Consider the following 54,449-nt stretch of genomic DNA (forward strand, 5'->3'; position numbering starts at 1 on the left):
ACGCGCATCTTCGCCCTGGTGCTGACGACTGTCGCGGTCGCCCAGCTCATCACCATGGCGTTGCTGGCCCTTCTGGCCGATGCCCCGCCGCAGGCCATCGGCATCGCTGAACTCACCCGCGCGATCGAGGCCGGCAGCGGCAAGGGGCTGATCTTTCGCCCTGTCGCAGCCCCGCCCCCGCGTGACCCCTCCGATGGCCCGGCCGCCATGCGGCTGGAGGCCGCCATCGCCACGCGCCTCGGGCGCGCGACGGAGGACATCGCAGTCTCCCTCGCCGGCGTACAGGACGGAAAGTTCGTGGAAATCTACACCGTCCCCGAAGGCGGTGGCCCGCCCATGGCGGAACCGGCGCTCATCGGCCGCTTCCGGATCGCGGTGCTTGGCGATGATGGCGGCTGGGTCCTGATCGAGCCGAAAGACGACGGCCCATTCGACAGCCGCGAACGCCAGTTCCTGCTGCTCTTCCTGCTCGGCGCCATCGCCATGCTGCCCGTGGCATGGATCTTCGCCAAGAGGCTGTCCGATCCTTTCGGCCAGTTTGCCGATGCCGCCGAGCGGCTCGGCCGCGATCCGAACACCCAGCCCCCGAACATCATCGGCCCGACGGAGGTGATCCGCGCGTCTGACGCCTTCCGCAAGATGCAGCAACGTCTCCAGGCCTATGTCACCGACCGGACGCAGATGCTTGCGGCCATCGCCCATGATCTTCGCACCCCCCTCACCCGGCTGGCCTTCCGCATCGAGTCCATCGATGACCCGACCCGCAGCGCGCTGGCGTCCGATGTCGCGGAGATGAAGGCGATGGTGAACGCCACCATGGATCTCGCCAAATCGGAAAGCCGCCCGTCTGACAGGCAGCGGCTGGAACTTGGCTCGCTTGTCGAGAATGTGGCCGACAACATGGCCCTGACCGGCCGCAAGGTCAGCGCCGAGGCCGGAGAAACGCTGGTGGTCGACGGGGATCCCCTTGCCCTCCGCCGGCTGTTCAGCAACCTGCTGGAAAACGCCGAGAATTACGGCAGGGTCGCGCATGCGAAGGTCTGGCGCGACGGCGACATGGCCGTGGTGGACATCGAGGACGAAGGCCCCGGCATCCCGGAGGGCGAGGAGGAGCGCGTGTTCGAGCCCTTCTACAGGCTCGAACGCTCGCGCAATCGCGAAACCGGCGGTATCGGGCTGGGGCTGGCTGTCGTTCGCACCATCGCACGTGCCCATGGCGGCGACGTGGAGCTGAAGAACCGGCCGATTGGGGGGCTGCGCGCGCGGGTCACGCTGCCCCTGGCCAGTTCGGCAGCGCCGAACACAGACCGCAAACGCCGCTGAACCGGCCGGTCAGCCGGCGATGAGCTCAGCCGGCGATGAGCGCCTGCTCGACCTGCGCCCAAAGGGCGGCGAAGGCCCGCGCCGGCTGGCTTCCGGGCTGGACAACCGCTACCGGTGCCTGGCGCACAGCCATGGCCTCGATTGCGGCGGAATAGGGGATCCGGAGCCGTTCGGGGTGGCGCGCCACGGTTTCGCGGTGCAGCTTCCGCCGCGCGTCCACCATGCTCCAGACAGCCAGCACCGGCGGCCGGCCGCCATGGTGCTTGAGAAGTTCCGCGCGCAACTGCTCTTCCGCACGTTCCGAAAGCGGCGATGGCAGCAGCGGCGTGACAATGAGATCGACCGCGCGGAACAGTCTGTCCGCAAGTTCGGACAGCCCTGGCGGACAGTCGATGATCACCCGGTCATAGGATTCCGACAGCGACTTCAGATGCTTCTTCAGCTGCTTCAGCTTGTCGGACTGGGCAAGATCCCCCTCCACCCGGCGCAGGCTCCGGTCGGCGGGCAGAACGTCGAGATTGGGAAATTCGCTCGACAGGATAGGATCGGCAATGCTGCGATCACCCGCGACGGCCGCGCGCGCCTTCACGCCGGCCTTGGGCGCCAGCTTCAGCAGATAGGTGGCCGCCCCTTGCGAATCGAGATCCCAAAGCAGGGTCCGCCTGCCACCCGTAGTCGCCGCCGCATGGGCAAGGTTCACGGCCGTCGCGGACTTTCCAACCCCACCCTTGATCGAAAAGACCGCGATCGCCTTCATCGGATCAGGCGGCGAGCGCCAGGATGAGCCGGTCGCGCATGGCCATCAGGGATGAGAGCGGCACAACGACCGAATCCCCGCCCGAGGCTTCCGCCCGCCGGGTGCCGCCAGCAGGCGCGCGGGCTATGGTCGCCACCGCCGTCGCAGGCGCGCCCGCAGGCTGCGCGGTCTTTGCGGCAGTCTCGTCACCGGGCACGATGGCAAGGCGCGTGGTTGCCCGCGTGCCGGGCTTGCGCGGCACGACCGCCGCGCCTTCCGCAATGGCGACAAGATTCGCAGCGCCATTTTCGGTAATGAGCTTCCTGACCCCCTTCACCGTAAAACCATCCTGGTGAAGCAGCTTGTGAAGCGCGGATGCGAAGGCGACATCTGCAGGGCGATAATAGCGCCGGTTGCCGCCGCGCTGCAGGGGCTTCAGTTCGGGAAAGCGGGTTTCCCAGAAGCGCAGCACATGCTGCGGCACCCCCAGAAGCTCGGAGACTTCGCGGATGGTGCGGAACGCCGCCGGATCCTTGCCGGACGAGTCGATGGCGGTTCCGGTGGCAGGCTTCGCGCGGCGCCCGCGCCGTACCGGCTTTTCGCCCGCCTCCGCTTCGCCCGCCTCGGCTTCCACGTCGCCCAGGGACACGGCTTCAGTCACGGCTTCGGCCGTGCCGGCGGGTGCGTTCTTCTCTTCGGTGTCAGCAGCGGCTCCGCGCCGGCCACTCGTACTTCGCGCCATCAGTCGTTGATCCTCTGCCGCAGCAACTGGCTCGGGCGGAAGGTCAGCACCGTGCGGGGCTGGATGGGAACCTCGACGCCCGTCTTGGGGTTGCGGCCGACCCTGAGGCCCTTGCGGCGCAGCATGAAGCTGCCGAAGGAGGAAAGCTTCACATTGCCGCCCGAAAGCAGCGCCTCGGCAACCGTGTCGAGCACCTGCTCGACCAGTTCCGCCGATTCGGCGCGCGAGAGGCCTATCGCGCGATGCAGTTCATCCGCGAGGTCTGCGCGCGTGAGGGTGGGCACCATCTTGCCCGCCTTGGTCTGCGATCCGGCCATCCGCCCCATCCTTCCGCAAAGAGGCCAATCAATAGCGTGGCTTGGCTCAATACTTTATCATGCCGACAAAGCGGCTTCAGGGCAAGGCATATCCTGCCTGCCGCCGGCATTGCGGCATGGCGAAGGGATCAGAAGCGCAGCAGCACGGCGCCCCAGGTGAAGCCGCCACCCATGGCTTCCAGAAGGCAGAGATCACCGGGGCGGATCCGGCCATCGCGCACGGCGGCATCGAGCGCCAGCGGAACCGATGCGGCCGAGGTGTTGGCGTGGCGGTTCACCGTCACCACCATCTTCTCGGGCGGGAGGCCGAGCTTGCGCGCCGTCGCTTCGAGAATCCGGGCATTGGCCTGGTGTGGAACAAGCCAGTCGAGGTCGGCCGCCGTCACGCCGCCGGCCTCCAGAACTTCCTCGGTCACGTTCGCCAGATTCTGGACGGCGTGGCGGAACACCTCGCGCCCCTTCATCCTGAGCTTGCCGACGGTGCCGGTGCTTCCCGCCCCGCCATCGACATAGAGAAGATCGCCATGGCGGCCGTCGGCGTGCAGGCGGCTGACAATGATGCCCCGCTCGCCTTCGTCGCGCGCTTCGAGGACCACGGCGCCCGCTCCGTCACCGAAGAGCACGGCGGTGGTTCGGTCCTCCCAGTCGAGGATGCGGCTGAAAAGTTCCGCGCCGATCACCAGCGCGCGGCTGTAGGGGCCAGTCTTCAGCAGGCTGTCGGCGATCGAGAGCGCATAGACAAAGCCGGTGCATACCGCTGCCACGTCAAAGGCGGCGCCGCGCGTGATGCCGAGGCGCGCCTGCACCTTCGTCGCGGTTGCGGGGAAGGTGCTTTCGGGTGTCGCGGTGGCCACGATCACGAGATCGATGGCGTCAGCGCCCAGCCCGGCGGCGGCGAGCGCCGCCTCGGCGGCCTCGACGGCGAGATCGGAGGTGACAACCTGCGGTTCGGCGATGCGCCGTTCGCTTATGCCGCTACGCTCGACTATCCAGTCGTCGCTGGTGTCGAGACGTTCGGCGAGGTCGGCATTGGAAACGATACGCGGCGGCAACGCGCCGCCCGTGCCGACGATGACGGATCTGCGGGACATCTCTAACCTCAGGCTGCGTTGGCGGTGGAGCCGGGGGCTCCGGGCCGATGGGCGGCGAAATTGGCCATGTCGGCCTGGATACGGGCGTGGATGTCCTGTGTCACCAGGTCGTGTGCGACTCCGATGGCATTGGCGAATCCCTTGATGTTGGCGCCGCCATGGCTTTTCACCACGATGCCGTTCAGACCCAGGAAAACCGCGCCATTGTGATTGTTGGGATCGATATGATCCTTGAGCGCCCGCAGCGCCGAGCGGGACAGGAGATAGCCCAGCTTCGAAAGCCAGGATGCGCGGAAGGCGTCAGCGAGCAGGCCCGTCACCAGGCGCGCCGTGCCCTCGGCGGTCTTCAGCGCGATGTTTCCGGAAAAACCGTCGGTCACGATGACATCGGTATCGCCCTGCGCAATGCCATTGCCCTCGACATTGCCGAGGAAATCGAGCGGCAGCTCGACGGCGGCTGTGCGCAGAAGCTGGGCGGCATCTCGAATCGATTCGGTGCCCTTCATTTCTTCCTCGCCGATGTTGAGGAAGGCGACCTTGGGGCGCTCCAGCCCCAGGACGGTGCGGGCGAAGGCAGCGCCCATCACGGCGAACTGCACGAGATTCTCGGCATCGCACTCGGTGTTGGCGCCAAGATCGAGGACGACCGAATCGCTTTTCATCGTGGGCATGAGGGCCACGAGCGCCGGCCGGTCGATTCCGTCCATGGTGCGCAACGCCAGCTTGGCCATGGCCATCAGCGCCCCGGTATTCCCGGCGGAAACACAGGCCAGTGCATCGCCCTGCTTCACCGCATCGATGGCAAGACCCATGGATGTCGTGCGGGCACGGCGAATCGCATGGCTCGGCTTGTCGCTACCAAGCACGACTCCATCGACATGGATGATCTCGGCTTCGGCAGCGACACGCGGCGCCGAAGCAAGGGCGTCACGGATGACTTGCTCCTGCCCGTAAATGCGGAAGCGGATATCCGGGTAGCGCTCACGCGCAAGTTCTGCCCCGGCGATAACCACCGGGGGGCCAATGTCACCACCCATTGCGTCCAGGGCGATCACGGGGGTGCTTTGCTTTGCGGACCTGTTCACGGCCTTTGCCTAGCCTTCATGCCCGCGCCGCCGCAAGCGCCCCCCTGCATCACAGGCGGGCGTCAGTCCGCCTGGGCGATCACTTCGCGGCCGTCGTAGAAACCGCAGGACGGGCAGATGTGGTGCGGAAGCTTCAGCTCGCCGCAGTTGCTGCATTCCTGCGGAACAACGGCGGTCAGCGCGTGGTGGCTGCGCCGCATGTTACGCTTGGAAGGCGAAGTCTTGCGCTTGGGGACTGCCATGAGGCACCTTCTTCTTGATGTCTGTCGGCCGGCGCGCGCGGGTTGCGCCCGACAAGCCGGGTCTGTCTGGATTCGAGCGGGCCGTCTTACGCGAAAACCGCCAAAAGGCAAGAGCAGGCCAGGCTGTTCCCGCCGTGCCGCAGCCGAGCTGGCGCCATGCCGCTTGCCCGCATGGCCCCGCTTGCGCCAAGAAGGGCCATGATTCCAGCCTTTCTCGGCCTCTCGGGCCTTGCCCTCACCGATGCGGAACGCCAGCTCTTCCGCGCTGCCGACCCGGCAGGCTATATTCTTTTCCGGCGCAACATCGATACGCCCGATCAGCTGCGCGCCCTGACCGATGCGCTGAAATCCCTTTCCGGCCGGGATACCCTGCCCATATTGATCGATCAGGAAGGCGGCCGGGTCGCACGGCTGCGGCCGCCGCACTGGCCAGAATTTCCCCCGCCCGACATCTTCGGCGCCGCCTGGAACAAGGCCCCGCTGACCGCGATGGCCGCCGCCCGCGCCAACGCACAGGCCCTGGGGGTGATGCTGGCGGAACTGGGCATCACCGTCGATTGCCTGCCGCTGCTCGACGTGAAGGCCGAGGGCATGCACGACGTGATCGGGGACCGCAGCTACGGCACGGATCCTTACATGGTCGCCTCGCTCGGGCGCGCCACGCTCGACGGGCTGAAGGCCGGCGGAGTCGTCGGCGTGGTCAAGCATATTCCCGGCCATGGCCGCGCAACGCTCGATTCGCACCTTGCCCTGCCCACCGTGACGGCAAGCGCCGAGGCGCTGGAAACCGACCTCATTCCGTTCCGCCGGCTGGCGGATGCACCGATGGCGATGACAGCCCACATCCTCTATACCGCCTGGGACGAAACGCTCTGCGCCTCGCTGTCGCCGAAGATCATCGGCGACATCATCCGCGGCAGCATCGGCTTCGACAATCTGCTCATGTCGGACGATCTCGGCATGGAAGCCCTCGCTACCCAGCCGGGCGGCGAAACGATGGGCGGGCGGGCGGCCGGCGTCATCGCCGCCGGCTGCGACATCGCCCTTCACTGTTCCGGCGATCTTGCCGAAATGGAAGCCGTGGCGGGCGCGCTGGGGCCGATCGGTGCCGCAGCGCTCGAACGGCTGGAACGCGCCATGACCTGGCCCGCGCAGGCGGATGGCCACACGGTCGCTTCGCTCGCGGCGCGGCGCGATTCGCTTATCGCTGCGGCATGAGCGGGGCGGCCGCTTCCCCGCCGGCCGCCGAAACGCTGATCGTCAGCTTCGAAAGCTGGGAAGGCCCGCTCGACCTGCTGCTTTCGCTGGCGCGCGGCCAGAAGATCGACCTTGCGACCATCCCGATCCTGCCGCTGGTCGACCAGTATCTCGCCTTCATCGCCGAAGCCCGCGCCCTCAGGCTGGAAATCGCGGCCGACCATCTCGTGATGGCGGCCTGGCTCACCTATCTGAAATCCGCGCTGCTTCTGCCGCAAGAGGAAGCGCCCGACCCGGACCCGAACGAACTCGCCGAAAGGCTGCGCTGGCGGCTGCAGCGGCTGGAGGCGATGCGCGCCGCCGCCGACAGGCTGATGGCGCGCGACATCCTCGGCCGGGACATTTTCCTGCGCGGCATGCCGGAAGGCCTGCGCACCGTCCGCGCGACGCGAGTGGATTGCAGCCTCTATGACCTGCTCTCGGCCTATGGCGCCCTGGCCGGCCGCGCCCGCACCACAAGCTGGACGCCGCATGACAGGGGCGCCATCTGCTCGCTAGAGGAAGCGCTGGAGCGCCTGTCCTCGATGATCGGCCGAACGCCATCATGGTCGGAACTGGAAACATTCCTGCCAGAGGGGCTTGCCCCGCCGCTTGCCCGCTCCACGCTGGCCTCATCCTTCGTCGCGGCACTGGAACTGGTGCGCACCGGCGCTGCGGAAATCAGCCAGACAGCGCCGTTCGGCCCGCTGATGCTGCGGGCGCGCCAGACCGGCCCGGAGGATCCCGGCTCAGCCGGCTGACGGCAGCGGCGGGCGCTGGCTGCGCCAGCCCGTCTCCGCCTCCAGTTCCGCGGCCAGTTGCAGCAGCAGCGCATCCTCTCCGAACCGCCCCTGCGCCATGATGCCGATGGGCAGGCCATTGTGCGTGCGCGCCAGCGGCAGGTTCATGGCCGGCGTGCCGGTCTGGTTGGCGAAAGTCGCGAAGGGGGAAAAAGCCATGAACTCGCGCCCATAGACCGTCGAATCCTCGTTGGAGAGGGACAGGATGCCGAGATTGACCGGCGGCTTGGCGAGCGTCGGCGACAGCAGCACGTCGTAATCGCGGAAGAAATGGTCGAGAACGCTGGACGCATCCTGGAACCAGTCGAGCGCGCGCTGCAATTCGGAAGCGGGGCGCGTCTGCCCGATGTGCCGCCACATGGCTGTCATCGGCTCGATATCGTCGGCCGTCGCTTCCCGGCCCTTCAGCAGCGCATGTTCGGCAAGCGTGCGGGCGGTGCAGGCAGCCACAGTCACCGACTGGGCGGCGGCCAGCATCTCGGCATCGATCTGCGGCCGGTCTTCCACGACATGGTGGCCAAGCCGGCGCAGCAGCAGGGTTGCATCGTGGATGGCGGCATGCACATCGGGGTCGATCCGCACGCCCGAGAAGGGGGTGGGCATCACGGCGATCCGCAGGCGGCGCTGCTTGCGCGACAGGGCCGCCATGTAGCCGCCATCCGGATGGCGCGGCATCACCCGCGAGCCCGGCTGCGGCCAGCCGAACACATCGAGGAAGGCCGCGGAATCGCGCACGCTGCGGCTGATCGGCCCGATGACGGACAGGCCGTTCCAGTTCTCCACCCGGTCGAGCCCGTGCGGAATGAGGCCACGCGATGTCTTGAGACCGAAAACGCCGCAGCAGCTGGCGGGAACGCGGATGGAGCCGCCGCCGTCGCTCGCCTGCGCCAGCGGAACCGCGCCGACAGCCACGGCAACCGCCGCCCCGCCGGAAGAGCCGCCGGCAGTGCGCTCGGGGTTCCAGGGGTTGCGTGTCTTGCCTTTGGCGATGCTTTCCGTGGTCACGGTCAGGCCCAGTTCCGGCGTCGTCGTCTTGCCGAAGGTGACGAGGCCGGCTTCATCGGCCCTGACCATGAAGCTCGAAGGCTTGTCGGCCACATGATCGAGATAGCGGCTGCCCGAACCGGTGCGTACGCCGGGGATGTCGACGCCCAGGTCCTTCACCAGAAAAGGGACGCCGGCCAGCGGGCTTTCGCGCAAGGGGGCCCTGGCCTGCGCCCGGGCGCGGTCATGGCATTCCTGTGCGATATAGTTGAAGTCGGGGTCGGTCGCTGCCACGCGTGCAAGCGCCGCATCCAGAAGCTCGGCCGCCGTCACGTCGCCACGGCGCAGATGCTCCGCAAGGCCGACGGCATCCTCGCGATCATAAAGGTCCAGGATGTCGCTCATGTCAGTGTCTCCAGGCGGTCGAGCGCGGCCGAAAGATCGGCGATGAGGTCCGCCGGATCCTCGAGGCCGATGGAAAGGCGCAGGGTCATGCCCGGCGCCTCGAAGCGGCTGACTGTGCGCAGCCGCTCTGGCGAAGTCGGGATGGCGAGGCTTTCATAGCCGCCCCAGGAAAAGCCCATGCCGAAATGGGAAAGCCCGTCGAAAAAGGCCGGCGCATCGGCGCGGCTGCCGCGGTCGAGCACCACGCCGAACAGGCCGGCGGCGCCGCTGAAGTCGCGCTTCCACAGCGCATGGCCGGGGCAATCCTCGAAAGCCGGGTGCAGCACCCGGTGCACCAGCCTGTGCCCTTTAAGCCAATGCGCGATCTCCAGCGCCGACCTGCCGGACCGCTCCATCCTGAGCGGCAGGGTGCGGAAACCGCGCAGGGCAAGGGCTGCATCATCGGCCGAAACGCACTGGCCGAGCTGTGCCGCCGTGGCGCGCAGCTTTTCGAAATGGCCGGGAACGGCTGAAACGCTTCCCATCAGCAGGTCGGAATGGCCGCCGACATATTTGGTGACAGCCTGCATGACCATGTCGCAGCCGGCGGCAATGCCCTTGAACAGCAGGCTGGCGGCCCAGCTGTTGTCGAGAAGGGTGGCGATGCCGGCCGCGCGGGCGGCCGCCGCCATGGCTGGCACATCCTGCACCTCGAAGGTGAGGGAGCCGGGCGATTCGAGAATGAGAAGCCGCGTTTCGGGGCGGAACAGGCCGGCGATGCCGGCGCCGATCAGCGGGTCATAGGCTTCCGCCACGACCCCCATGCGCTTCAGGAAACCGAAGCAGAAGCTCGTCGTCGGGTCATAGGCGCTGTCGGGGATGAGCAGATGATCCCCCGGCCCCACAGCCGAAAGAATGGCCACCGCAAGGGCCGCCACGCCCGACGGAAAGAGCAGGGTGCCGGCGGAGCCGGGCTCCAGCCCGTTCAGCGCGTCCCTGAGGGCCCATGCCGTGGGGGTGCCCTTGCGTCCGTAGAAAAGCGTATCGTCGGCCGCGCGCCCGGCGGCGTCCATGTCGGCGATGCTGGGATAGAGGATGGTGGAGGCGCGCCACACCGGCGGGTTGACGATCCCGCCGGTGCCTTCGCGATTCTGTGTCCATTCCGCCCGCCGGCCAGCCGTTACCGCCCAGGTGTCCGCAGAGACATCCGGGCGCGAATGTGCCGGGGTGCCGGGCAGGCTGCCCGGCTTTCCATCCCGTTGCATGCCGCGGCTGCGACGGGCTGGCTTCAGGCGCCCGTCACCACGGGCGTATCGGGCTGGGTGCCCCATTCCGCCCAGCTGCCATCATAAAGAGCGACATCCCTGGCGCCGAGCACATGGGCCGCCAGATAGATGCTGGCGGCGGTCACACCGGAACCGCAGGTGGCGATCAGCGGCTTTGCCGGGTCGATTCCGGCCTTTTCGAAGGCCGCGCGCAGACCCTCGGCATCCTTCAGCCTGCCTTCGCTGGTGTAAAGTTCGGTGTGCGGCAGGTTCTTCGCGCCGGGCATGTGGCCCGGGCGCGAACCCGGCCGCGGCTCGGGGTCGACGCCGGCAAAGCGGGCTGCCGGGCGGGCATCGGCCACCTGGGCGGCGCCGGTCTTCAGATTTTCGCGCATTGCGGCAAGATCGCGCACCGAAGACGTATCGGACCAGACGGTGAAATGCCGGTGGCGGACGACAGGGCGGCCGCTTTCCAGCGGGCCGCCCGCAGCCTTCCAGGCGTCCAGCCCGCCATCCAGCACGGCCACCTGATGCGCGCCGAAGATGCGGAACATCCACCAGGCCCGCGCAGCCGACTTCAGGGGGCTGTTGTCATAGACGATGATGCGCGAGCCGTCGCCAAGGCCCATTGCCTGCGCCCGGCTGGCGAATTTCTCGGGCGTGGGCAGCATGTGCGGCAGGCCGGAGTTGAGATCGGCGACTTCGTCAAGGTCGAGGAAGACAGCGCCCGGAATATGGGCCGCCTCGAACTCCTCGCGGGCGTTGCGTTCATGTGCCGGCAGGAAAAGGGTTGCGTCGACGAGGCGCACGTCGCTTTTCTGATATTCGCCCTTGAGCCATTCCGCGCTGACGATCGCGTCCATATCTTCCCCATTCCGGCTGTGTGTCCTGCCGCATCTCTAACCGGGCCTTCCACGCGCGACAAGCATTGAGGCCCGGCCGCATATCGGGGGGTGCTGATTCCGGGCGGGGCGCAAGCAAATGGCCGGCCGGCCGTTCCTCTTCTGCACGCCCCCCATCATGGGGGCGGCATGACGCGGGTCGGTCGAAACGGAACGGAACATGGAACAATTGTCTCCCGAAGCACTGAAATGGCTGCGGGAACTGGCGCGCCAGGCAGAAGAGGTGCAGGCCGCCATGCCCTGGCCGGCAGGCCGCCACAGTTCGCGGCCCCTGATGCCGGACCTGATGCCGGACTGGGTGCCGGACCAGATACCGGACGTCAGGCCGTATCCGGCGCCGGATACGCTGCCCCCGGAAGAAACGGTGCAGCCCGAACCGCGCGGAATCGAGCGGCGGATCACCCGCCGTGCCGAAATGCTGTGGCGCCGCCTGTCCGGCAGCGCCGAATGCCCAGGCAAGGACTGCCCCGCGGCCGAAGCGCTGCTGCGGTTTCTGCAGCCGCCTTTCGGCGCCAGCAGCCTGGCGATCGCCATGCCGCCGCACCCCGGCGACATGCAGGCCCGGCAGCCCCGCATCACCCATGTGGGCAAGGCGCTTGCCGATCTCGGCCTGATGAACCCCGAGCCGCCCATGGCTGCGCTCATGGCCACGCTCAGGGCATCCATGCTGGTTCTGGCGGGCGAGGCGCTGGGCACCGGCCAGCCGCAGCATCTCGACAGCGACGCGGGCAGCGGCAGGACCGATCTGGGCCTGGGCGGCGAACCGATCCTGATGCGGGCGGTCGCCCTGCCCTTCGCGGCGGCAGCCGGCGCCGGCCCGTGTGCAATTGTCGTCTGCTCCTGGCGGCGCTTGCTCTCCCGGCACGAGACGGATGCGCTGCACCGGGAACTGGCCGCGACGACGGACTGGCTTGGCGATGTGACAGGCGGGCAGGCCGAGAGCCGGTGATGGCCGCCCTTCCGGGTTCCGCCAGCACCCTGCCCCGACACCCTCTGCTTGAAGCCCGGGAGGAGAGCGAATAGGCTCGGTGGCATGAAAAGGGGCCGGAAAAACCGCCCCCCAGAAAATGGACCGCCCCGAGATGGACCGGCCCCGACCGGGAAGGTCCAGCACGCGGGCGGCGAGCACAAGAGGTTCCCGATGCCCGCCAATTCTTCCAAGGCTTCCGAAGCGGAAAAAAGCGATCCCGCGTCTTTTCCGGACGCGCTGCGCGCACAATTTCACGAACTGCTCTTCGAAACGGCGCCGCCTTCCGAGCTAGAAGGCCTCGATGCCGCCGAAAAGGCCCGCGTCGCCGATCTCGCCCTCGGCTTTCTTGCCACGCGCGCGCCCGGCAGCCACAAGCTGCTTGTGGGTGCCGGAGAGGGGGAAGCGGGCCAGCCCCGCCGCATGCCGGTCATGCTTCTGACGGACGACATGCCCTTCCTGGTGGACAGCGCGACCGCCGCCGTATCCGGGCAGGGGCTCGACATATTCCGCATCATCCACCCCATCCTGCGTGTGCGCCGCGATGCCGACGGACGGCTGGTTTCGCTCGGCGATGCCGATGCGCCCCTCGAATCCCTGATCCTGATGGACGTGCAGCGCGCCCCGGCCCGCAAGCGCGCCAGCCTGCAGGAACATCTCGACCATGTGTACACCGATGTGCGCCTGGCCGTGGAAGACTGGCAGCCCATGCTGGCGAAGCTGCGCGACGCCGCCCGCGCCCTCAATGAAAACCCGCCGCCGCTGGCGCCCCATGTGCTGGCCGAAAGCGTCGCCTTCCTCGACTGGCTGGCGGCCGACAATTTCACCCTGCTGGGCGTGACCGATGGCGAGGCGCGCCTTGGCATCCTGCGTCAGGAAGGGCGCTGGCCCGTGCCGGCCCTCGATGATTCGGGCGAGGCGCTGGGCATCCACAAGGCGCCGATGCGCTCCACGATCCACCGCACGGCGCCCTTTGACCTGATCAGCGTGAAGCGGTTCGACAAGCAGGGCCGCCCTGTCGGCGGCTGGCTGTTCCTCGGCCTTTTCGCCAGCACGGCGCTGCGCGAATCGCCGCGCCGGGTGCCGCTGGTGCGCCGCAAGGTTGCCGAAGTGCAGGACAGGCTCGGCTATTCGCCGCGCAGCCACGCCGGGCGCGCCCTTTCCCATGTGATCGAGACCTTCCCGCGCGAGGAAATGTTCCAGATCGACACGCAAGAGCTTCTGGACATGACGCGGGGCCTGCTGTCCCTGCTGGACCGGCCACGCCCGCAGCTTTTCGTGCGGCGTGACCGGCGGGCGGCCAATGCCTCCGTCCTCGTCTATGTGCCGCGCGATCTCTATTCGGCCGATCTCAGGCTGCGCGTCGGCTCCATGCTTGCGAAGGCCTTTGGCGGCCGCATCGGCAAATATGATGTGGAATTGCGCGCCGAGGGGCTGGCGCGGGTGCATTATGCGCTCGAAGCCGTGGAACGGGAACCGTCCCCGGAAACGCTGAACGCCGAACTGGTGCGGATGACCCGTGGCTGGGAAGACCAGCTGGAACTGGAACTGGTCGATCAGGCCGGCCCGGTCCGCGCCGCCCGCCTTGCCCTCACCCATGGCCGCGCCTTTTCGCCCGGCTATCGCGCCGAATTCACCCCGGCAGAGGCCGCACACGACATATTGCGCCTGACGGCCCTGTCCTCCCCCGATGACCGGCATGTCGCCCTTTCGCGCCGGCCGGCGGATCCCGACACCATCATCCGGCTGAAGATCTACCGGCTGGGCGAGATCATCCCGCTTTCCGATTCGGTGCCCATTCTCGAGAATTTCGGTTTCCGGGTGATCGAGGAGGTGCCCTATGATCTCGCCGATGGCGTGATCGGCTGGGTACATGACTTCAAGCTCGAAACCGGGGCGTCCGTCAGCGATCTCGACGGATTCTGCAGCGTGGTCGCGCCAGCGCTCGACGCGGTGCTGACCGGCACCCAGGAAAATGATGCCTTCAACGCCCTGATCCCGGCCTGCGGCCTCAGCGCCGAGGAAGCGAACTGGGTGCGCGCCTGGTTCCGCTATCTCAGGCAGACGGGCGCCTCCTACGGCATCCAGACAGCCGTGGACGCGCTGAAGCGCAACCCGGATGCGGCACGGGCGCTCATCACCCTGTTCCGCACCCGCCACGATCCGGAAGGGCAGGGCAGCGCCGAGGAAGCCGCGCGGCACCTGCATAGCCTGCTCGATGCCGTTCAGTCGATCGACGATGACCGCATCCTCAGGCTGTTCCAGGGCCTTGTCGACGCGATCCTGCGCACCAACGCCTTTGCGCCGGGCAGCCCGGCCGCCCTTGCCTTCAAGCTGGAATCGGCGCGGGTGCCCGGCCTGCCCAAGCCGCTGCCGTGGCGCGAGATCTGGGTCTATTCGCCGCGCGTGGAAGGCATCCACCTGCGTGGCGGGCCGATCGCGCGCGGGGGGTTGCGCTGGTCCGACCGGCGGGATGATTTCCGCACCGAGGTGCTCGGCCTCGTGAAGGCGCAGATGGTGAAGAATTCGGTGATCGTGCCCACGGGCGCCAAGGGCGGCTTCTATCCGAAGCAGCTGCCCGACCCGGCGACCGACCGCGAGGCCTGGGCCGCCGAGGGCCGCGAAGCCTACAAGCTCTTCATCCGCACCCTCCTCTCCGTCACAGACAACCTCGACAGCGAGGGCCAGGTGGTGCCGCCCGCGCATGTGAAGCGGCTCGACGGCGACGACCCCTATCTCGTCGTCGCCGCCGACAAGGGCACCGCCACCTTCTCGGACACGGCGAACGCCATTGCCGAAGAAACGGGCTTCTGGCTGGGCGACGCCTTCGCCAGCGGCGGCTCCGTCGGCTATGACCACAAGGCGATGGGCATCACCGCGCGGGGCGCCTGGGTGTCGGTAACCCGGCATTTCGCCGAAATGGGGATCAATGTGCAGGCCGATTCCGTCACCGTCGCCGGCGTCGGCGACATGTCGGGCGACGTGTTCGGCAACGGCATGCTGCTTTCGAAGGCGATCCGGCTCGTCGCCGCCTTCGATCACCGCCACATCTTCCTCGACCCGGCGCCAGACCCGGCGGCAAGTTGGGCCGAGCGCGAGCGCCTGTTCCGGCTGCCGCGCTCGTCATGGGCGGATTATGATGCAAAGCTGATCTCGAAGGGCGGCGGCGTCTTTTCCCGCACCACCAAGTCGATTCCGCTTTCGCCCGAGGTGCAGGCGCTGCTCGGCATCACGGCCGAAGCGCTGGCCCCGTCCGAACTGATGGCCGCAATCCTGAAGGCCGAAGTCGACCTGCTGTGGTTCGGCGGCATCGGCACCTATGTGAAGGCAGCCTCCGAAAGCCATGCCGATGTCGGGGACAGGGCCAATGACGCGCACCGCGTGAACGGCCAGGACCTGCGGGCCAGGGTCGTCGGCGAAGGCGCGAACCTGGGCGTCACCCAGGCCGGGCGGATCGAGGCGGCGAGCCTCGGGGCCAGGATCAACACCGACTTCATCGACAATTCGGCCGGGGTCGACACCTCCGACCATGAAGTGAACATCAAGATCGCGCTTGGCGCGGCCGAACGCGCCGGCAAGCTCGACCGTGGCCGCCGGGACACCATCCTGTCGGGCATGACGGATGCCGTTGCAGCACTCGTCCTCCACAACAACAAGGCGCAGACACGGGCGCTTTCGATCGCGGAATCGCGTGCGGCGCGCATGCTCGATTCGCATGTGCGGCTGATGGAGGCGCTCGAAGCCGCAGGCCGGCTGGACCGGGCTGTCGAGGGCCTGCCGACCGCGCGCGATATCGAGGAGCGCAAGCGCCTCGGCCGGGGTCTCACGCGGCCGGAACTCGCCATCCTTCTCTCCTATACCAAGATGGACCTGAAGGAGGCGCTGGTCGCAAGCCCGCTGGTGGAGGACCGTCTGCTGGAGGCGGACCTGTTCCGCGCCTTCCCCGAAAGCATGCAGGCGGATTTCGGGGACGAAATCCGGGGCCATCAACTGCGCCGCGAGATCGTGGCGACGAAACTTGCCAACATGCTGGTGAACCGGGGCGGGCTGACTCTCGCCCACGACCTCGCCTCGGAACTGGGTGCGCCGCTGGCAACCGTTGCCGCCGCCTTCGTATCTGCCCGCGCGCTGTTCGACCTTCCCGCGCTCTGGGCGCTGATCGATGAGGCCGAGGTTCCGGCAACCGTCGCGCTGGCGCTGCATGCCGAGGCCATCGATGTCACGCGCGGGCTGGTGGCGGACCTTGCGCGCCGGTCGGGCGCGGAAAGCCCGGACCGCCTCTCGCAGCGGCTGGCGCCGGGTCTCTCCCGGCTTTCCGGTTCGCTCGAACAGCTGCTTCGGCCCGAACCGCGTGCCCAGGTCGAAGCCGTTCGCCAGCGCCTTGCGCAGATGGGGGCGCCCGCCGCCATCTCGGACGAGATTGCCCGGCTCCACGCCCTGTCGGGCGCGGCCGGCATTGCGGCGCTGGCCTCGGACCGCGGGCTGGATGAAGCGGCAACGGCCGAAGCCTATACGCGGCTTGGCGAGGCACTGGGGATCGACTGGGCGCTGGGCGCGGCGCGCGCGCTCTCCCCGGCAGACAGCTGGGAGCGGCTGCTCGCTTCCAGCAGCGCCCGCGCGTACGAGACCATGCGCCTCGATCTCATCCGCGCGCTGACCGGCGATGGCGCGGATCCGCTGGCTGCCGTGGAAGCCTGGCTTTCCGGCCATGCAGCAACGGTAACGGCGCTTTCCCGCACGATCGCGGCCGCGCGCCTGTCCGGTGCGCCAACGCTCGCCATGCTGGCGCAGCTGGCAACGGCGGCACGGTCGGCACTGTCTGCCTGAGGCCGGAGGGCGCAGGCCGGAGGGCGGTGGGCAGAGCGTGTCATTGGCTGATCAGAAGGGGCGGGCCTTGCCTTCCGGCGCCGCCGGGGCTATGGCCCGCCCCTTCATGACGAAGGCCGGAGGAGCCCCACGGGAATTCGCCCGGGGCTTGCCGATCGGCAGAGACAGGAAAGAGAGACCATGCCGTTTTACGAGCATGTCTACCTCGCGCGTCAGGATCTGGCGCCCGCACAGGTGGAAAGCATCACCGAAGCGTTCACGAAGGTCATCACCGACAATGGCGGCACCGTCGCCGGCACGGAATATTGGGGCCTGCGGAACCTCGCCTATCGTATCGCCAAGAATCGCAAGGCCCATTATGTGCTCCTCAATATCGAGGCGCCCGCCGGAGCCGTGCAGGAAATGGAGCGCCAGGTCGCCCTCAACGAGGACGTGATCCGCTACCAGACCATCCGTGTGGATGCGCTGGAAGCCGGCCCCTCCGCGATGATGAAGAAGTCCGACCGCAGCGAGCGCGGTCCCCGCGGCGAACGCGGTGATCGTGGCGACCGTGGTGACCGTGGTGACCGTGGCCCCCGCCCCGAACGCGCCGAGCGCGCCCCGCGTGAAGAAGGGAACTGGTAATGGCACGCCCGTTTTTCCGTCGCCGCAAGAGCTGCCCGTTCTCGGGCGCCAATGCGCCGAAGATCGATTACAAGGATGTCCGCCTGCTGCAGGGCTTCGTGTCCGAGCGCGGCAAGATCGTTCCCTCGCGCATCACCGCCGTTTCGGCGAAGAAGCAGCGTGAACTGTCCAAGGCCATCAAGCGCGCACGCCATCTTGGCCTGCTGCCCTATCTCGTGAAGTAAGGAGGGCGCGGACATGGACGTCATTCTTCTCGAACGCGTGGAAAAGCTCGGCCGCATCGGTGATGTGGTCAACGTGAAGCCGGGCTATGCCCGCAACTTCCTGCTGCCGCGCGGCAAGGCCCTTCGCGCAACCGAAGCCAACAAGGCGAAGTTCGAAGCGCAGCGCGCCCAGATCGAAGCCGATAACGCAAAGCGTCGCGAAGCCGCCGAAGCGCAGGCCGCCACCATGACCGACATCTCGGTCGTGATCATCCGCCAGGCATCGAACGCAGGTTCGCTCTACGGCTCCGTCTCCGCACGCGACATCGCCGAGGCGGTGGCCGAAGCCGGGCACAAGGTGACGAAATCCGCCGTCGTGCTCGACCGGCCGATCAAGTCGCTGGGCATCGAGGTGGTGAAGCTGGTGCTGCACCCCGAAGTCAGCGTCACTGCCAAGGTGAACGTTGCCCGTTCGCCCGAGGAAGCAGAGCTTCAGGCCAAGGGCGTGGATGTCACGGCCGACCTGTTCGAGCGTGAGGAAGCCGGCTTCACCGAAGCCTATGATCCGAACGCCGAACCTGGCAGCATCGCCGTCGAAGGCGAGGAAGCCGCTGAAGAGGCCGGCGAACAGACGGCCTGAGGCACTATCGCCAGACACGCGCCGGCCACGGCGCGCAGACCGGCTGAATGAAGGGCGCACGGACATCCGTGCGCCCTTTTTTCATGCCGTGATCAGCAGCCCGGAAGAGCACGGACCCGGAAAGCGCGGCTCAGCTTTTGCCGGCTCAGGCGTGAATTGCCTGCCACACCTTCAGCGCCTGGGCAGTCTCGGCCACGTCGTGCACGCGCACCCAGGCGGCACCGGCTTCCGCTCCACGCAGCGCCAGCGCAAGGCTTCCCGGCAGACGGTCGCTGGCCGGGGCCGGCCCCGCCAGAGCGGGAATGAGGGATTTGCGGCTTGCCCCCAGCAGGAAGGGAACCCCAAGGCCATGAAAGGCCTCCAGCCCCCGCAGCAGGGCGAGATTGTGCTCCAGCCCCTTGCCGAAGCCGATGCCCGGATCGGCAATCAGGCGCGCGCGGGCGATTCCGGCTGCCTCGCAGGCGGCAATGCGCGCCGCAAGATGCGCCAGCACCTCGGCCAGCACATCCTCATAGCGTGCCAGCGCCTGCATGGTCTGCGGCGTGCCCGGCATGTGCATCAGCACCACGGGCACATCGGCGGCCGCGGCCACCGCCAGGCTTTCAGGGTCAGCCGTCAGGGCCGACACATCGTTCAGCATCACGGCCCCGGCATCGAGCGCCGCCTTCATCACGCCGGCCTTCATGGTGTCGATGGAAACGGGAACGCCATGCCGGGCCAGCCCTTCCACCACCGGGATCGTTCGGGCCAGTTCCTCTTCAAGCGGCACCGGCGGCGCGCCGGGCCGCGTGCTTTCGCCGCCCACGTCGATGATGTCGGCCCCGGCCGCCCGCATGGCAAGCCCCGCCGCAATAGCCGCCTCCGCGTCCGAATGCCGCCCACCGTCCGAGAAGCTGTCGGGCGTGACATTCAATATGCCCATGATGCGTGTCGGCATGATGGTCAGGCCGGATAGGACAAAAGGCTCGAAGGCTCGACGCCCAGCGCCTGCAGCCGGGCCGCGCCACCCAGCCCTTCCAGTTCCATCACGAACAAGGCCTGCTCCACCATGCCGCCGGCCTTGCGCACCAGGCTGACGGCGGCTTCGGCGGTGCCGCCCGTCGCCAGCACATCATCCACCAGCAGCACGCGCGCGCCTGCCGGCACGGCATCGGCATGAAGCTCCAGCCTGTCGGTGCCATATTCCAGCGCATAATCATGGCCGATGGTGGCATGGGGCAGCTTGCCGGGCTTGCGCACGATCACCAGCCCCTTGCCGAGATGATTGGCAAGCGCTGCGCCAAAAAGGAAGCCGCGCGCCTCGATCCCGGCGATCAGGTCGAACGGCCGGGCACGGGCGGCGAGCGCTGCGGTCGCGGCCCGGAAGGCCGCTCCGTCCGCCAGAAGCGGGGTCAGATCCCGGAACAGGATTCCGGGCTTGGGGAAATCGGGAATGGCGCGGATGCGGGCGGCGATCAGGTCGGTCGGCATCGTCTCTCCCTCAGGCGAACAGGCGCGGGGCAATGGCGCGCAGCCGGGCGGCCGGTTCCAGCGGCCATTCGACGCGCGGTGTTGCAAAGGCGGTGTCGAGCGCGCGCTCCCAGCCTTGTGCGCTGGGGCGCGGCAGGGGTTCGTCGCGCAGGGCACGGCACAGCGCCGCGACAAGGGCCTGCGCATTGGCGGCGTTGGCAGCCAGCACCTCCATGACCGAGGTGGTGGATACGGCCTCGGGCTTCCACGCATCGAAATCGGTGACGAAGGCGGCGATGGCGTAGGCCATTTCCGCCTCGCGGGCGAGGGCCGCCTCGGGCATGCCCGTCATGCCCACGATGTCGAAGCCCTGCGCTTTGGCCAGCCGCGATTCGGCGCGCGTGGCGAAATGCGGCCCCTCGATGGCGAGATAGGTGCCATCCCGGTGATGCGGAATGCCGGCGGCGCCGGCGGCGGCCTCGACACGGGCGGCAAGGTCTGTTGCGATGGGGTCCGCAAGGCTCACATGCGCCACGATCCCCTCGCCGAAGAAGCTCTTGTCGCGGCCCTGCGTGCGATCGACGAGCTGGTCCGGAATGACGAGGGTGCCCGGGGGCAGTTCATCGCGGAAGCTGCCGCAGGCCGCTACCGAGACAATCACGTTGCAGCCCGCGATCCTGAGGGCCGCGATATTGGCGCGATAGTTGATTTCGGCGGGTGCGATGCGGTGGCCCCGCCCGTGGCGTGGCATGAAGACGACGGGAAGCCCCTCGATCTCGCCTTCCACCAGCGTATCGGATGGCCAGCCCCAGGGTGTTTCCTGTGCGCGCTGCCGCCCCGAGGCGAGCGCCGGCATGGAATAGAGACCGCTGCCGCCGATGATGCCGAGTTTCATGCCCTGCCCTCCCTCATTCGTCGAAAAGCCTGCCGGGACAGGCCGCCGGCCGCAAGCCCGCCCCCGGAAAGCTGCACCTTCAGCACAGGGTCATGGCGGAAGGCATCTGCTTGCACCAGCCTGTCAGCCACGCGCGGCCTGAAGCCGCCGTTCCTCTTCGACCTGCAGGGTGAAGAGGATGGCGCGCGTCTCGCCGTCGATCACGCCATCCACATGATTCTGCCGGAACCGGCGCTGGAAGGCGCGTGTGGCGGCGGCAAGATCGGTGATGTCATAGCCGAATCGCTCCAGCGCAAGGCCGAAGGCGCCATCGGGCCAGCCCGGATCGGCCAGCAGCCGCGCCGGCCGGGCAAGGGCCAGCCGGTGGCGGGCCAGCAGGCCCCAGTCGAACAGCTCGCCCGGATCCTCCTTGCGCGCCGGTGCGACATCGGAATGGCCAATGACATCGGCGCGGTCGATGCGGTGGCGCGCCATGATGGCGGCAACCAGCCAGACAAGATGTTCCATCTGCGGGCGCGGAAAGGGGCGATAGCCCCATTCATGGCCGGGGTTCTGCAGCTCGATCCCGATGGAGGCGGAATTGATGTCGGTGATGCCACGATAGCAGCTGCGGCCGGCATGCCAGGCGCGGTCGCGCTCGGCGACCATCTGCACCACCTGCCCATCCTCCTGGATGAAATAATGGGCCGAGACTTTCGCCGCCGGGTCGGTCAGCCGGGCCAGCGCCTCGTCCGCCACCGGCATGCCGGTATAGTGGATGACGAGGAAGCGCACAGGCAGGGTGCGGGCATCGAAATTCGGCGAAGGCCGCCAGCCAATCTCCTCGTCGCCATCCTCGCGGCCCTCCTCGTGGCCCTCCTCGTGGCGCGGATCAGGCATCGGGCTCGACCGACTTGCGCGCCGTGCGCAGCGTGATGATAGCGACGCCGGCGATGGTGAGCACGCCGCCGGCCAGCATCAGCGGCGTGACGGGCGTGCCATAGGCAAGCGTGGCGAACAGAACGGCGAGCAGCGGTGTCGGCAGGGTGAAGGGCGTGATCAGCGTGACAGGGTAGCGCTGCAGCAGCCAGGACATGCCCGCATGCCCCACGAGCGAAGCTGCGATGGCGGAATAGCAGACCCATGCAAAGGCCGACAGCGGCACCTGCGACAGGCCGGCGATGCCGCCCGGCTCCAGAAACAGGCTGGCCATGATGAGCAGCGGCAGGCTCACGATCGCCTGCCAGCCATAAAGGGTGAGGACCGGGATTCCGGTGAGCCGGCGGAAGAGCAGATTGCCCACCGCCCAGCAGAAGGCCGCGCCAAAGGTCAGGAAGATGCCCAGGCGCTCGTCCACGATGCGCGGATCGAAGACCAGTAGCGTCACCCCTGCAAAGGCAAGGAGGATGCCCATGGTCCGCTTCCAGGCGATGCGCTCGCCATCGATCAGCACGGCGAAGATCAGGGAAAGCGGCACACCGAGCTGGCCGGCGATCGCCAGCGCCGACAGGTTGGTGGCCACCTGGTAGCTGTAGGCGCCCAGCCCGAACTGCAGCGCCCCGGTCAGCACGCCCGTTGCCAGCACGAGGGCCATGCGCCCCTCGATCAGGCGGATATGGGTGGCGCAGACAAGCAGGACGACCCCGTAGCGCAACGCCACCGACAAGAGCGGCGGCATCGCCAGCACCGCTTCCTTGATGGCGACGATGTTGAACGCCCACAGCAGGTCGATTAGCAGGATGAAGCCGATGTGGATGGGTTTCATGCGGCGGCCTTGCGCGTGAGGGCGGCATAGGCCGCGTTGATGGCGGCCATGCGCGCTTCGGCTACGCGGATGAACTCGGGCGGCGTGCCTTCGGCCATGTGGCGGTCGGGATGGTGATCGCGGGCAAGGCGGCGATAGGCAGCGCGGATCTCGGTTTCCGTGGCGCCGGGAGCGACACCCAGCACGCTGTGCGGATCTTCCGGGGCAAGCGGGATATGCCGCGCGCGGATGGCGGCCCATTGGACTGCGGAAAAGCCCAGGATTGCGGAGACGCGTTCGAGATAGTCGATCTCGGCCGGGTGGACGCCATCGACCGTGGCGATCATCATCAGCGCTTCGAGCAGATCCTCGAGCACGGGCGAGCCGGCGCCCAGAAGGCTGGCCGCCTGCCGGGCATAGGCCTCGTGCCCGTCGACCGACTGGCGCGCCAGCCGGTAGAAACGCCGCATGTTCTCGCGCTCCTGCCCGGGCACATGGAACAGCCGCTCGAAGGCCTCCATTTCCCGTTCCGAGGCATGGCCATCGGCTATCGCCATCTTGGCGGCAAGCGCGATGGCGGCAATGGTGAAGGCGACCTGCCGGCGCTCGGGATTGCCGGCGCGAACCGCAAGAATGGCACGATCGATGGCCGCGCCCACGGCAGCCCCCGCAAGCGCGCCGAGTGGCCCGCCGAGCGCCAGGCCGGCGGCGCTTCCCATCAGCAGCGCCCAGATCGACATTGCAACGGCCTTAGACGGGCAGCGGGGAAAAAGCCACTGCCATGAAAGCCATATGGGAAGGCTTCGGAAAGCGCGGGATCAGACCGGTGGCGAACTGCCCCGGCCGGGCCTTCAGCTTCTGCGGGCGCGGCGGCGCTGCCCACCCGTCGCGCGGCCGGATGCCCTTCGCGACGAAGACGACCGCCGTTTTTCCGGCGGTCGGGCTTCGGGCGTTCGGGCTTCCGGGTTTCGAGATTCCTGCCGCGCAGGGGCAAGTGGCAGCACGCGCTGGGCCGTCAGGCGGCCATCCCCCGTCTGGACCAGTTCGAACTCGACCCTGGTTCCAGCCGCGATCTGGCCAAGACCCGCCTCGGCCAGGGCGGACACATGCAGGAACACATCCTTCGGCCCCATGTCCGGGCGGATGAAGCCGAAGCCCCGCGCCTCGTCGAACCAGAGGATCACACCCAACGCCATCGTCCCTTTTGTTACAACCCTGTCATTGAAAGGGCAACTCGCGAAGCGGGGCTTCGGCAAAGCCGCTGATCCTCTGGCCATCCGCCACGGGCAGGAAGGCCCGTATCCGCCCACCGGCTGCAATCAGCCACAGCCAGCCCGCATCGCAGACCCCTTCCTGATCCCATGTGCTGGGAAACGGGCTGCCATCGGGGTGGGAATGCCAGCAGCCCAGAATCGATAGCGGCCCCTGCCGTGCCCGGCGATGGGCATCGAAGAGATGCGCCGGGTCGATCTCGAACCGGGTGCGCGGCGTAGCGGCGACATTGCGCGCCACGGTCGCCTCGAGGATCCTCCCCGGAGTGCCGAACAGCAGGCCGCAGGCTTCCAGCGGATGGGCGGCGCGGGCGGCACCCAGAATCAGCCGCCCGGCGGCGGCGGCGATCAGGACGTCATCAGGGCTTGAAAGGGGGCCGTTCATCACGACATGCATTCGCCATGCATGCGCCCACAGCCCCGACCACGCAAGCCGGCCCGCGCGGCGCGACCCTTTCCGCCGATTCGGCGGGCTGGCGGCTCGACCGCGCACTCGCCGCCGCCATCCCCACCCTCTCGCGCGAGCGGCTGAAGGCGCTGGTGTCTTCCGGGGCCGTCATGGTGGACGGCGCGATGGAGCGCGACCCGGCGCGCAAGATGAAGGGCGGCGAGGCCGTCGTCGTCGATGTGCCGGCGCCACGCCCGGCAGAGGCAATCGCCGAGGACATACCGCTCACCATCCTCTTCGAGGACGAGCATCTCCTCGTGGTGGACAAGCCCGCCGGGCTTGTCGTCCACCCCGCGGCCGGCAATCTGGATGGCACGCTGGTGAACGCCCTTCTCCACCATTGCGCCGGCCGGCTTTCGGGGATCGGCGGGGTGGCGCGTCCGGGCATAGTCCACCGGATCGACAAGGACACATCGGGCCTTCTCGTCGTCGCCAAGACCGACCGGGCCCATACCGGGCTTGCCGCCCAGTTCGCCGATCACAGCATCGGCAGGCGCTATCTGGCCGTGGTGGCCGGGCTGCCCGTGCCGCCCGCCGGGCGCGTGGAAACCCATCTCGCCCGATCGGATGCGAACCGGCAGAAGATGGCTGTGGTCGGCGCCCCGCGCGGCAAGCGCGCCGTCACCCATTATCGCCTGAAGGAGGCGCTGAAGGGCGCGGCGCTCGTCGAATGCCGGCTGGAGACCGGCCGCACCCATCAGGTCAGGGTCCACATGGCCCATATCGGCCATCCGTTGCTGGGCGATCCGGTCTATGGCCAGGGCCGGCTTGCGGAGACGTGCCGGGCGCTGGGCTTCGCGCGGCAGGCGCTGCATGCGCGCAGCCTTGAATTCCGCCACCCAATCAGCCGCGACGAGATGTCCTTCGAAACACCGCCGCCATCTGATATTCAGGCTCTCTTAACGCACCTCAGGCCATGATGGCCTTTCAGGTGAGGAGCAACGCATGACATCCAATCTTCCGGCAAGCATACCGGCCCTCGGGCCTGACGCCAGCCTGAACCGCTATCTGGCCGAGATCCGGAAGTTCCCGCTTCTGGCGCCGGAAGAGGAATATATGCTCGCCAAGCGCTGGAGGGAGCATGAGGATCCGGAGGCCGCGACCCGGCTCGTCACCTCGCATCTGCGGCTGGTGGCCAAGATTGCCATGGGATACCGCGGCTATGGCCTGCCCGTCGCCGAGCTGATCGCGGAAGGCAATATCGGCCTGATGCAGGGTGTGAAGAAGTTCGAGCCGGAGCGCGGTTTCCGGCTGGCCACCTATGCCATGTGGTGGATCAAGGCCTCGATCCAGGAATATATATTGCGCTCCTGGTCGCTGGTGAAGATCGGCACCACGGCGGCCCAGAAGAAGCTGTTCTTCAACCTGCGCCGGATGAAGGGCAAGCTCCAGGCGCTGGAAGACGGCGACCTGCACCCCGATGACCTGAAGAAGATCGCAACCGACCTCGGCGTCGCCGAGGAGGAAGTGGTCAACATGAACCGCCGCATGGCGAAGGGCGGCGACACCAGCCTGAATGCGCCGCTCCGCGAGGATGGCGAGGGCGAATGGCAGGACTGGCTGACCGACGACAGCCCGACGCAGGATGTGCTGGTGGCCGAAAAGCAGGAAGCGGGCATCCGCCACGACCTGCTGCGCGAGGCCATGCTGAGCCTCAACGACCGCGAGCGCCATATCCTGACCCAGCGCCGCCTTGTCGATGAGCCGCAGACGCTGGAAGATCTTTCGCAGGAATATGGCATCAGCCGCGAAAGGGTGCGCCAGATCGAAGTGCGGGCCTTCGAGAAGCTGCAGAAGGAAATGCTGCGCCTCTCGCAGGAACGGAAGCTCATCGAGGCCTGACTCAGAAAGCCCAGATTCAGCAAGCCCTGACTCAGCAAGACCTCACCGGCCTTGCCGCGATGAAGCCGCTTCAGTGGGTGGGAGCGGGGACATGATCTTGTCGGTTTTTTCCTAGGGTGCCGACGGCTCCGGGTGTAGAATGCCTTGTGCAGCCCGGGGCATGGGCTGTGCATTCACAGGTTTTCGGACCTGATCTGCACCAACAGGGGACCAACATGCTGAAATTCATTCTCACGGCTGCGGCCGTCGCCATCGCCGTGCCAGCCACTGCGGCTGCCACACTCCTTACCAGCGAAGCCGGCTACACCGGCCGCGGGCTCGACCTTTCGGCCTATGCCACCGGGTCCTACAACTTCACCTTCGGCCCGATCGATGTCGACGGCTTCACCTTCACGGCCGCACCGGGCGGCGGCGGCAACAGCGGCCTGGGCTCGGTCGTCGGCCAGGGCAGCTATGGCCTTGGTTCGAACGGCAGCTTTGGCGGCGATGCAGTCTATATCGGAGTCGATTCAGGCACCGGATATGCCCAGCTGCTTGGGTCGACCGGTTATGACCAGATGGGCTTCTTCATGAACTACGCCCCCGGCGTCGGGGACAATGCCACCATCTGGACGCTGGCGTCCGACGGCAGCGTGATCGATTCCTTCGACATTGCGACGCTGGCGCCCATCAGCACGCCCGGCGGCTTCAACGACTTCCGCTTCCGTGGCGTTGCCTATGATGACGGAACCCAGATCTACGGCCTTCGCTTCGGGGGCAATTACATCCTGCTGACCGGCACGGCCGATGGCGTGCCCCCCGCGCCGGGCATTCCGGAACCGGCGACATGGGCCATGCTGATCCTGGGCTTCGGCCTCGTCGGCTCCGCCGCCCGCCGGCGCCGCACTGTCGTCGCTGCCTGACAGCAGGCCTTTGCGATGAATGGGGGCGCCGGACAAGCGGCGCCCTCTTTTTTCATTCAGGGAATGCCCGTCAGCTTGTGGGTCTGGAGGCTCAGGCGCCATTGCGGGTGGGCAAGGCACCATTCGATCGCGGCGGCCACATTGGCGGCCTGGTCCGGCCCGTCCATCGGCTGCAGGAAGAAGTGCCGGAAGTCCCAGCCCTCGACGGCATCGGGCATCAGGCCGGGCTGGGGAAAGACCAGCTTCAGCTCGTCGCCCGACCGCTGCACCGTGCGGCTTCCGGCCTTGGGGCTGATGCACAGCCAGTCCAGCCCTTCGGGCGCGGCTAGCGTCCCGTTCGATTCGACCGCGATCCGGAAACCACGGGCATGCAGCGCCTCGATCAGCGGCCCGTCCAGTTGCAGCAGCGGCTCGCCGCCGGTGCAGACGACAAGCCGGTGCCGGGCTTCCGGCCCCCAGCAACGCTCAACCGCATCCGCCAGCGCATCGGCCGTTTCGAAGCGTCCGCCGCCCGGACCATCCATGCCGACGAAATCCGTATCGCAGAACTGGCAGACAGCTTTTGCCCGGTCCTCCTCGCGGCCGGTCCACAGGTTGCAGCCGGAAAAGCGCAGGAAAACGGCGCGCATGCCAGTTTGCGCCCCCTCGCCCTGCAAGGTGAGGAACAGCTCCTTCACGGCATAAGACATCAGGCGGGCACCACGGCATAAAGCGTCGGGTCGGGCACACCGGCTTCCACGAAGCCCTTGTGGCGCAGGCGGCAGCTGTCGCAGCGGCCACAGTGCAGCCCTTCGGGTGTCGGGTCATAGCAGGACCAGCTGAGCCCCATGTCCAGCCCGGCCTCCACGGCCGCCTGCACGATTCCGGCCTTCGACAGATGCTGGAGCGGGCTGTGCACCCGGAACCGGGTGCTGCCCTCGACCGCAGCCTCGACTCCGGCGCGCGTGGCAAGGTTCGCCATCGTCTCGAAGGCGGCGATGAACTCGGGCCGGCAATCCGGGTAGCCGGAATAATCGAGCGCATTGACACCGATCAGAAGGTCCGTCGCGCCAGCTGCTTCCGCCCAGCCAAGGGCAACCGACAGGAAGATGGTGTTGCGCGCCGGCACATAGGTCACGGGAATGCCGGGCCCGACTCCTTCCTTCGGAACGTCGATGTCGTCCGTCAGCGCCGATCCGCCGAAGCCGCGCAGGTCGAGTGGCAGGACGATGTGGCGGGCAACCCGGTAGCGGCTGGCAAGGGCGGCGGCGGCCGCAAGTTCCCGGCGGTGGCGCTGGTTGTAATCGATGGTGAGGGCAAGCACGCGGGCGCCGGCGCCTGTCGCCATGGCGAGGCAGGTCGCACTGTCCAGACCGCCCGAAAGCAGCAGGACGACCGGCCGGCCGGCCAGGATGTGAAGGGGATTCTTGATATCCGTCATGGAAAAATCCACTGTTTTCTGATTATGGACGCACCCGGGCGGGCTTGCTAGGGTCTTCCTGTCATGATTGCACCGTCGCCCATGCGGCGGAACAAGGAAAGGTGCCGCGTCCAGTGGTGGATTACAGCCAGATCTTCAAGCAGGCGATCGACCGCCTGCACGAGGAAGGGCGCTACCGCGTCTTCATCGACATCCTGCGCAACAAGGGCGCCTATCCGAACGCGCGCTGCTTTGCCGGCCACAATGGCCCGAAGCCGATCACCGTATGGTGCTCGAACGACTATCTCGCCATGGCGCAGCACCCGAAGGTGATCGGCGCGATGGAAGAAGCGCTGCATGATGTGGGCGCCGGTTCCGGCGGCACCCGCAACATCGGCGGCAACACCCATTACCACATCGATCTCGAAGCCGAACTGGCCGACCTGCACGAAAAGGAAGCAGCGCTCCTCTTCACGTCGGGCTATGTCTCGAACGAGGCAACGCTGTCCACGCTCGGCAAGCTGCTTCCCGGCTGCATCATCTTCTCGGACGAGCTGAACCACGCCTCGATGATCGCCGGCATCCGCCATTCCGGCTGCCCCAAGCTGGTGTGGCGCCACAATGATCTTGCCCATCTGGAAGAGCTGCTGGCCGCCGCCGACCCGGATGCGCCGAAGCTGATCGCCTTCGAAAGCGTCTATTCGATGGACGGGGACATCGCCCCCATCGACGCCATCTGCGACCTCGCCGACAAATATGGCGCCATCACCTACCTTGATGAGGTGCATGCGGTTGGCATGTATGGACAGCGCGGCGGCGGCATCTCGGACCGCGACCGGGTCGCCAGCCGCGTCACCATCATCGAGGGAACGCTGGGCAAGGCCTTCGGCGTGATGGGTGGCTACATCGCCGCAGACCGCGCGATCGTCGACTGCATCCGTTCCTATGCGCCGGGCTTCATCTTCACCACCTCGCTGTCGCCGGTGCTGGTGGCGGGCGCGCTGGCAAGCGTGCGCCACCTGAAGCAGTCTGGCGAGGAGCGCGCCGCCCAGCAGGCCGCCGCCGCCACGCTGAAGCGGCTGATGGCGGAAGCCGGGCTTCCGGTAATGCTGACGGAAAGCCACATCGTGCCGCTGATGGTCGGCTGCCCGGTGAAGGCAAAGAAGATTTCCGACATCCTTCTCGCCGAATATGGCGTCTATGTGCAGCCCATCAACTACCCCACCGTGCCGCGCGGCACGGAACGGCTGCGCTTCACCCCCGGCCCGGCGCACTCGCCGGCGATGATGGCGGAACTTGTGGCCGCCCTTGTCGAGATCTGGGAACGGCTGGAAATGCGCAAGGCCGCCTGAAAGGGCGGCCCCGCTACAGGATCGCCAGCAGGCCCAGCCCCGCTGTCGCGCCCGCAAGCCCAAGGGTGAGCGGCACGCGAAGCTGCATCCAGTTGGCGGGCGCCAGTCCCAGCGTCACCAGCATTCGGTCGACCGGAAGCGTCAGCAGGATGACACCTCCCAGCAGGATCAGGCGTTCGGGCGTCATCACCAGAAGCAGCGCCATGGCCGCGAGACTCGGCACGACGGCAAGCAGATAGAGCGGCCAGGCGCGGTCCGGCCCGGCCCGAGTCGCCATGCCCCACCAGGCCCCGCCCAGGAAGCTGAGGATCAGCCCGGCGTAGAGCGCGCCGGCACGATAGGCCAGTTCGCGCCATTCGGGCGGTGCAAAGGCCGCCACGCCAAGAGCGGCGAAGGCTGGAACAAGGCCGGAATAGCCGAGATAGAAAGCAGGACGGTGCAGCATGGCCGCAACCCTAGCCTGTTGCTTGGCGAATGCGAAGATTTGCGGCATAGCCCCCCGGTCACGCTTCCAACAGGCCCCAGGGCCATTGGGGCCAACCCAAGTCAGGACCGTTTCCGCTCGTGGATATCGCCATCGCTTCCGACCATGCCGGCTACCCGCTGAAAGCCCAGCTGGCTGAAGACCTTCGCGCCATGGGGCACACTGTGCTCGACCTCGGCGCAGGCGACGCAACCACCTCCGTCGACTATCCCGATTTCGGCCGCGCCTGCGGCGAAGCCGTCGCTTCGGGCAAGGCCGTGATGGGCGTCGTCGTCTGCGGTTCGGGCATCGGCATCTCGATCGCGGCCAACCGCGTGCCCGGCGTGCGTTGCGCCCTTGTGCATGACAATCTTTCGGCCCGCCTCGCCCGCCAGCACAATGACGCCAATGTCATCGCGCTCGGCGCGCGGCTGCTGGGCAGCGAAACCGCGCGTGACGCGCTGAAGGCCTTTCTTGAAACCCCGTTCGAAGGCGGCCGCCACGCCGCCCGCATCCAGAAGCTCGGATAGGAACCCCGCCATGAGCACCCAGCCCGAATCCCCCGCCTTCCACGACAGCTTCTTCGGCGCGCCGCTCGCCGAAACCGACCCGGCCGTTGCCGCCGCCGTCAAGGGTGAGCTTGGCCGCCAGCAGGGCCAGATCGAACTGATCGCCTCCGAGAACATCGTCAGCCGCGCAGTGCTCGAAGCGCAGGGCTCGATCTTCACCAACAAATATGCCGAGGGCTATCCCGGCAAGCGCTATTATCAGGGCTGCGAGCATTCCGACGTGGTCGAGCAGCTTGCGATCGACCGCGCGAAGCAGCTTTTCGGCTGCGACTATGCCAATGTGCAGCCGCATTCTGGCGCACAGGCCAATGGCGCGGTGATGCTTGCGCTGGTGAAGCCGGGCGAGACCATCCTTGGCATGTCGCTCGATGCCGGCGGCCACCTGACCCATGGCGCGAAGCCCGCGATGAGCGGCAAATGGTTCAACGCCGTGCAATATGGCGTCCGCGCCGATACCCACCTGATTGATTATGAAGCGCTGGAAGCCCAGGCCGTTGAATGCCAGCCGAAGCTCATCATCGCCGGCGGCTCCGCCTATCCGCGCATCATCGATTTCGAACGCATGCGCGCAATCGCCGACAAGGTAGGCGCCCTTCTCCATGTGGACATGGCGCATTTCGCGGGCCTCGTGGCGGCGGGCATCCACCCCTCGCCCCTGCCCCACGCCCATGTCGTGACAACCACCACCCACAAGACCCTGCGCGGACCGCGCGGCGGCATGATCCTTTCGAACGATCCTGATCTGGGCAAGAAGCTGAATTCGGCCGTCTTCCCCGGACTGCAGGGCGGCCCGCTGATGCATGTGATCGCCGCCAAGGCTGTCGCCTTCGGCGAAGCGCTACGCCCCGAATTCAAGGCTTATTCCAGGGCCGTCGTCGCCAATGCCCAGGTGCTGGCGGCAACGCTCAAGGCCCGTGGCTGCGACATCGTGGCCGGCGGCACCGATACGCACCTCGCCCTCATCGACCTCAGGCCGAAGGGCCTTACCGGCAAGGACGCGGACGAAGCGCTCGAGCGCAGCCACATCACCTGCAACAAGAACGGCGTGCCCTTCGATCCGCTGCCCCCCACGAAGACCAGCGGCATCCGCGTCGGCTCGCCGGCCGGCACGACCCGCGGTTTCGGCACCGCCGAATTCGAAGCCATCGGCCATATGATCGCCGATGTGCTAGACGGGCTGGCCGCCAATGGCGCGGAGGGCAATGCGGCGGTCGAGGCCGATGTGCGCGCCCGCGTGAAGGCGCTGACCGACCGCTTCCCCATCTATTCCTGACGGGAAAAGCCGATGCGCTGCCCCTTCTGCCACAATGAGGACAGCCAGGTTAAGGACAGCCGGCCAACGGAGGATGGCAGCGCCATCCGCCGCCGGCGGCAGTGCCCGTCATGCGGGGCGCGCTTCACCACCTTCGAGCGGGTGCAGCTGCGCGAACTGGTGGTCGTGAAGAAGTCCGGCAAGAAGGAGCCATTCGAGCGCGAGAAACTCGCCCATTCGGTGATGATCGCCTGCCGCAAGCGGGAAATCGAGCCGGAGCGGATCGAGCGGCTGATCTCGGCCGTGCAGCGCCAGCTGGAAGCCATGGGCGAACCCGAGGTCGAGGCCGGGCAGATCGGCGAGCTGGTGATGCAGGGCCTCGAACAGCTCGACCCTGTCGCCTATGTGCGCTTCGCGTCCGTCTACAAGGATTTCCGCGAAGCGAAGGACTTTGAAACCTTCGTCGGCGGGCTATCGGAAACGATGCTGAAGGGCGAATAGCCCTTCAGCCTGGCATTCTCAACCGCGCGCCATCAGGTGGGTACGGGCGCCAAAGGGCGCCGCCACAGCCAGAAGGCCAGCAGCGTGCCGATGGCGACCACCCCCACCATCGAGACATAGCCCTGGCTGCCGACGCCGGTGTCGAACACGCGCCCGCCGATCCAGCTGGAAAGCGCCTGGGCCGGTGCCGTCGCCAGCGCCATGAACATCATCTGGGCTGTCGGCGTGCGATCATCCCCCCACAGAAGGTAGATGCCGCGCATCGCGCCCAGGAAGGTGCAGGCAAAGCTCATGGCGTGCAGCGCCTGCAGCGGCCACAGCATGGCCAGCGTCGGCGAACTCGCCATCAGGCTCCAGCGCACGAGCGCCCCGATCCCGCCCAGAAGGATCAGCGTCGCGGGGCGCACATGCTCGATCCGGGGGGCGACGAACATCAGGAAACCGGCCTCGATGATGACGCCGAATGCAAAGAGCCATCCGGCTGTGGTGCCGGAAACCCCCAGCTCCGCAATCCAGAGCTGGGTGCCGAAGATGTAATAATATTGGTGGCCCGCCTGGATCATGCCGCAGGCGAACATCAGCAGCGCGAATTCCGGCCGCTTCACCATGGCGAAGCCCTGCGCCAGCCGCTGCGCGAAGGGCGGCTGCGACGTGCGCACCACGGGTTCGGCCGCCATGGTGTAGCTGGCCGCCAGCAGGCCCAATGTCGTCAGCACCAGCCACCACCAGATGGTGGCGTTGCCGCCCCAGTCCACCAGCATGCCGACGGCGATGTTGCCGACAACGAAGGACAAAGAGGCAAGCCCCCGCGCGACGCCATAGCTCGGGAACCGGCCGGGCCGCGCCAGACGCAGCAGCGCCGCTTCGAGGAAGGCGATGAGCGCCCAGAAAGTGACCTCCGCCACAAAGGCCAGGAAGAAGCTGACGCCGAAGCCCTCAGCCACCCACATGCCACCCAGCGCCAGGAGGGTGATGGCGGCCAGAAGGCGGATGGGGGCGCGCCTGTCCGCCTGGCCATCCGCCCAGGCGCTGGTGAGCGGCCCGGCGACGATTCGCCCGATCCCCGCAATGGAAATGACCAGCCCGAGCTGCTCGCCCGTGAAGCCCCGCTCGTTGATGAGCCAGATGGGGAACCACTGGATCAGGCCGCCGAAGGCCGCATAGAAGAGGCAGGACGCCAGCATCGCCTTCAGGGCATGCGCGTTGATGGCTGTGGGCGGGGGCGCATCGGCGCGCTGGTCTTGTGGCGTCATCGATGCCTTCTCAACCATCATTGCCGGAAAGGCGCAAGCAGGCCATCACTGCACGACAATCAGGAAGGGAGAGGGAAACATATGAGCAATCTGTTCGACATGACCGGCCAGGTGGCCGTCATCACCGGATCATCCCGTGGAATCGGCAAGGCCATTGCCCATCATATGGCGGCGCATGGAGCCGATGTGGTGATTTCAAGCCGCAAGCAGGATGCCTGCGAGGCAGCGGCCGCCGAAATCAACGCCGCGGTCGGGCGGGCGGCAGCCACGGCAAAGGCCGCCAACATCAGCTCGAAGGAGGAGCTTCAGGCGCTCGCCGATTACGCGCTCAAGCGCTACGGCAAGGTGACGGCCCTTGTGTGCAACGCCGCCACCAACCCCTATTTCGGCCCCATGTCCGGCCTTGCAGACGAGCAGTTCGTGAAGATTCTGATGAACAATGTGGTGTCGAACCACTGGCTCATCCAGATGCTGGCGCCGCAGATGCTGGCCCGCAAGGATGGCTCCATCACCATCATCAGCTCGATCGGCGGGCTGAAGGCCTCCACCGTGATCGGCGCCTACAACATCTCCAAGGCAGCCGACATGCAGCTCGCGCGCAACCTGTCCGCCGAATATGGGCCCGAAGGCGTGCGGGTGAACTGCATCTGCCCCGGCCTCGTTCGCACCGATTTCGCCCGCGCGCTGTGGGAAAACCCCGATATCCTGAAGCAGGCAACCGCCGGCAGCAGCCTGAAGCGCATCGGCGAGCCGGACGAGATCGCCGGCATGGCCGTCTTCCTTGCCAGCCGGGCGGGCGCCTTCACCACTGGCCAGGCCATGGTGATCGACGGCGGGGCAACCATCAACTGAGGGTAGGCCGGAAATGAAAAGGGGGCGCCGAGGCGCCCCCTTCCCGTTTCGCTGGTTCCGTGGTTCAGGCCGTAACGCTGGAAAGCCGCGAACGGCGACGCAGCGAGGCGCCCACCATGCCGAAACCGGCAATCAGCATCGCCCAGGTGGCCGGCTCGGGCACGCCCGGAACGCCGCCTTCGGAACCGAAGAAGGTGAGGTGTGAAAGCCCCGGATAGTTGCCGGCCTTGTTGGCAGGCAGGTCGAACGTGTTCCAGCTGCCGCTGCTGGCGGCTTCGGCAAGCTTGTAGAGCACGAAGCCATTGCCGGCCTTGACGGCAAGGAAATCCACGAGATAGCCCGGCGTTTCCCAGCTGCCCGAGGTGGTTCCATCCCCAGTCAGGATGCCGAAGCCTTCATCCGACTGGCCGAGATAGTTCAGCGTGATCGGCGCATCCGGGAATGCGGGCATGAAATCATTGTACGTATCCTGCGTCTCCTGCACCGTATTGGGCGCGATGTTGCCGGTGAAACGGCAGCCAGCTTCATCCGAAACCGAAACGCAGGCCGTCGTGTCGATCGAAACGGCAGCAGTCGCCGGTGCTGCGAAAGCAGCCAGCGCAAGAGCCCCAAGGCCCGCACGCAAATACATGTTCATGGCATCCAACCCTGTTCAAACGGCCCGAAGGCCCGAAACGCCCCCTCCCAGCGCACCCTGTATGCGAAACAGGAGGAAGCATTTCCTTCTTAGCACGAAGGATGACATAAACAGAATCTATAAGTAGTTAACGACAGGTAACCGCGCATGACATCTGTCATGCACGGCTGGCATGGCCGGAAATGATGGTGGGCTGGGCGGCTATGCCATCCGTGCCCCCGGCCTTTGTCGTCGGAGCGCGGCGCCAACCATGCCGAAACCGGCAATCAGCATCGCCCAGCTTCCCGGCTCGGGCATCGGGTCAAGCGGGATGAAGGCTGCAACCGCAGTCCCATCCTCGTCATCCATGCCGGCATCCGGTGCGGAAAGATCGTTCCAGCGCGCAGAGCCGTTGCTGATCAGCACGCTTTCCATGGGGTTCTTGTAGCTGAGGGTGAAGGAGCCTTCGGCCGGCAGCGAGCCAATTCCGAGGCCGCCGCTGCCGCTGGGCGCACAGGCCTTGCCCGATCCGCCAGCCATCAGGCAGACATCGAGTTTTCCGGCGCCCGGCAAATTGCCGGAACCGACGCGGCCATAAAGTCCGTCTGCCGTGATGTCCTTGGGCTTGTCGCTCAGGTTGAAACCGAAGCCGAAAAGCCGGGCGCTCGTGAATTCGCCACCAGCAAGATTCTTTGCCTCATAGGCAAAGGTAAAACTGTCCTCGGTGCGGTCAACCAGGGTGAAGGTGACGGATGCCGCGAGACTTTCGAGCCCCGTCTCGCCGCTGAGGCCCTGGAACTGCATCATGCCGCGCGCCCCGATTTCAGGGCCGAATTCGAGGAAAGTTACAGCATGGGCAGGCGCACTGTTGAGTGACAGGGCGATGAGTGCCGGCAGCGCCAAAGTGGGCAGGATATACTGTGCGACCATGTTCGTTCATTCTTGTTCCGGCCCGGATATTTCCGTGACCGGCAGCCTATGTAACAGACATGGCAAATTATATCAATACCGCAAAATGTTGCGCATGCTTGCGCTCAAACTGCCTGAACGGCGATAATCGCCGGGCGCGCGCGCTGTTCCTCAGGCGGCGCCCGCAAGCACCAGAACGGCGTGCAGCAAGAGGCCGATGCTGCCGCCGATCAGCGTTCCGTTCAGCCGGATATATTGCAGATCGCGCAGGACGGCGTTTTCCAGCTTCTCGCTGATGGTCCCGGCATCCCAGCCCTTCACCGTTTCGGACACGAGACCAACGATGCGGTCGCCATGGTCGGCAACCGTTCCCACGATCGCCCGGCGCGCCAGTTGGTTGACCGCAGCCGGCAGCGCAGGATCCTCGCGCAGCGTCGTGGCCATGGCGAGCGCGATGTCGCGGGCAAAGGCGCCCTGCCCCAGCCCCTTCATCCCGTCCTTCAGCCGAGCCATCAGGCCTTCCAGCCAGTCGGCCAGGGCCGGGCTTGCCATAAGGTCGCGCTTCACGCGCTCCACCTTCGCCTGTGTCTCGGGCATGTGCTGCAGATCGAAGGCGAGGTTGGCGAGCGCCTTGTCGGCCTTTTCGCGCACGGGGTGGCGCGGATCGGCGGCAAGGTCGGCCAGAAGCCCGCGCAGGCCGCCTACCAGTTCGTCGGCGATGCGTTCATCCACATTCACCAGCCGCAGCACCCAGGCGGTACGCTCTTCCACCATGGCGCGGATCAGGCCTTCCTGGCTGTCCAGCGTACGCCCGGCCCACAGGATCAGCTCGTCGATCATGGGGCGATGCCGGCCATCGGCAATGGCGGCTTCCAGCATCCGCCCCAGAAGCGGTGAAACATCGAGATCGCGCAGCCGTGTGAGCGTCCCTTCCTGCAGTCGCCGGAAGATCGCCGCGGCGGCAGGCGTTTCGGCAAGCTGCTCGCCCAGCCGCATCAGCCCCCGGCGGACACGACCGCCGCTTGCCGGCCGCTCCAGCATCGCCGCCAGCATGGCCGCGGCATCGAAATCATCCAGCCTTCGGGCAACATTGCGCGGCGTGAGGAAATTGTCCTTCAGGAAGCCGGCCAGTGTCTCGCCGATGCGGTCTTTCGATCGCGGGATGATCGCCGTGTGCGGGATCGGCAGGCCCATGGGGTGGCGGAACAGCGCCGTCACCGCGAACCAGTCGGCGAGGCCACCCACAAGCGCCGCCTCGGCAAAGGCCTGAAGCCAGACGAACGCCGGGTGGATGTGCACTGTCGCCCAGGTCGCCCCCAGGAACAGAAGCCCCATGAGGATGAGCAGGCCCGTCGCCATCCGTCGCAGCCGAAGGCCGCGGGCCAGACGCTCGTCCGGCCCCCCGGGTGTCGGGTCACTCCGCAGCTTGCGGCCCCGCCTTGTCTGGCAGTGGCGGCGCGGCCGTTTGCGGGCCATCGTTTCCGCCAGTGGTGAACACCCGCTTCAGCCAGGGGCCGAGATGCTTTTCCACGTCATCGGCAAGGGTGAAGCCCGCAGGCACGATCACGAGCGTGAGCAAGGTGGACAGCAGGAGCCCGCCGATCACTGCGATCGCCATCGGCGCCCGGAAGCTTGAATCGCCATGCAGGCCAAGGGCCACGGGCAGCATGCCCGCCGTCATGGCGACAGTCGTCATCAGGATGGGCTGCGCCCGCTTGTGCCCGGCATCGACGATCGCCGTCTCGCGGTCGACGCCATGGCGCATTTCCTCGATGGCGAAATCGACCAGAAGGATGGAGTTCTTCGCGACGATCCCCAGCAGCATCAATATGCCGATATAGACCGGCATGGAGATGGAATGCCCGGTGAGAATGAGGGCGATGGCCGCCCCCAGCGGGGCGAGAAGCAGCGAGCCCATGTTCACGAAGGGCGGCAGCACCCGCTTGTAGAGCAGCACCAGCACCGCGAAGACGAGCATGATCCCCGAGACGATGGCGACGACGAAGTTCGTCACCAGTTCCTCCATCGCCTCGGCCTGGCCGAACTTCACCTGCCTGACCCCTGTCGGCAGATTTGCCATGGAGGGCAGCTTGTTGATGGCTTCCGTCGCCACCGAATATTCGACGCCGTTGAGATCGGCGACGAGCATGGTGCGGCGGGTCTGGTTGTAGCGGCGAATCTTGCTGGGGCCGTTGCCGAAGCTCACATCGGCAACCACCTTGAGCGGCACTGTCCCGCCGGAAGCCGTCGGCACCGGCAGGTTCGCAAGCGCGTCGGCATCGGCGCGGGCGGTATCCGTCAGGCTCACGCGGATGGGCACCTGGCGGTCGCTCAGCGAGAATTTCGCCATGTTCTGCTCGATGTCGCCAAGCGTCGCGATTCGGATCGTCTGCGACAGCACCGAGGTGGAAACGCCAAGCTGGGCGGCCATGTCGAACTTCGGCTTGATGAGGATTTCAGGCCGCTGAAGATCGCCGTCGATTCGCGCGTCGCGGATGACGGACAGGGCCTGCATCTCGCGCTCGACCTTCGCCGACGTCGCGTCCAGCAGCTCCGGATCATCCGAGGCGAGCATCACCACGATGTCGCGGCTTTGCCCGCCGCCCGACATGTTCTGGAAATTGAGGCGCGCATCAGGAATGGCGGCAAGCTGCGGCGCCATGCGGCGCTCGAATTCCTTGGTGCTGGCCGCGCGCTCCTCGCGATCCACCAGCTCCACGAACAGCGTTCCCCGGCGCACTTCGCCGCCATCGCCGATTTCCTCATAGACGGAGGCGACTTCATCCTGCTTGCGGAGCAGCGCACTGACCGCATCGACGGCGCGTTCGGTATCTTCGAGCCGCGAGCCGGGCGGCAATTCGAGCTGCACGATCGAGGTGCCGAAATCGGCATCGGGCTGGAAGGTCTGCGGCATCTGCGCGAACAGGAAGATGGTCAGCACGAAGGACAGTGCGGCCGCGCCCATCATCATCAGCGGCCGCCACCGCTCGACCACCTTGTTGCGGATCTTCGCGAACAGCCCCGGGGCTGGCTGGTGACGATCCTGGTGCACCGTCCAGCGCAGGAAACGCAAATAGGCATGCATGATGCGGTTCTCGCCATGCGGCTCCTCGCCATGCGCCTTCAGGAAATAGGCCGCCATCAGCGGGGTGAGCATCCGCGCAACCAGCAACGACATGAACACCGCGATGGATACGGTCAGGCCGAACTGGCGGAAATACTGGCCACTGATGCCCGACATGAAGCTGACCGGCAGGAAGACGGCGATGATCGAGAAGGTGGTGGCGACAACGGCGAGGCCGATTTCGTCGGCGGCGTCGATCGCGGCCTGGAAGGGCGACTTGCCCATGCGCATGTGGCGGACGATGTTCTCGATTTCGACGATCGCGTCATCCACGAGGATCCCGGCGACAAGCGACAGCGCCAGCAGGCTGATCGTGTTGAGCGTGAAGCCCATGAGATCCATGAACCAGAAGGCAGGAACTGCGGAAAGCGGAATGGCGAGCGCCGCGATGACCGTCGCGCGCCAGTCGCGCAGGAACAGGAAGACGACGAGAACGGCCAGAAGCGCGCCTTCCCACATGGCGGTCAGCGCGCTGTTGTATTCGCCCTTGGTATATTCGACCGAGGTGTAGAGCTCGACAAACTCGACGCCGGGATATTCCGATTCCAGCTTCTCCAGTTCCTCGTTCATCCGCTCATAGACGGCGACATCCGATGCGCCCTTGGCCTTGAACAGGCCGAAGCTGGTGACCTGCCGGCCATCGAGCCGCGCGATCGAGCGCTGCTCGGATGCGCCATCGTGCACATGGGCGATGTCGGACAGGCGCACTTCGCGGCTGCCGCTGATGGAAATCCGTGTCTCGCCAAGCTCGAGGGCCGTGCGCGCGCCGCCGAGCACGCGGACAGCCTGCTCGGCGCCGGAAATGTCGGTCCGGCCGCCCGGCGCGTCGATGTTGAGCTGCCGCAGCTGCGCGTTCACCTGGGCCGCAGTGATGCCATAGGCCTGCAGCCGCGCGGGATCGAGATCGACACGAATCTCCCGCGAGACACCGCCGCCGCGCATGACCTGCGCGACGCCCGGGCCGGACACGAGCCTTTTCGTCACCGTATTGTCGACGAACCAGCTCAGCTCCTCGAGCGTCATCGCCGTCGATTTCACGGCAACATAGGCGATGGCGCCGCCTTCGATGTCGATCCGGCTCACCTGCGGTTCCAATATGCCTTCGGGCAGGTTGGAGCGCACCTTGGTGACGGCGTCGCGAACATCGTTCACCGCCCGGTCGACAGGCGTGCCGAGGTGGAATTCGATCGAGGTGGAGCTGGACCCTTCCTGCACCACCGACGAGATGTTCTTCACATTGCCAAGGCCGGCAACCGCGCCCTCGATCTTCTGGGTGATCTGGGTCTCGATCTCGGTGGGCGCGCCGCCCGGCTGGGAAATCATCACCTGCACCAGAGGCGCCGAAATGTCGGGCATCTGGGTGATCTTCATCTGGAAGAAGCTGAGAAGCCCGGCCGCCGTCAGCAGCAGGAACAGCATGATCGGCGGTATGGGGTTCCGGATCGACCAGCTGGATATGTTGCGAAGATCCATGACCTCAGCCCGCCTTTCCGGACATCCCCCGGGCAGCCGCGGCGTCCGCCTGCAAAACGGGCGTCACCTTCTCGCCCGGCCGCAGGAAGGCGCCTGCTGAAACGACGACCTGCTCATCGCCAGAAAGCCCATCGGCAATGGCGACACCGGAAGCCGACACGCTGGCGATGCGCACATCGCGCCGCGCAACCACGCCATCGGTGCCGGCAACAAGCACGAAACTCTTGCCCTTGTCCGTCTGGATGGCGGATTGCGGCACGACCGGGCGCGCCGTCCGTCCGCCTTCGACCACGACATTGGCGAAACCCCCGGCCCGGATGGTTTCGGCGGCAGGCAGCGCAATGCGTGCGACGCCCTGGCGGCTCTGCGGGTCGATCACCGGCTCCAGAAGCCAGATCCGCCCGGCATAGCTGCTGGCGGAGCCGACCGGCGTGACAATCACCTCCTGCCCGACCTGAAGCCGGGGCATGTCCTGCTCGGCGATCTGGGCGCGCACTTCCATCTGACCGCCGGCAGCGACGCGGAACAAGGCGCCCGACGCCGGCGAGACGACCTGCCCCGGTTCGACATTGCGCTGGATCACGAGACCGGCTTCGGGGGCGCGGATGGAAAGGCGGAGGATTCGTTCGCGCATTTCCTGGACCTGCGCCCGCGCGACATCGACACGGGCACGCGCGGAATCGCGGGTGGCGGTGCGGCGGTCGATATCCGCCCTGGAGATGAAGCCGCGCGCAACGAGCGCCTGGGCGCGATCGAGCTCGGCCTGGGCAAGGCGGGCATCGGCACCGGCCTGCACCAGGCCCGCTTCCAGCTGCGCAAGCTGCGCGCGCTGCACACCGCTGTCCAGCTCGGCCAGAACCTGGCCACGGGCGACATATTGCCCGGCCTCGGCCCGGATGGCGGATACCATGCCGCCCTCGCCAACGACCCCCACGGGCATGTCACGCCGGGCGGAAATGCTGCCCACGGCGGCCACACGGTCCGCGACATCGCTCGTGCCGGGCACCATCACGGTTACCGCCGGCGGGCCGGAGGGCGGCGCGGTCGGCTTGGGAGCCGTCGCGCGCTCGACAAGGAACCACACGAAAAGGGCAAGGCCGATCAGGATGGCGGCGATGGTGAGAATCAGGCGCCGGCGCGCCTTGCGCGCGACCTCCGGGTCCGTCCCGCCGGATTCGAGATGGGCGCGGATTTCCGGATCACGAGGGGAAAGTTGCATGTTCATGCCGTCAATAACCTTAATGTTGCTCGGGCCCGCCTGCGCGTTGGCGCAGCCATGCCCGCTACAGCCGGCCCGCTCCCCTCAAAGACAGGCGCCTGCGCGATGGCCCATACACCTTGTCGTGCGTGAAATAAAGCCAGGCTTAACAAGCCATGCCACAAAGGGCGTCGGCCATGACAAAAGACTGAAAGGCAAGGCCCCTGCCCTTTTCCGCTGCCGGATGCGCCGGCTTTCATGCTAGGCTTTCCAAGGGAAATATCGATCAGCCTGCCAGACAGGCTGGCAGGCAGGCAGCAACGCAGGGGAGACCGGCATGGACTATGGATTTTTCGGCTGGATCATCATCGGCCTGATCGCTGGCGCGCTCGCAAAGTGGGTCATGCCGGGGCGTGATCCGGGCGGGATGATCGTCACCATCCTCATCGGCATCGCAGGCGGGGTCGTTGGCGGATTCCTGGCCAATCTCATCGGCCTGGGTACTGGCGGCTCCCTCTGGAACCTGCTGCTGGCGACTGTCGGCGCGGTGCTGCTGCTCTGGCTCTACCGCAAGCTGCAAGGCCGCGCGTCCTGAAGCGCCCGGACCGGGACATCACGGCATGCCGCCTGCCCGGATGCTTCATCCGGCAGACATGTGCATGCCGCCAGAAATGCAGAAGAGCGCAAAGCCCCGCCCAGGGGCCAACCCACCCGAAGCCCAGGAGACGGCATGAAGAAAAGACATATCGTCGCACTGCTCGCCGCCATGGCTGCCGCAAGCACCAGCGCCCAGGTCGCGGCACAGACGGCAGGCCTGGCGACAGGTCCGGGCACCCGTGAAGCCACGACGCTCGACATTTCGGCGACCGCCGATGTGCGGGCAGCACCCGACATCGCCGAAATCGGCGCCGGAGTCGTCACGCAGGCGACCGATGCCGCAGCAGCCCTTGCCGCCAATTCCACGCGCATGAACCGCGTGGTCGCGGCCCTCAGGAAAGCCGGTGTCGCCGATCGCGACATACAGACCTCAAGCCTCTCGCTGCAGCCGCAGTTCCGCTACGAAAAGGACAGGGAGCCGATCCTGACCGGTTTCCAGGCATCGAACCAGGTGCGCGTGACCTTGCGCGATCTGAAGAACGCCGGCCGCGTGATCGATGCGCTTGTCGCGGAAGGCGCCAACAGCATCCACGGCCCGCAGTTCCGGGTCGAAAAGCCCGATCCGCTGCTCGACAAGGCCAGGACTGATGCCGTGGCGCTGGCCCGCGCGCGCGCCGACCTCTACGCCAGGGCTGCCGGCATGAAGGTGAAGCGCATCCTGTCCATCCGCGAGGGCGTGACCAGCGACCAGCCGATGCCGATGCCGCGTGTGGCCATGGCGATGGAGTCGCGCGCCGACAGCCCGGTCGAGCCGGGCGAGGTGCAGATGGCCGTTACCGTCTCGATGCAGTTCGAACTGGAATAGAGGCGGGCGCGCATACAGGCGGGCGCGGTCAGAGCGGGTAGCCTGAAAAGGCCTTGGTGCGATGCATCGCCACCGAGGAACTCACCCGCTCGATCTGCCATGGCCCCGATGTCCATTCGGCTGTTAGCGCCCGCCACTCGGCCATGTCCGAGACCAGCACCTTCACATGATAGTCGCTCTTGCCCGAGATTTCAGCGGCCTCCAGCACGCGCGGATCGGCCTCGAACAGGGCTTCGACACTGCGGAAATCCTCGGGGAGGTGGCGTTTCAGCGTCACCTCCCCATAGATGATGAGGGCCGGGCGCAGCTTCTCCACCGCGATGCGCGCGCCATAGCCCGTGATGATGCCGAGGCTTTCCAGCCGCCTGACCCGGGCGAGACAGGCCGATGGCGACAGCGCCACCCTGTCCGCCAGGGCGGCATTGGTGATTCGCCCATCCTGCTGCAGCACATCCAGGATGCGGCGGTCGATGCGGTCGGGGCTGTCCGTCATGATCTTTCGCCAACTCCCTCGCCTGCCGCAGAATCTGCGGTTTCAGGCGCAGACTATCGTTACCCCCGCGCCCTGATGTGCGGCAAGATGGCCCCATGGCCGAAATCGATCTCTCCCAATGGCATGTCCGCCCCGCCTCGCGGCAGGATCTCGACGCGCTGGCCGCCCTTGCGGCCCTGACAGGCGGCGGCTTCACCAACCTCCCGAATGACCGCGAGGCCCTCGCGGCGCGGCTCGACTGGTCAGACAGGAGCCTTGCCGCCCGCATCGACGCGCCCGACGACGAACTCTACATGCTGGTGCTGGAGCACCGGCCGACGGGGCGCATCGGCGGCACGGCCTGCATCTTTTCCCGCGTGGGCGTGCGCTGGCCCTTCTATTCCTACAAGATCTCCACCCTTTCGATGCGCTCGCGCGAGCTGGAGCGCACCTTTCGCACCGGCGTCCTGCATCTGGTGAACGACCATGACGGCGCCAGCGAAGTGGGCGGCCTGTTCCTGCACCCCGATCTGCGCACCGGCGGGCTGGGCCGGCTTCTGGCGCGCAGCCGCTACATGTTCATCGCGAACCACCGCCAGCGCTTTTCCAGCCGCGTGCTTGCGGAATTGCGGGGCCGGATCCGGCCGGACGGCAGCGCCCCCTTCTGGGACGGACTGGCCGGCAAGTTCTTCGGCATGAGCTTCCAGGAAGCAGACACCTTCAATTCCATCCACGGCAACCAGTTCATCGCCGACCTGATGCCGAAATACCCGGTCTATGTGGCGCTGCTGCCACCGGAAACGCAGGCGTGCATCGGCCAGCCGCATGACGATGGCCGCGGCGCGCGGGCGATGCTGGAAGCCGAGGGCTTCGCCTGCAACGGCTATGTGGACATCTTTGACGGAGGGCCGACCATGGATTGCCGCATGGAAGAGCTGCGCGCCATCCGCGAGGCCCGGCCTGCCCGGATGGCGGGCGAAGAGGCACTTCCGGGCGTTTCCCGCCAGCTCGTGGCCGGCGGCGCGCTGCAGGGCTTTCGCGCTGCCCTTCTGCCGGTGCGGGAATCGCCCGACGGCATAATGCTGCCACCCGGCGGCCCCTTCCATTCCGGAGAGGCGCTTCTTCATGCCCCAGCCTGACATGAGCATCCGGAGCATTCGCCCGCATGACGGCAGCCTGTTGTGGGAAGGCCCCGCAGCAAGCGCCGGAGATGTCGCCAGCGCGCTGGAAAAGGCGCGCGCCGCCCAGCGCGACTGGGCACTCGCCCCGATCGAGGATCGAATCGCCATCGTGCGCGCCTATCGCGCGGCGGTGGAAGCGGATGCCGAAGGCCTCGCCCGGCTGATCGCCGAGGAAACGGGCAAACCCCATTGGGAAGCGCGCACCGAAGTCTCGAGCGTGATGGGCAAGGTGGACATTTCCATCGCCGCCCATGCGGAGCGGACAGGCAGCCGCAGCGCCCCCTTCAAGGCGGACCCGCATGGCGCAACACAGGCACTGCGGCACAAGCCCCATGGCGTGCTGGCGGTGCTTGGCCCCTATAATTTCCCGGCCCACCTGCCCAATGGCCATATCGTGCCGGCCCTGATCGCGGGCAACGCCATCCAGTTCAAGCCATCCGAAAAGACCCCGGCGACCGGCGCGCACATGGCAGCGCTGTGGGCAAGGGCCGGGCTTCCCGATGGCCTGCTGACGGTCCTTCAGGGCGGGGCGGAAACAGGGCGGGCGCTGGCTGCCGCCGACACGGACGGACTGCTCTTCACCGGCTCGGCCCCCACGGGCGAAGCGCTGGCCCGCCAGTTCGCCGACAGGCCGGGCCGGATCCTTGCCCTCGAGATGGGGGGCAACAACCCGCTCGTCATCTGGGATCTCCAGGCCGGGGACATCGAGGCGGCGGCGGCCATCGTGGTGCAGTCGGCCTTTCTGTCGGCGGGCCAGCGCTGCACCTGCGCGCGGCGGCTGATCCTGGAAGATGACGCACACGAGCCGCTGCTCGACGCCATCCTTGCCCTCATGGACCGGTTGCGGATCGACCAGCCCTTCGCCGACCCGCAGCCCTTCATGGGCCCGGTGATCGACAATGGCACGGCCGATGCCCTGATCGCCCGCGCCGCCGCGCTGGGCGGCAAGACGCTGAGGCCGATGTTGCGCCTGCACGAAGGCCTCCCCTTCCTCACCCCCGGTCTCATCGACGTGACCGGCCTGTCGACGCCGGACGACGAACTGTTCGGCCCGCTGCTGCAACTGGTTCGGGTAAAGGATTTCCCGGCGGCCATGGCGGCCGCCAACGCTACCCGCTTCGGGCTGTCCGCCGCCCTCGTCGGCGGCGACCGGGCGCTTTACGACCGCTTCTGGGCGGAAAGCCGGGCGGGCGTCGTCAACTGGAACCGCCCGACCAATGGCGCCGCCTCCAATGCGCCGTTCGGCGGTGTCGGCCGGTCTGGCAATCATCGGCCATCGGCCTGGTATGCGGCCGATTACTGCGCCTGGCCCGTCGCCTCGGTGGAAGCCGAACACCCCGCCCTCACCCTGTCGCAAGGGCTTCGCTGATGCCGGAACTGAACCTCGACGGCCTTGTCGGCCCGACCCACAATTATGCCGGGCTGAGCCTCGGCAATCTCGCGGCCACCAGCAATGCCGGGCAGGAAAGCGCGCCACGCAAGGCAGCGCTTCAGGGGCTGGCGAAGATGCGCCTTCTGGTTTCGCTGGGGGTGCCGCAGGGCCTGCTTCTGCCCCATCGCCGCCCCAATACGGGCCTGCTGCGCGCCATGGGCTTTGGCGGCATTGATGCGGAAGTGGCCGCAGCCGCAGCGCGCGAGGATGCGCCGCTGCTGGCGGCGGCCTGCTCGGCCAGCGCCATGTGGACAGCCAATGCCGCAACCGTGAGCCCGGCTGCCGATACCGCCGATGGGCGCACGCACCTGACCGTCGCGAACCTCGCCACCATGGCGCACCGGGCGCAGGAATGGCCCGAAACACTCGCCCAGCTTCGCCTTGCCTTCGCCGACAGGCGCTTCTTTGCAGTGCACGGGCCGGTTCCGCCCGCCTTCGGGGATGAAGGGGCTGCCAACCACATGCGGCTTTGTTCCGGGCATGAGGCGCCGGGCCTCGAAGTCTTTGTGCATGGCGAGAACCGGGGCGGCCGCTTCCCCGCCAGGCAGCATCCGCGCGCCTCGCAGGCCGTGGCGCGCAAACATGGGGTGGATATGGCGCTGTTCACGGCGCAGGCCGCGCGCGCCATCGAAGCGGGCGCCTTCCACAATGATGTCGTGGCCGTCGCCAACGAAACGGTCCTCTTTGCCCATGAGGCAGCCTTCGAAAACCGGACGGAAACGCTGGAGGCGCTGGCGGCGCGCGTTCCGGGCTTCACACTGGTGGAAGCGCCCGAGGCCGAGGTTCCGCTGGCCGATGCCATCGCATCCTATGTCTTCAATGCGGCTCTCGTCAGCCTTGGCGAAGGCATGGCCCTGATCCTGCCGGCAGAAGCGCGGGAAACCCCCAGCGTCAGTGGCTGGCTGGACCGGGTCGTCGCCGATCCGGGCAACCCCATCGGCCAGATCCATGTGCTCGACCTGCGGGAATCCATGCGCAATGGCGGCGGCCCGGCCTGCCTCAGGCTGCGGGTCGCCCTGCCGGAAGAGGCGCACGCCGCCATCGACCCGCGCTTCCTGCTGGATGACGCGCGGCTCGACAGGCTGGAGCGGCTGGTCGAACGCTACTGGCCCGAAAGGATCGCCCCGTCAGACCTGTCCGTCCCGCAGTTCTGGGCCGATACGGCAGATGCCCATGCCGCCCTTCTGGCGCAGCTTGGCATTGCGCCGGAAGAACTGGGGCTGCCCGGCTGAACGCGGCCTACCAGATGCGGATTCGCTCGTCCTCGGGCAGGTAGAGGGCGTCGCCGGGCTTCACGTCGAATGCCTTGTACCAGGCATCATGGTTGCGCACGACACGGGCCCGGAAATGGCTGGGCGTATGCGGGCCGACAGCCAGTTGCCGCTCCAGCGCGCTTTCGCGATATTTTGATCGCCAGATTTGCGCAAAGCCGAGGAAGAAGCGCTGGTCGCCGCTCTTGCCGTCGATGTCCGGCGCCGGCTTGCCACCGAGCGAGCGCTGCCAGGCCTCGTGCGCGATCGACAGGCCGGCGAGGTCGGCGATATTCTCGCCAAGCGCCAGCCGCCCGTTGACCGGCTTGCCCGGAAGCGGCTCATAGGCGCCATATTGGGCAACGACCTTGTCGGCGAGCTTGCCGAACCGCTCGACATCGGCAGGCGACCACCAGTCGGCGAGCTTGCCGTCGGGGTCGAACTTGCGGCCCTGGTCATCGAAATGGTGCAGGATCTCGTGCCCGATCACCGCACCGATGCCGCCATAGTTCACGGCTGGATCGGCCTTCGGGTCGAAGAAGGGCGCCTGCAGGATGGCCGCCGGGAAGACGATCTCGTTCCAGCCGAAATTGGCATAGGCGTTCACGGTCATCGGAGTCATGAACCATTCGCGCCGGTCGATCGGCTTGCCGAGCTTGGCGAGGTTGCGGGCATGATCGAACCGCGCGGCGCGCTCCAGATTGCCGAGCGCATCGCCACGCACGACGGTCAGGTCGGAATAGTCCCGCCAGACTTCTGGATAGCCGATCTTCGGCGTGAAGCGGGCAAGCTTCGCCCGCGCCTTCTCGCGCGTGGCCTTGTCCATCCAGGCGAGGTTGGCGAGCCGGTCGTCCATCACGGCAAGGATGTTGCGCACCAGCGCATCCATCTGCGCCTTGGCCTCGGGCGGGAAATGGCGGGCGACATAGACTTCGCCCACGGCCTCGCCCAGCGCCGAGGAGGTGGCATCCACCGCGCGCTTCCAGCGCTCCTCGATCTTCGGCGTGCCGTTCAGCCTTGTGCCGTGGAAGGCGAAGGCCTCGTCCTGGAAGGACTTCGGCAGCACGTCTGCGGCGGCACGCAGCGCATGATAGGCGAGATAGTCGCGCCAGGCCTCCAGCGCATGCCCTTCCACCAGCTTCGCCGTGCCGGCGATGGCCGAAGGCTGGCCGATGTTGATCTCCGTCTGGCCGGAAAGCCCGGCGGCCGACAGGAAGCTCGACCAGTCGACGCCGGGATAGCGGGCCGCAAGGTCGGCGACAGCCACCGGATTGTGCCGCCGATCGGCCTGCCGTGTCTCCACCGGGCTCCAGTGCGCCTGTGCGATCGCGCGCTCCAGTCCGATCACCCGCGCCGCACGCTCGGCCGGCGCATCATAGCCGGCCAGCGCCAGCATGCGGGCGACATGGGCCTCATAGGCGGCAGCGGTTTCGGCGAACTTCTCCTCGAGATAATAATCCCGGTTGGGCATGCCCAGGCCCGACTGGTAAACGGACGCCACCATCTTCGACGGATCCTTCAGATCCTGCCCGATGCCGACGCGCAGCGGTATGGCCGAGCGCAGGGCATTGGCTTCGCCAAGGGCCGAAGCAAGCTGGGCGCGCGTCGCGATTGCGGCGATGGCGTCCAGCCGGGGCTTCAGCGGCGCAAGGCCCAGCGCCTCGATGCGGGCTTCGTCGCGATAGCTGGCATAATAGTCGCCCGCCTTGCGGGCCGGGCCGGTCAGGCTCTCGCTGGCGGCCAGATCATCGAGAATGGCGCGCGTGCGCGTCTGGCTGAGATCGCGCAGATGGTGGAACATGCCGAACTGGGCGCGATCCTCGGGGATGGGGTTCGCCCGGTCCCAGGCGCCGCTTGCATGGGCGTAGAAATCATCGCCGGGCCTGACAGCGGGATCCATGCCGTCAACATCGAAACCCCAGGCGCCGATGACCGGCCCTGCGGGTGCGGCCGGCGCTTCCGGGCCAGCGGCCCGGGCGGCCTGGGCAAAAGCGAGGGGCGCTGCGGCCGCCAGAAGAAGGGCGGCAAGGGGAAGCGCTTTCATCGTCTTGTCTTTCCTTGTCGATCTTCGGGTCAGCGATTGCCGGCGGGCACCCAAAGCACATCGCCGCTTCCGCCCGCGCCCGGGCGGTTCACGAAGCGGGCCATCACGAACAGATGATCGGACAGCCGGTTGAGATAGTGAATCGCCAGCGGGTTCACCGGGGTTTCGGCAGCCGCCGTCACGGCATCGCGTTCGGCCCTGCGCACGATGGTGCGCGCCACATGCAGATGCGCCGCCAGTGCCGAGCCGCCCGGTAGGATGAAGCTGTTGAGCGGCTCCAGCACGGCGTTCATCGCGTCGATTTCCGCTTCCAGCCGCCGGACCTGGCTGGGCACGATCCGCAGCGGCTCCCATTCCGGCATGGTGCCGCCGGGCAGGAAATCATCGCCCGGCGTCGCCAGATCCGCACCGACATCGAAAAGGTCGTTCTGGATCCTCAGAAGCATGGGCGCGGCGTCATCGCCGGCGTGCAGCATCGCCACGCCAAGGGCGGAATTGGCTTCGTCCACCGTGCCATAGGCGGCCACGCGGGCGGAATCCTTGCGCAGGCGGGAGCCATCGGCAAGGCCCGTCGTGCCATCGTCGCCCGTGCGGGTGTAGATGCGGTTCAGCTTCACCATGGGCCGTGCCTAGCTCGCCAGCCCGCGGCCGCCCAGGATCAGCAGGATGATGACCAGCAGGATGGTGATCATCTGGAAGGTGACGCGAAGCGACATGAACTTGTTCGACTGCGCGCCGGTGATGTCCTTGCCGCTCGCCATGGTGATGATGCCGCGGATCAGCACATAGGCCGTCGCCAGCGCCGCCAGGACGATAAGGGCGATGAGAAGAGCGTTCATGCGCCCACATGTAGGCGCATGAACGCTGGAATGCACCGCAAAAATGCCCGGCGGGGCCTCAGGCTGCGGCCATGCGCCGCCGCCTGAGGCTGGCGCCCACCAGCCCGAAACCGGCGATCATCATCGCCCATGTCGCCGGCTCGGGCACGGCGGGGGCGTCCAGACGGAAGACGCCGAACTGCAGCTGCGAGGCCCCGAATCGGGCGAGCGGCAGGGCATTGAGGGCCTGCTGGCTGGCCGGCATGCCGGCCCTGACATCGAAGGACAGGAAGGTCGGCCCGTTGATCCACAGCTGGTCGAGCGGCGGAATGGCCGCCGAACCGAGCAGCGTCGGCGCACCACCCTGAACAACGGTCGAGCGGCCGAAGACAAAGCCGGAGACGAACGCATCAGCCGGCAGCGGCGCATCGGTCATGAAGGCGGGCTGAAAGTCGGGCACGAAGGCCGTGGTTTCGGAATAGATCAGCTGGTCGATCCGCCCACCCGAACCCGCCGCGCCATCGTTGATGGCAAAGAGCGCGCCGCGCGCGGCCGGCGTCTGCATGATCGTCCACGGGCCGACCGACAGGGCGAAGCTGGTGACGGCATAGGGATAAAGGCGGGCCTCGCCAACGCCGCCCGGCGAGGCGACATCGATGCCGGCAACGCTGTCATCGATGGTGAAGGCGAAGCTCATGAACTGCTGGTGGAACGGCACGCCCTGCAGCACAGGCACGCCACCCGGGTTGGAAGGCGTCTGGACAGCGATGGCAGAGCCGAGAACAAGCCAGCTGGCCGCTGCCGCAGGCGCAGCAGCCAGACAGAAAGCACCCGCCAGAGCGAGCGCAGAACCCCTGATCATGGAAACCCCCGTTAATCTTTGAGAACAGGCAGGATTTACGCCTTACACATGCATGTTGCTCGCATGGACTTCGGGCTTTGGCAAGTGCCTGTCCGGGCCTTCAGGCGGCTCGGCGCGCAGCCTGTCGGCAAGCGCCTTTCCGTCCATGCCGCCGGCCCTGAGGGATGCCAGCGTTTCGGCCTTGTCACGCTTGGCGAGCCGTCGGCCATCTTCGGCCAGAAGCAGGGCGTGATGCAGATATTGCGGTGGCTCGAGACCGAGCAGATGCTGCAGCAGGCGCTGCACATGGGTCGCCTCGAACAGGTCGCGGCCGCGAACGATCCGGGAGATGCCCTGGAAGCCATCATCCACCACGGCGGCCAGCATGTAGCCGACCCCGATGTCGCGGCGGGCCAGCACGATGTCGCCACCCGCCGCCGGATCGGCCTCGACCCCACCCGCCAGGGCATCCTGCCAGGAAAGCGCACCGGAAAGGGCCAGCGCCTTTTCCACATCCAGACGCATGGCATGCGGTTCCCGTTGCATGCGGCGCCCGGCCTCCTCCGCCGGCAGCGCCCTGCAGGTGCCGGGATAGACAGGCGGCATGCCATGCGGGGCGCTGGAGGCCTGGGCGATATCGGCGCGCGTGCAGAAGCAGGGATAGGTCAGGCCCATGCCCGCCAGCCGCGCCAGCGCCGCTGCATGCGCCTCCCGGCGGGTCGACTGCAGGAGCGGCGGGGCGTCGAATCCGAGGCCCAGCCAGCGCAGATCCTCGATGAGGGCCTGCGTGAACCCGGGGCGGCACCGCCCGGTGTCGATATCCTCGATGCGCAGCAGGAAACGGCCCCCGCCCGCGCGTGCGAGATCATGCGCCAGAACCGCCGACCAGGCATGGCCAAGGTGCAGCAAGCCCGTAGGCGAAGGGGCGAAGCGCGTGATAAGTTGTGGATGCGGCATGTGGGGCCAGAGACTCCGGCTTGATTTTCCCAATATCTGGTGCTGTCATACCATCGACATACAGCCTCTGGTATAGGGGCTGGCGGAACTGGTGCAGGCGTGGACATGCGGCTGCCCGAAGTGCGATAGGGCCGGCACGAACCACCCTGCTCCCGAACCTTGAGGAGCGGCGCCGATGTATCACCCCGATCTTCTGGACGAACGCCAGGCCCGGCAATGGGCGTCGCCGCAGGCTTGCCCGGCGCTGGTGCTGAATGCCGACTACACCCCGCTGAGCTATTATCCGCTATCGCTCTGGAGCTGGCAGGACGCCATCAAGGCCGCCTTCCTCGAACGGGTGAATGTGGTGGCCGAATATGAGCGGGAAATCCGCAGCCCGGGCTTCACCATGCGGCTGCCCTCGGTCGTCGCGCTCAGGCAATATGTGAAGCCGTCGCAAACCCCGGCCTTCACCCGCTTCAACCTCTTCCTGCGCGACCGCTTCAGCTGCCAATATTGCGGCGCGCGCGAGGAACTCACCTTCGATCATGTGGTGCCGCGCACCTATGGCGGGCGCACCACCTGGACCAACGTGACAACGGCCTGTGCGCCCTGCAACCTGCGCAAGGGCGGGCGCACGCCGGCTGAAGCGGGCATGCTGCCACGGCAGCGGCCATTCCAGCCCACCAGCCACCAGCTGCAGGAAAACGGCCGCGGCTTCCCGCCCCACCACTGCCATGAAACCTGGCGGGACTATCTCTACTGGGACAGCGAACTGGAGGCCTGACGGGCGGCGTCAGGCCGCCCGCTGTGGCAGACTGACGGACGGCACCATGCCGCCCGCAGTCCCTGCCATGCCAGGTCTTCAGCCGACGATGTCTTCCGGCTTGAAGAAGAAGGCGATCTCGATCGCGGCATTTTCCGCGCTGTCGGAGCCATGCACCGAATTGGCCTCGATGCTTTCGGCCAGTTCGCGGCGGATGGTGCCCGGCTCGGCATTCTCGGGGTTGGTGGCGCCCATCACGCGGCGGTTGAGGGCGACGGCATCCTCCCCTTCCAGCACCTGCACCACGACCGGGCCGGATGTCATGAAGGCGACGAGATCGTTGAAGAAAGGGCGCTCCTTGTGGACGGCATAGAAGCCTTCGGCCTGTTCCTTCGTCATGCGGATGCGCCTGGAGGCGACGACGCGCAGGCCGGCCTCTTCCAGCATGGCGGTGACCTTGCCGGTCAGGTTGCGGCGGGTGGCGTCGGGCTTGATGATGGAAAAGGTGCGTGTCACGGCCATTGGGGGTATCCTGTGCTATTCTGGAAAGTGGCGCGCGCTTAGCCGCAACTGCTGCACCGCACAAGCCATCACGAAGCCTGCCCCGCCGGCAGGGCGCGCGGGCCGGACGGCGGAAAAAAGGGTGCCAGACGCCCTGTAAGCCGGGTTCTGTCCGGGGGTTTCCCCCCTGGGCGACCATTCCTCTGGGGTGCATGTCGCCACGCACCTCAAGCAACCAACCCGCACGCTCCGGCCGGATCAGGCCTGCCCGGATCGCTCCGGACGCGGCGCGCCTATTCGGTCTTGCTCCCGGTGGGGTTTACCATGCCACCCCTGTTGCCAGGGGCGCGGTGCGCTCTTGCCGCACCCTTTCGACCTTGCCGCAAGCCCCCCGAAGGTGGCCCGTGCGGCGGTCTGCTTTCTGTTGCACTGTCCCTGGGGTTGCCCCCGGCGGGCGTTACCCGCCACCGTCGATCCCTGGAGCCCGGACTTTCCTCGAGCTGTTTCCACCCCGCGGCCGCCCAGGCATCTGGCACCCACTTCACTTGTCAACGCGGGTCGGAAAGGTCAAGCTTGGCCCCGATCAAAAAACAGGAGGGCAACGATGGCCAATGATCCCGCAACGCGGACAAACGATTTCCAGATGAACCGCCCGACCATCCTGAGCCTGCTCTATCTCGGCTCCTTCCTGGCGGGCATCACGGCGCTCGTGGGGGTCATCCTTGCCTATGTCTGGAAGGGGGAGGCGCACCCCGGCTGGGAGGACAGCCATTACCGCTACCACATCCGCACCTTCTGGATCGGCATCGTCTGGACGATCATCGCCGCGATCATCACCGGCATAACCCTGGGGCTTGCGGCCTTCATCGTCTTTCCGCTCATTGCCA

56 protein-coding genes and 1 other RNA gene (2 of these 57 only partly in view) are annotated in these 54,449 nt (G+C 67.0%); 23 read left to right on the forward strand and 34 right to left on the reverse strand.

Features of this window, described 5'->3' with window-relative positions; all coding sequences use genetic code 11:
* Positions 1 to 1,323 carry the 3' portion of a sensor histidine kinase gene (locus tag ACUJ46_RS10535; RefSeq protein ID WP_445390446.1) on the forward strand. It extends 111 nt beyond the left edge of the window, so the window shows 1,323 of its 1,434 coding nt (coding positions 112-1,434); its start codon lies off the left edge, out of view; it ends in the stop codon at positions 1,321 to 1,323.
* A 25-nt stretch (positions 1,324 to 1,348) separates the two neighbouring features.
* On the opposite strand, the gene ACUJ46_RS10540 is transcribed toward ACUJ46_RS10535, so the two are convergent.
* The 6 genes from ACUJ46_RS10540 to rpmF form a co-directional block, all read right to left on the reverse strand.
* On the reverse strand, positions 1,349 to 2,080 hold the full coding sequence (locus ACUJ46_RS10540) for a ParA family protein (RefSeq protein ID WP_445390447.1): 732 nt from the start codon (positions 2,078 to 2,080) through the stop codon (positions 1,349 to 1,351).
* A 4-nt stretch (positions 2,081 to 2,084) separates the two neighbouring features.
* Complete coding sequence (locus tag ACUJ46_RS10545; protein ID WP_445390448.1) at positions 2,085 to 2,801, reverse strand: MerR family transcriptional regulator; 717 nt, start codon at positions 2,799 to 2,801, stop codon at positions 2,085 to 2,087.
* On the reverse strand, positions 2,801 to 3,118 hold the full coding sequence (locus ACUJ46_RS10550) for an integration host factor subunit alpha (RefSeq protein WP_445390449.1): 318 nt from the start codon (positions 3,116 to 3,118) through the stop codon (positions 2,801 to 2,803). Before ACUJ46_RS10550 ends, ACUJ46_RS10545 begins: the two co-directional genes overlap by 1 nt.
* 128 nt (positions 3,119 to 3,246) lie before the next feature.
* Positions 3,247 to 4,209, reverse strand: a complete 963-nt coding sequence (locus ACUJ46_RS10555) for a beta-ketoacyl-ACP synthase III (RefSeq protein WP_445390450.1) — start codon at positions 4,207 to 4,209, stop codon at positions 3,247 to 3,249.
* Between the two features lie 8 nt (positions 4,210 to 4,217).
* On the reverse strand, positions 4,218 to 5,294 hold the full coding sequence (gene plsX / locus ACUJ46_RS10560; protein WP_445390451.1) for a phosphate acyltransferase PlsX: 1,077 nt from the start codon (positions 5,292 to 5,294) through the stop codon (positions 4,218 to 4,220).
* 62 nt (positions 5,295 to 5,356) lie between these two features.
* Entirely contained in the window at positions 5,357 to 5,536 is a 180-nt protein-coding gene (gene rpmF, locus ACUJ46_RS10565) for a 50S ribosomal protein L32 (protein WP_445390452.1), read from the reverse strand.
* A gap of 198 nt (positions 5,537 to 5,734) precedes the next feature.
* Here rpmF and nagZ point away from each other — a divergent pair, with 198 nt between their 5' ends.
* Both nagZ and ACUJ46_RS10575 read left to right on the forward strand, forming a co-directional pair.
* On the forward strand, positions 5,735 to 6,754 hold the full coding sequence (gene nagZ, locus ACUJ46_RS10570) for a beta-N-acetylhexosaminidase (protein ID WP_445390453.1): 1,020 nt from the start codon (positions 5,735 to 5,737) through the stop codon (positions 6,752 to 6,754).
* Entirely contained in the window at positions 6,751 to 7,533 is a 783-nt protein-coding gene (locus ACUJ46_RS10575) for a segregation and condensation protein A (protein ID WP_445390454.1), read from the forward strand. The genes nagZ and ACUJ46_RS10575 overlap by 4 nt, the downstream gene beginning before the upstream one ends.
* Here ACUJ46_RS10575 and ACUJ46_RS10580 read toward each other — a convergent pair.
* The 3 genes from ACUJ46_RS10580 to sseA are packed head-to-tail and all read right to left on the reverse strand — an operon-like array spanning position 7,522 to position 11,068.
* Entirely contained in the window at positions 7,522 to 8,961 is a 1,440-nt protein-coding gene (locus ACUJ46_RS10580) for an amidase (RefSeq protein ID WP_445390455.1), read from the reverse strand. The two genes, ACUJ46_RS10575 and ACUJ46_RS10580, sit on opposite strands and share 12 nt — an antisense overlap.
* The gene (gene metC / locus ACUJ46_RS10585) at positions 8,958 to 10,205 is read right to left on the reverse strand and encodes a cystathionine beta-lyase (protein WP_445390456.1); all 1,248 of its coding nucleotides are present in this window, start codon (positions 10,203 to 10,205) and stop codon (positions 8,958 to 8,960) included. Before metC ends, ACUJ46_RS10580 begins: the two co-directional genes overlap by 4 nt.
* Positions 10,206 to 10,228: 23 nt before the next feature.
* A complete protein-coding gene (gene sseA / locus ACUJ46_RS10590; protein ID WP_445390457.1) occupies positions 10,229 to 11,068 on the reverse strand; it encodes a 3-mercaptopyruvate sulfurtransferase in 840 nt (279 codons plus the stop codon).
* A 199-nt stretch (positions 11,069 to 11,267) separates the two neighbouring features.
* On the opposite strand from sseA, the gene ACUJ46_RS10595 reads away from it, so the two are divergent.
* The 5 genes from ACUJ46_RS10595 to rplI all read left to right on the forward strand — a co-directional run bounded on the left by ACUJ46_RS10595 (position 11,268) and on the right by rplI (position 18,368).
* A complete protein-coding gene (locus tag ACUJ46_RS10595; RefSeq protein ID WP_445390458.1) occupies positions 11,268 to 12,056 on the forward strand; it encodes a hypothetical protein in 789 nt (262 codons plus the stop codon).
* Positions 12,057 to 12,248: 192 nt separating this feature from the next.
* On the forward strand, positions 12,249 to 16,901 hold the full coding sequence (locus ACUJ46_RS10600; protein WP_445390459.1) for an NAD-glutamate dehydrogenase: 4,653 nt from the start codon (positions 12,249 to 12,251) through the stop codon (positions 16,899 to 16,901).
* A 180-nt stretch (positions 16,902 to 17,081) separates the two neighbouring features.
* Positions 17,082 to 17,525, forward strand: a complete 444-nt coding sequence (gene rpsF, locus ACUJ46_RS10605; RefSeq protein ID WP_445390460.1) for a 30S ribosomal protein S6 — start codon at positions 17,082 to 17,084, stop codon at positions 17,523 to 17,525.
* The gene (gene rpsR / locus ACUJ46_RS10610) at positions 17,525 to 17,749 is read left to right on the forward strand and encodes a 30S ribosomal protein S18 (protein ID WP_445390461.1); all 225 of its coding nucleotides are present in this window, start codon (positions 17,525 to 17,527) and stop codon (positions 17,747 to 17,749) included. Before rpsF ends, rpsR begins: the two co-directional genes overlap by 1 nt.
* A 13-nt stretch (positions 17,750 to 17,762) precedes the next feature.
* Positions 17,763 to 18,368, forward strand: coding sequence for a 50S ribosomal protein L9 (gene rplI, locus ACUJ46_RS10615; protein WP_445390462.1), 606 nt, complete (start codon positions 17,763 to 17,765; stop codon positions 18,366 to 18,368).
* A gap of 145 nt (positions 18,369 to 18,513) precedes the next feature.
* On the opposite strand, the gene folP is transcribed toward rplI, so the two are convergent.
* The 8 genes from folP to ACUJ46_RS10655 form a co-directional block, all read right to left on the reverse strand.
* Positions 18,514 to 19,305, reverse strand: a complete 792-nt coding sequence (folP, locus tag ACUJ46_RS10620) for a dihydropteroate synthase (RefSeq protein ID WP_445390463.1) — start codon at positions 19,303 to 19,305, stop codon at positions 18,514 to 18,516.
* Between the two features lie 5 nt (positions 19,306 to 19,310).
* Positions 19,311 to 19,838 carry an adenine phosphoribosyltransferase gene (locus ACUJ46_RS10625; protein WP_445390464.1) on the reverse strand — a complete coding sequence of 176 codons (528 nt, stop codon included), beginning with the start codon at positions 19,836 to 19,838 and terminating at the stop codon, positions 19,311 to 19,313.
* A gap of 10 nt (positions 19,839 to 19,848) precedes the next feature.
* Positions 19,849 to 20,712, reverse strand: coding sequence for an S-methyl-5'-thioadenosine phosphorylase (mtnP, locus tag ACUJ46_RS10630; protein WP_445390465.1), 864 nt, complete (start codon positions 20,710 to 20,712; stop codon positions 19,849 to 19,851).
* Between the two features lie 123 nt (positions 20,713 to 20,835).
* The gene (locus tag ACUJ46_RS10635) at positions 20,836 to 21,591 is read right to left on the reverse strand and encodes an N-acetylmuramoyl-L-alanine amidase (RefSeq protein WP_445390466.1); all 756 of its coding nucleotides are present in this window, start codon (positions 21,589 to 21,591) and stop codon (positions 20,836 to 20,838) included.
* Positions 21,584 to 22,456 carry a DMT family transporter gene (locus tag ACUJ46_RS10640; protein WP_445390467.1) on the reverse strand — a complete coding sequence of 291 codons (873 nt, stop codon included), beginning with the start codon at positions 22,454 to 22,456 and terminating at the stop codon, positions 21,584 to 21,586. Before ACUJ46_RS10640 ends, ACUJ46_RS10635 begins: the two co-directional genes overlap by 8 nt.
* Positions 22,453 to 23,175 carry a TerB family tellurite resistance protein gene (locus ACUJ46_RS10645; RefSeq protein ID WP_445390468.1) on the reverse strand — a complete coding sequence of 241 codons (723 nt, stop codon included), beginning with the start codon at positions 23,173 to 23,175 and terminating at the stop codon, positions 22,453 to 22,455. Before ACUJ46_RS10645 ends, ACUJ46_RS10640 begins: the two co-directional genes overlap by 4 nt.
* Positions 23,176 to 23,286: 111 nt before the next feature.
* A complete protein-coding gene (locus tag ACUJ46_RS10650) occupies positions 23,287 to 23,631 on the reverse strand; it encodes a cold shock domain-containing protein (protein ID WP_445390469.1) in 345 nt (114 codons plus the stop codon).
* A 22-nt stretch (positions 23,632 to 23,653) separates the two neighbouring features.
* The gene (locus tag ACUJ46_RS10655) at positions 23,654 to 24,091 is read right to left on the reverse strand and encodes a M67 family metallopeptidase (protein ID WP_445390470.1); all 438 of its coding nucleotides are present in this window, start codon (positions 24,089 to 24,091) and stop codon (positions 23,654 to 23,656) included.
* Between the two features lie 17 nt (positions 24,092 to 24,108).
* Between ACUJ46_RS10655 and ACUJ46_RS10660 the strand changes: the two genes are divergently transcribed.
* From ACUJ46_RS10660 to ACUJ46_RS10670, 3 genes are all read left to right on the forward strand, one after another.
* Positions 24,109 to 25,074 (forward strand): RluA family pseudouridine synthase, encoded by a 966-nt coding sequence (locus ACUJ46_RS10660; RefSeq protein ID WP_445390471.1) that lies wholly within the window; start codon positions 24,109 to 24,111, stop codon positions 25,072 to 25,074.
* Between the two features lie 25 nt (positions 25,075 to 25,099).
* On the forward strand, positions 25,100 to 25,996 hold the full coding sequence (gene rpoH / locus ACUJ46_RS10665) for an RNA polymerase sigma factor RpoH (protein WP_445390472.1): 897 nt from the start codon (positions 25,100 to 25,102) through the stop codon (positions 25,994 to 25,996).
* A 215-nt stretch (positions 25,997 to 26,211) separates the two neighbouring features.
* Entirely contained in the window at positions 26,212 to 26,898 is a 687-nt protein-coding gene (locus tag ACUJ46_RS10670; protein WP_445390473.1) for a PEPxxWA-CTERM sorting domain-containing protein, read from the forward strand.
* A gap of 56 nt (positions 26,899 to 26,954) precedes the next feature.
* Here ACUJ46_RS10670 and queE read toward each other — a convergent pair whose 3' ends face one another.
* Both queE and queC read right to left on the reverse strand, forming a co-directional pair.
* On the reverse strand, positions 26,955 to 27,587 hold the full coding sequence (gene queE / locus ACUJ46_RS10675; RefSeq protein ID WP_445390474.1) for a 7-carboxy-7-deazaguanine synthase: 633 nt from the start codon (positions 27,585 to 27,587) through the stop codon (positions 26,955 to 26,957).
* Positions 27,587 to 28,318, reverse strand: coding sequence for a 7-cyano-7-deazaguanine synthase QueC (gene queC, locus ACUJ46_RS10680; RefSeq protein WP_445390475.1), 732 nt, complete (start codon positions 28,316 to 28,318; stop codon positions 27,587 to 27,589). The genes queE and queC overlap by 1 nt, the downstream gene beginning before the upstream one ends.
* A 116-nt stretch (positions 28,319 to 28,434) precedes the next feature.
* Between queC and hemA the strand changes: the two genes are divergently transcribed.
* Positions 28,435 to 29,649, forward strand: a complete 1,215-nt coding sequence (gene hemA / locus ACUJ46_RS10685; RefSeq protein WP_445390555.1) for a 5-aminolevulinate synthase — start codon at positions 28,435 to 28,437, stop codon at positions 29,647 to 29,649.
* A gap of 13 nt (positions 29,650 to 29,662) precedes the next feature.
* On the opposite strand, the gene ACUJ46_RS10690 is transcribed toward hemA, so the two are convergent.
* Positions 29,663 to 30,094, reverse strand: a complete 432-nt coding sequence (locus tag ACUJ46_RS10690) for a DUF3429 domain-containing protein (protein ID WP_445390476.1) — start codon at positions 30,092 to 30,094, stop codon at positions 29,663 to 29,665.
* Between the two features lie 119 nt (positions 30,095 to 30,213).
* Between ACUJ46_RS10690 and rpiB the strand changes: the two genes are divergently transcribed.
* The 3 genes from rpiB to nrdR are packed head-to-tail and all read left to right on the forward strand — an operon-like array spanning position 30,214 to position 32,434.
* Positions 30,214 to 30,642 carry a ribose 5-phosphate isomerase B gene (gene rpiB, locus ACUJ46_RS10695; RefSeq protein WP_445390477.1) on the forward strand — a complete coding sequence of 143 codons (429 nt, stop codon included), beginning with the start codon at positions 30,214 to 30,216 and terminating at the stop codon, positions 30,640 to 30,642.
* A gap of 10 nt (positions 30,643 to 30,652) precedes the next feature.
* Positions 30,653 to 31,954, forward strand: coding sequence for a serine hydroxymethyltransferase (gene glyA, locus ACUJ46_RS10700; RefSeq protein WP_445390478.1), 1,302 nt, complete (start codon positions 30,653 to 30,655; stop codon positions 31,952 to 31,954).
* 12 nt (positions 31,955 to 31,966) lie between these two features.
* Positions 31,967 to 32,434 carry a transcriptional regulator NrdR gene (gene nrdR / locus ACUJ46_RS10705; protein ID WP_445390479.1) on the forward strand — a complete coding sequence of 156 codons (468 nt, stop codon included), beginning with the start codon at positions 31,967 to 31,969 and terminating at the stop codon, positions 32,432 to 32,434.
* Between the two features lie 32 nt (positions 32,435 to 32,466).
* Here the strand turns inward: nrdR and ACUJ46_RS10710 are convergent, their stop codons facing one another.
* On the reverse strand, positions 32,467 to 33,687 hold the full coding sequence (locus ACUJ46_RS10710; RefSeq protein WP_445390480.1) for an MFS transporter: 1,221 nt from the start codon (positions 33,685 to 33,687) through the stop codon (positions 32,467 to 32,469).
* Between the two features lie 81 nt (positions 33,688 to 33,768).
* Between ACUJ46_RS10710 and ACUJ46_RS10715 the strand changes: the two genes are divergently transcribed.
* Positions 33,769 to 34,539, forward strand: coding sequence for an SDR family NAD(P)-dependent oxidoreductase (locus ACUJ46_RS10715; protein WP_445390481.1), 771 nt, complete (start codon positions 33,769 to 33,771; stop codon positions 34,537 to 34,539).
* A gap of 64 nt (positions 34,540 to 34,603) precedes the next feature.
* On the opposite strand, the gene ACUJ46_RS10720 is transcribed toward ACUJ46_RS10715, so the two are convergent.
* From ACUJ46_RS10720 to ACUJ46_RS10740, 5 genes are all read right to left on the reverse strand, one after another.
* Positions 34,604 to 35,176, reverse strand: a complete 573-nt coding sequence (locus ACUJ46_RS10720; protein WP_445390482.1) for a PEPxxWA-CTERM sorting domain-containing protein — start codon at positions 35,174 to 35,176, stop codon at positions 34,604 to 34,606.
* 201 nt (positions 35,177 to 35,377) lie between these two features.
* Complete coding sequence (locus ACUJ46_RS10725) at positions 35,378 to 36,085, reverse strand: cistern family PEP-CTERM protein (RefSeq protein ID WP_445390483.1); 708 nt, start codon at positions 36,083 to 36,085, stop codon at positions 35,378 to 35,380.
* A 150-nt stretch (positions 36,086 to 36,235) separates the two neighbouring features.
* A complete protein-coding gene (locus ACUJ46_RS10730; RefSeq protein WP_445390484.1) occupies positions 36,236 to 37,423 on the reverse strand; it encodes a DUF445 domain-containing protein in 1,188 nt (395 codons plus the stop codon).
* A 55-nt stretch (positions 37,424 to 37,478) separates the two neighbouring features.
* Positions 37,479 to 40,661 (reverse strand): efflux RND transporter permease subunit, encoded by a 3,183-nt coding sequence (locus tag ACUJ46_RS10735; RefSeq protein WP_445390485.1) that lies wholly within the window; start codon positions 40,659 to 40,661, stop codon positions 37,479 to 37,481.
* Between the two features lie 4 nt (positions 40,662 to 40,665).
* Entirely contained in the window at positions 40,666 to 41,880 is a 1,215-nt protein-coding gene (locus ACUJ46_RS10740; RefSeq protein ID WP_445390486.1) for an efflux RND transporter periplasmic adaptor subunit, read from the reverse strand.
* Positions 41,881 to 42,196: 316 nt separating this feature from the next.
* On the opposite strand from ACUJ46_RS10740, the gene ACUJ46_RS10745 reads away from it, so the two are divergent.
* The gene (locus tag ACUJ46_RS10745) at positions 42,197 to 42,454 is read left to right on the forward strand and encodes a GlsB/YeaQ/YmgE family stress response membrane protein (RefSeq protein ID WP_445390487.1); all 258 of its coding nucleotides are present in this window, start codon (positions 42,197 to 42,199) and stop codon (positions 42,452 to 42,454) included.
* 135 nt (positions 42,455 to 42,589) lie between these two features.
* Positions 42,590 to 43,321: an SIMPL domain-containing protein gene (locus ACUJ46_RS10750; RefSeq protein ID WP_445390488.1), complete on the forward strand. Its 732-nt coding sequence runs from the start codon at positions 42,590 to 42,592 to the stop codon at positions 43,319 to 43,321.
* Positions 43,322 to 43,349: 28 nt separating this feature from the next.
* Here the strand turns inward: ACUJ46_RS10750 and ACUJ46_RS10755 are convergent, their stop codons facing one another.
* The gene (locus ACUJ46_RS10755) at positions 43,350 to 43,814 is read right to left on the reverse strand and encodes an Lrp/AsnC family transcriptional regulator (protein WP_445390489.1); all 465 of its coding nucleotides are present in this window, start codon (positions 43,812 to 43,814) and stop codon (positions 43,350 to 43,352) included.
* A 95-nt stretch (positions 43,815 to 43,909) separates the two neighbouring features.
* On the opposite strand from ACUJ46_RS10755, the gene ACUJ46_RS10760 reads away from it, so the two are divergent.
* The 3 genes from ACUJ46_RS10760 to ACUJ46_RS10770 are packed head-to-tail and all read left to right on the forward strand — an operon-like array spanning position 43,910 to position 47,638.
* Positions 43,910 to 44,932, forward strand: a complete 1,023-nt coding sequence (locus ACUJ46_RS10760; protein WP_445390490.1) for an arginine N-succinyltransferase — start codon at positions 43,910 to 43,912, stop codon at positions 44,930 to 44,932.
* A 1-nt stretch (position 44,933) separates the two neighbouring features.
* Entirely contained in the window at positions 44,934 to 46,343 is a 1,410-nt protein-coding gene (gene astD, locus ACUJ46_RS10765; protein WP_445390491.1) for a succinylglutamate-semialdehyde dehydrogenase, read from the forward strand.
* On the forward strand, positions 46,343 to 47,638 hold the full coding sequence (locus ACUJ46_RS10770; protein ID WP_445390492.1) for an N-succinylarginine dihydrolase: 1,296 nt from the start codon (positions 46,343 to 46,345) through the stop codon (positions 47,636 to 47,638). The genes astD and ACUJ46_RS10770 overlap by 1 nt, the downstream gene beginning before the upstream one ends.
* Before the next feature lie 7 nt (positions 47,639 to 47,645).
* On the opposite strand, the gene ACUJ46_RS10775 is transcribed toward ACUJ46_RS10770, so the two are convergent.
* The 5 genes from ACUJ46_RS10775 to gluQRS are packed head-to-tail and all read right to left on the reverse strand — an operon-like array spanning position 47,646 to position 52,316.
* Complete coding sequence (locus ACUJ46_RS10775; protein ID WP_445390493.1) at positions 47,646 to 49,700, reverse strand: M13 family metallopeptidase; 2,055 nt, start codon at positions 49,698 to 49,700, stop codon at positions 47,646 to 47,648.
* Positions 49,701 to 49,729: 29 nt separating this feature from the next.
* Positions 49,730 to 50,320, reverse strand: a complete 591-nt coding sequence (locus tag ACUJ46_RS10780) for a cob(I)yrinic acid a,c-diamide adenosyltransferase (protein WP_445390494.1) — start codon at positions 50,318 to 50,320, stop codon at positions 49,730 to 49,732.
* Positions 50,321 to 50,329: 9 nt separating this feature from the next.
* The gene (locus ACUJ46_RS10785; protein ID WP_445390495.1) at positions 50,330 to 50,539 is read right to left on the reverse strand and encodes a twin transmembrane helix small protein; all 210 of its coding nucleotides are present in this window, start codon (positions 50,537 to 50,539) and stop codon (positions 50,330 to 50,332) included.
* Positions 50,540 to 50,597: 58 nt separating this feature from the next.
* Positions 50,598 to 51,380 (reverse strand): PEPxxWA-CTERM sorting domain-containing protein, encoded by a 783-nt coding sequence (locus tag ACUJ46_RS10790; protein ID WP_445390496.1) that lies wholly within the window; start codon positions 51,378 to 51,380, stop codon positions 50,598 to 50,600.
* 42 nt (positions 51,381 to 51,422) lie between these two features.
* Complete coding sequence (gluQRS, locus tag ACUJ46_RS10795) at positions 51,423 to 52,316, reverse strand: tRNA glutamyl-Q(34) synthetase GluQRS (RefSeq protein ID WP_445390497.1); 894 nt, start codon at positions 52,314 to 52,316, stop codon at positions 51,423 to 51,425.
* A gap of 175 nt (positions 52,317 to 52,491) precedes the next feature.
* Here gluQRS and ACUJ46_RS10800 point away from each other — a divergent pair, with 175 nt between their 5' ends.
* The gene (locus tag ACUJ46_RS10800) at positions 52,492 to 53,082 is read left to right on the forward strand and encodes an HNH endonuclease (protein WP_445390498.1); all 591 of its coding nucleotides are present in this window, start codon (positions 52,492 to 52,494) and stop codon (positions 53,080 to 53,082) included.
* A gap of 78 nt (positions 53,083 to 53,160) precedes the next feature.
* Here ACUJ46_RS10800 and ndk read toward each other — a convergent pair whose 3' ends face one another.
* Positions 53,161 to 53,583, reverse strand: coding sequence for a nucleoside-diphosphate kinase (ndk, locus tag ACUJ46_RS10805; protein ID WP_445390499.1), 423 nt, complete (start codon positions 53,581 to 53,583; stop codon positions 53,161 to 53,163).
* Between the two features lie 120 nt (positions 53,584 to 53,703).
* Positions 53,704 to 54,095: RNase P RNA component class A (gene rnpB, locus ACUJ46_RS10810), an RNA gene on the reverse strand.
* Between the two features lie 71 nt (positions 54,096 to 54,166).
* On the opposite strand from rnpB, the gene ACUJ46_RS10815 reads away from it, so the two are divergent.
* Positions 54,167 to 54,449 carry the 5' portion of a DUF4870 family protein gene (locus tag ACUJ46_RS10815; protein WP_445390500.1) on the forward strand. 86 nt of this gene lie beyond the right edge of the window, so only the first 283 of its 369 coding nucleotides appear in the window; it begins with the start codon at positions 54,167 to 54,169; the stop codon falls past the right edge of the window.

This window comes from Sandaracinobacteroides sp. A072 (assembly GCF_052616365.1).

Coding starts and splice junctions, on each gene's coding strand:
- ACUJ46_RS10540 (WP_445390447.1), bottom strand. CDS start 2,080: ATGAAGGCGATCGCGGTCTTTTCGATCAAGGGTGGGGTTGGAAAGTCC.
- ACUJ46_RS10545 (WP_445390448.1), bottom strand. CDS start 2,801: ATGGCGCGAAGTACGAGTGGCCGGCGCGGAGCCGCTGCTGACACCGAA.
- ACUJ46_RS10550 (WP_445390449.1), bottom strand. CDS start 3,118: ATGGCCGGATCGCAGACCAAGGCGGGCAAGATGGTGCCCACCCTCACG.
- ACUJ46_RS10555 (WP_445390450.1), bottom strand. CDS start 4,209: ATGTCCCGCAGATCCGTCATCGTCGGCACGGGCGGCGCGTTGCCGCCG.
- rpmF (WP_445390452.1), bottom strand. CDS start 5,536: ATGGCAGTCCCCAAGCGCAAGACTTCGCCTTCCAAGCGTAACATGCGG.
- nagZ (WP_445390453.1), top strand. CDS start 5,735: ATGATTCCAGCCTTTCTCGGCCTCTCGGGCCTTGCCCTCACCGATGCG.
- ACUJ46_RS10575 (WP_445390454.1), top strand. CDS start 6,751: ATGAGCGGGGCGGCCGCTTCCCCGCCGGCCGCCGAAACGCTGATCGTC.
- ACUJ46_RS10580 (WP_445390455.1), bottom strand. CDS start 8,961: ATGAGCGACATCCTGGACCTTTATGATCGCGAGGATGCCGTCGGCCTT.
- metC (WP_445390456.1), bottom strand. CDS start 10,205: ATGCAACGGGATGGAAAGCCGGGCAGCCTGCCCGGCACCCCGGCACAT.
- sseA (WP_445390457.1), bottom strand. CDS start 11,068: ATGGACGCGATCGTCAGCGCGGAATGGCTCAAGGGCGAATATCAGAAA.
- ACUJ46_RS10595 (WP_445390458.1), top strand. CDS start 11,268: ATGGAACAATTGTCTCCCGAAGCACTGAAATGGCTGCGGGAACTGGCG.
- ACUJ46_RS10600 (WP_445390459.1), top strand. CDS start 12,249: ATGCCCGCCAATTCTTCCAAGGCTTCCGAAGCGGAAAAAAGCGATCCC.
- rpsF (WP_445390460.1), top strand. CDS start 17,082: ATGCCGTTTTACGAGCATGTCTACCTCGCGCGTCAGGATCTGGCGCCC.
- rpsR (WP_445390461.1), top strand. CDS start 17,525: ATGGCACGCCCGTTTTTCCGTCGCCGCAAGAGCTGCCCGTTCTCGGGC.
- rplI (WP_445390462.1), top strand. CDS start 17,763: ATGGACGTCATTCTTCTCGAACGCGTGGAAAAGCTCGGCCGCATCGGT.
- folP (WP_445390463.1), bottom strand. CDS start 19,305: ATGCCGACACGCATCATGGGCATATTGAATGTCACGCCCGACAGCTTC.
- ACUJ46_RS10625 (WP_445390464.1), bottom strand. CDS start 19,838: ATGCCGACCGACCTGATCGCCGCCCGCATCCGCGCCATTCCCGATTTC.
- mtnP (WP_445390465.1), bottom strand. CDS start 20,712: ATGAAACTCGGCATCATCGGCGGCAGCGGTCTCTATTCCATGCCGGCG.
- ACUJ46_RS10635 (WP_445390466.1), bottom strand. CDS start 21,591: ATGCCTGATCCGCGCCACGAGGAGGGCCACGAGGAGGGCCGCGAGGAT.
- ACUJ46_RS10640 (WP_445390467.1), bottom strand. CDS start 22,456: ATGAAACCCATCCACATCGGCTTCATCCTGCTAATCGACCTGCTGTGG.
- ACUJ46_RS10645 (WP_445390468.1), bottom strand. CDS start 23,175: ATGTCGATCTGGGCGCTGCTGATGGGAAGCGCCGCCGGCCTGGCGCTC.
- ACUJ46_RS10650 (WP_445390469.1), bottom strand. CDS start 23,631: ATGGCGTTGGGTGTGATCCTCTGGTTCGACGAGGCGCGGGGCTTCGGC.
- ACUJ46_RS10655 (WP_445390470.1), bottom strand. CDS start 24,091: ATGAACGGCCCCCTTTCAAGCCCTGATGACGTCCTGATCGCCGCCGCC.
- ACUJ46_RS10660 (WP_445390471.1), top strand. CDS start 24,109: ATGCATGCGCCCACAGCCCCGACCACGCAAGCCGGCCCGCGCGGCGCG.
- rpoH (WP_445390472.1), top strand. CDS start 25,100: ATGACATCCAATCTTCCGGCAAGCATACCGGCCCTCGGGCCTGACGCC.
- ACUJ46_RS10670 (WP_445390473.1), top strand. CDS start 26,212: ATGCTGAAATTCATTCTCACGGCTGCGGCCGTCGCCATCGCCGTGCCA.
- queE (WP_445390474.1), bottom strand. CDS start 27,587: ATGTCTTATGCCGTGAAGGAGCTGTTCCTCACCTTGCAGGGCGAGGGG.
- queC (WP_445390475.1), bottom strand. CDS start 28,318: ATGACGGATATCAAGAATCCCCTTCACATCCTGGCCGGCCGGCCGGTC.
- ACUJ46_RS10690 (WP_445390476.1), bottom strand. CDS start 30,094: ATGCTGCACCGTCCTGCTTTCTATCTCGGCTATTCCGGCCTTGTTCCA.
- glyA (WP_445390478.1), top strand. CDS start 30,653: ATGAGCACCCAGCCCGAATCCCCCGCCTTCCACGACAGCTTCTTCGGC.
- nrdR (WP_445390479.1), top strand. CDS start 31,967: ATGCGCTGCCCCTTCTGCCACAATGAGGACAGCCAGGTTAAGGACAGC.
- ACUJ46_RS10710 (WP_445390480.1), bottom strand. CDS start 33,687: ATGACGCCACAAGACCAGCGCGCCGATGCGCCCCCGCCCACAGCCATC.
- ACUJ46_RS10715 (WP_445390481.1), top strand. CDS start 33,769: ATGAGCAATCTGTTCGACATGACCGGCCAGGTGGCCGTCATCACCGGA.
- ACUJ46_RS10720 (WP_445390482.1), bottom strand. CDS start 35,176: ATGAACATGTATTTGCGTGCGGGCCTTGGGGCTCTTGCGCTGGCTGCT.
- ACUJ46_RS10725 (WP_445390483.1), bottom strand. CDS start 36,085: ATGGTCGCACAGTATATCCTGCCCACTTTGGCGCTGCCGGCACTCATC.
- ACUJ46_RS10730 (WP_445390484.1), bottom strand. CDS start 37,423: ATGGCGACGGGCCTGCTCATCCTCATGGGGCTTCTGTTCCTGGGGGCG.
- ACUJ46_RS10735 (WP_445390485.1), bottom strand. CDS start 40,661: ATGGATCTTCGCAACATATCCAGCTGGTCGATCCGGAACCCCATACCG.
- ACUJ46_RS10740 (WP_445390486.1), bottom strand. CDS start 41,880: ATGCAACTTTCCCCTCGTGATCCGGAAATCCGCGCCCATCTCGAATCC.
- ACUJ46_RS10745 (WP_445390487.1), top strand. CDS start 42,197: ATGGACTATGGATTTTTCGGCTGGATCATCATCGGCCTGATCGCTGGC.
- ACUJ46_RS10750 (WP_445390488.1), top strand. CDS start 42,590: ATGAAGAAAAGACATATCGTCGCACTGCTCGCCGCCATGGCTGCCGCA.
- ACUJ46_RS10755 (WP_445390489.1), bottom strand. CDS start 43,814: ATGACGGACAGCCCCGACCGCATCGACCGCCGCATCCTGGATGTGCTG.
- ACUJ46_RS10760 (WP_445390490.1), top strand. CDS start 43,910: ATGGCCGAAATCGATCTCTCCCAATGGCATGTCCGCCCCGCCTCGCGG.
- astD (WP_445390491.1), top strand. CDS start 44,934: ATGAGCATCCGGAGCATTCGCCCGCATGACGGCAGCCTGTTGTGGGAA.
- ACUJ46_RS10770 (WP_445390492.1), top strand. CDS start 46,343: ATGCCGGAACTGAACCTCGACGGCCTTGTCGGCCCGACCCACAATTAT.
- ACUJ46_RS10775 (WP_445390493.1), bottom strand. CDS start 49,700: ATGAAAGCGCTTCCCCTTGCCGCCCTTCTTCTGGCGGCCGCAGCGCCC.
- ACUJ46_RS10780 (WP_445390494.1), bottom strand. CDS start 50,320: ATGGTGAAGCTGAACCGCATCTACACCCGCACGGGCGACGATGGCACG.
- ACUJ46_RS10785 (WP_445390495.1), bottom strand. CDS start 50,539: ATGAACGCTCTTCTCATCGCCCTTATCGTCCTGGCGGCGCTGGCGACG.
- ACUJ46_RS10790 (WP_445390496.1), bottom strand. CDS start 51,380: ATGATCAGGGGTTCTGCGCTCGCTCTGGCGGGTGCTTTCTGTCTGGCT.
- gluQRS (WP_445390497.1), bottom strand. CDS start 52,316: ATGCCGCATCCACAACTTATCACGCGCTTCGCCCCTTCGCCTACGGGC.
- ACUJ46_RS10800 (WP_445390498.1), top strand. CDS start 52,492: ATGTATCACCCCGATCTTCTGGACGAACGCCAGGCCCGGCAATGGGCG.
- ndk (WP_445390499.1), bottom strand. CDS start 53,583: ATGGCCGTGACACGCACCTTTTCCATCATCAAGCCCGACGCCACCCGC.